The organism is Mycobacterium persicum (genome assembly GCF_002086915.1).
GTDB classification, from domain to species: Bacteria; Actinomycetota; Actinomycetes; order Mycobacteriales; family Mycobacteriaceae; genus Mycobacterium; species Mycobacterium persicum.
The window spans coordinates 1-56,705 of the sequence record NZ_MWQA01000001.1 but is presented as its reverse complement, the minus strand read 5'-3'; the positions used below and the strand labels follow the sequence as shown (position 1 = coordinate 56,705).

At 66.2% G+C, this 56,705-nt stretch carries 53 protein-coding genes and 1 pseudogene (1 of these 54 running past the window's edge); 29 read left to right on the top strand and 25 right to left on the bottom strand.

Going from position 1 to position 56,705, the window contains the following annotated elements:
• Positions 1-500 carry the beginning of a type VII secretion protein EccB gene (gene eccB, locus B4U45_RS00270; protein ID WP_075547536.1) on the bottom strand. The gene continues 1,021 nt to the left of window position 1, outside the view, so the window shows 500 of its 1,521 coding nt (coding positions 1-500); the start codon lies at positions 498-500; its stop codon lies off the left edge, out of view.
• Between the two features lie 320 nt (positions 501-820).
• Here eccB and malQ point away from each other — a divergent pair, with 320 nt between their 5' ends.
• From malQ to B4U45_RS00250, 4 genes are all read left to right on the top strand, one after another.
• The gene (gene malQ / locus B4U45_RS00265; protein WP_075547547.1) at positions 821-2,965 is read left to right on the top strand and encodes a 4-alpha-glucanotransferase; all 2,145 of its coding nucleotides are present in this window, start codon (positions 821-823) and stop codon (positions 2,963-2,965) included.
• 118 nt (positions 2,966-3,083) lie between these two features.
• Positions 3,084-3,971, top strand: a complete 888-nt coding sequence (locus B4U45_RS00260) for an LLM class F420-dependent oxidoreductase (protein WP_075547535.1) — start codon at positions 3,084-3,086, stop codon at positions 3,969-3,971.
• A gap of 16 nt (positions 3,972-3,987) precedes the next feature.
• Positions 3,988-4,479, top strand: a complete 492-nt coding sequence (locus B4U45_RS00255) for a nuclear transport factor 2 family protein (RefSeq protein WP_075547534.1) — start codon at positions 3,988-3,990, stop codon at positions 4,477-4,479.
• Positions 4,480-4,621: 142 nt separating this feature from the next.
• The gene (locus B4U45_RS00250) at positions 4,622-4,918 is read left to right on the top strand and encodes a hypothetical protein (RefSeq protein WP_075547546.1); all 297 of its coding nucleotides are present in this window, start codon (positions 4,622-4,624) and stop codon (positions 4,916-4,918) included.
• Between the two features lie 9 nt (positions 4,919-4,927).
• Here B4U45_RS00250 and B4U45_RS00245 read toward each other — a convergent pair whose 3' ends face one another.
• Both B4U45_RS00245 and B4U45_RS00240 read right to left on the bottom strand, forming a co-directional pair.
• Entirely contained in the window at positions 4,928-5,356 is a 429-nt protein-coding gene (locus B4U45_RS00245; protein ID WP_075547533.1) for a type II toxin-antitoxin system Rv0910 family toxin, read from the bottom strand.
• A 234-nt stretch (positions 5,357-5,590) separates the two neighbouring features.
• Positions 5,591-6,154: a hypothetical protein gene (locus B4U45_RS00240; RefSeq protein WP_075511523.1), complete on the bottom strand. Its 564-nt coding sequence runs from the start codon at positions 6,152-6,154 to the stop codon at positions 5,591-5,593.
• Positions 6,155-6,386: 232 nt separating this feature from the next.
• Between B4U45_RS00240 and B4U45_RS00235 the strand changes: the two genes are divergently transcribed.
• Positions 6,387-8,255: a DUF4407 domain-containing protein gene (locus B4U45_RS00235; protein WP_075547532.1), complete on the top strand. Its 1,869-nt coding sequence runs from the start codon at positions 6,387-6,389 to the stop codon at positions 8,253-8,255.
• Positions 8,256-8,479: 224 nt separating this feature from the next.
• On the top strand, positions 8,480-8,929 hold the full coding sequence (locus B4U45_RS00230) for a DUF6941 family protein (protein ID WP_075547531.1): 450 nt from the start codon (positions 8,480-8,482) through the stop codon (positions 8,927-8,929).
• A gap of 79 nt (positions 8,930-9,008) precedes the next feature.
• On the opposite strand, the gene B4U45_RS00225 is transcribed toward B4U45_RS00230, so the two are convergent.
• Together B4U45_RS00225 and B4U45_RS00220 are read right to left on the bottom strand one after the other, a co-directional pair.
• Positions 9,009-10,241, bottom strand: a complete 1,233-nt coding sequence (locus tag B4U45_RS00225) for a cytochrome P450 (protein WP_075547545.1) — start codon at positions 10,239-10,241, stop codon at positions 9,009-9,011.
• A gap of 361 nt (positions 10,242-10,602) precedes the next feature.
• Entirely contained in the window at positions 10,603-11,349 is a 747-nt protein-coding gene (locus B4U45_RS00220) for an IclR family transcriptional regulator (protein ID WP_083155346.1), read from the bottom strand.
• A 65-nt stretch (positions 11,350-11,414) separates the two neighbouring features.
• Here B4U45_RS00220 and B4U45_RS00215 point away from each other — a divergent pair, with 65 nt between their 5' ends.
• Together B4U45_RS00215 and B4U45_RS00210 are read left to right on the top strand one after the other, a co-directional pair.
• The gene (locus B4U45_RS00215) at positions 11,415-12,755 is read left to right on the top strand and encodes an FAD-binding oxidoreductase (protein WP_075547544.1); all 1,341 of its coding nucleotides are present in this window, start codon (positions 11,415-11,417) and stop codon (positions 12,753-12,755) included.
• Positions 12,755-13,564, top strand: coding sequence for a DAPG hydrolase family protein (locus B4U45_RS00210; RefSeq protein WP_075547529.1), 810 nt, complete (start codon positions 12,755-12,757; stop codon positions 13,562-13,564). Before B4U45_RS00215 ends, B4U45_RS00210 begins: the two co-directional genes overlap by 1 nt.
• A gap of 7 nt (positions 13,565-13,571) precedes the next feature.
• Here B4U45_RS00210 and B4U45_RS00205 read toward each other — a convergent pair whose 3' ends face one another.
• The gene (locus B4U45_RS00205) at positions 13,572-14,132 is read right to left on the bottom strand and encodes a TetR/AcrR family transcriptional regulator (RefSeq protein WP_075547528.1); all 561 of its coding nucleotides are present in this window, start codon (positions 14,130-14,132) and stop codon (positions 13,572-13,574) included.
• Positions 14,133-14,423: 291 nt separating this feature from the next.
• On the opposite strand from B4U45_RS00205, the gene B4U45_RS00200 reads away from it, so the two are divergent.
• On the top strand, positions 14,424-18,317 hold the full coding sequence (locus B4U45_RS00200) for a PPE family protein (RefSeq protein WP_219859279.1): 3,894 nt from the start codon (positions 14,424-14,426) through the stop codon (positions 18,315-18,317).
• Positions 18,318-18,327: 10 nt separating this feature from the next.
• On the opposite strand, the gene B4U45_RS00195 is transcribed toward B4U45_RS00200, so the two are convergent.
• Positions 18,328-18,630 carry an ANTAR domain-containing protein gene (locus B4U45_RS00195; protein WP_075547526.1) on the bottom strand — a complete coding sequence of 101 codons (303 nt, stop codon included), beginning with the start codon at positions 18,628-18,630 and terminating at the stop codon, positions 18,328-18,330.
• A gap of 281 nt (positions 18,631-18,911) precedes the next feature.
• On the opposite strand from B4U45_RS00195, the gene B4U45_RS00190 reads away from it, so the two are divergent.
• The gene (locus B4U45_RS00190; RefSeq protein WP_075547525.1) at positions 18,912-20,027 is read left to right on the top strand and encodes a patatin-like phospholipase family protein; all 1,116 of its coding nucleotides are present in this window, start codon (positions 18,912-18,914) and stop codon (positions 20,025-20,027) included.
• Here B4U45_RS00190 and B4U45_RS00185 read toward each other — a convergent pair.
• From B4U45_RS00185 to B4U45_RS00150, 8 genes are all read right to left on the bottom strand, one after another.
• A complete protein-coding gene (locus B4U45_RS00185) occupies positions 20,024-21,388 on the bottom strand; it encodes a wax ester/triacylglycerol synthase domain-containing protein (protein WP_075547524.1) in 1,365 nt (454 codons plus the stop codon). The genes B4U45_RS00190 and B4U45_RS00185 overlap by 4 nt on opposite strands.
• 101 nt (positions 21,389-21,489) lie before the next feature.
• Positions 21,490-22,776, bottom strand: coding sequence for a D-arabinono-1,4-lactone oxidase (locus B4U45_RS00180; RefSeq protein WP_075547523.1), 1,287 nt, complete (start codon positions 22,774-22,776; stop codon positions 21,490-21,492).
• Entirely contained in the window at positions 22,773-23,978 is a 1,206-nt protein-coding gene (locus B4U45_RS00175; protein WP_075547522.1) for a M28 family metallopeptidase, read from the bottom strand. The genes B4U45_RS00180 and B4U45_RS00175 overlap by 4 nt, the downstream gene beginning before the upstream one ends.
• Positions 23,979-24,021: 43 nt before the next feature.
• Positions 24,022-25,263, bottom strand: a complete 1,242-nt coding sequence (locus tag B4U45_RS00170; RefSeq protein WP_075547521.1) for an amino acid deaminase/aldolase — start codon at positions 25,261-25,263, stop codon at positions 24,022-24,024.
• Positions 25,264-25,388: 125 nt separating this feature from the next.
• Entirely contained in the window at positions 25,389-27,275 is a 1,887-nt protein-coding gene (locus B4U45_RS00165) for a PE family protein (protein WP_075547520.1), read from the bottom strand.
• 198 nt (positions 27,276-27,473) lie between these two features.
• On the bottom strand, positions 27,474-27,830 hold the full coding sequence (locus tag B4U45_RS00160; protein ID WP_075547519.1) for a carboxymuconolactone decarboxylase family protein: 357 nt from the start codon (positions 27,828-27,830) through the stop codon (positions 27,474-27,476).
• Positions 27,831-27,885: 55 nt separating this feature from the next.
• Positions 27,886-28,314 (bottom strand): DUF302 domain-containing protein, encoded by a 429-nt coding sequence (locus B4U45_RS00155; protein ID WP_075547518.1) that lies wholly within the window; start codon positions 28,312-28,314, stop codon positions 27,886-27,888.
• Between the two features lie 60 nt (positions 28,315-28,374).
• Positions 28,375-28,644 carry a metal-sensitive transcriptional regulator gene (locus tag B4U45_RS00150; RefSeq protein WP_075547543.1) on the bottom strand — a complete coding sequence of 90 codons (270 nt, stop codon included), beginning with the start codon at positions 28,642-28,644 and terminating at the stop codon, positions 28,375-28,377.
• A gap of 137 nt (positions 28,645-28,781) precedes the next feature.
• On the opposite strand from B4U45_RS00150, the gene B4U45_RS00145 reads away from it, so the two are divergent.
• Complete coding sequence (locus tag B4U45_RS00145) at positions 28,782-29,156, top strand: thioredoxin family protein (RefSeq protein WP_075547517.1); 375 nt, start codon at positions 28,782-28,784, stop codon at positions 29,154-29,156.
• Positions 29,157-29,165: 9 nt separating this feature from the next.
• Here B4U45_RS00145 and B4U45_RS00140 read toward each other — a convergent pair whose 3' ends face one another.
• Positions 29,166-30,386: a CaiB/BaiF CoA transferase family protein gene (locus B4U45_RS00140; protein WP_075547516.1), complete on the bottom strand. Its 1,221-nt coding sequence runs from the start codon at positions 30,384-30,386 to the stop codon at positions 29,166-29,168.
• A 256-nt stretch (positions 30,387-30,642) separates the two neighbouring features.
• Between B4U45_RS00140 and B4U45_RS00135 the strand changes: the two genes are divergently transcribed.
• From B4U45_RS00135 to B4U45_RS00100, 8 genes and pseudogenes are all read left to right on the top strand, one after another.
• On the top strand, positions 30,643-31,518 hold the full coding sequence (locus B4U45_RS00135; protein WP_075547515.1) for a mycofactocin-coupled SDR family oxidoreductase: 876 nt from the start codon (positions 30,643-30,645) through the stop codon (positions 31,516-31,518).
• 99 nt (positions 31,519-31,617) lie between these two features.
• The gene (locus B4U45_RS00130; protein WP_082275450.1) at positions 31,618-32,571 is read left to right on the top strand and encodes a thiamine pyrophosphate-dependent dehydrogenase E1 component subunit alpha; all 954 of its coding nucleotides are present in this window, start codon (positions 31,618-31,620) and stop codon (positions 32,569-32,571) included.
• Positions 32,568-33,566, top strand: a complete 999-nt coding sequence (locus B4U45_RS00125; RefSeq protein ID WP_075547513.1) for an alpha-ketoacid dehydrogenase subunit beta — start codon at positions 32,568-32,570, stop codon at positions 33,564-33,566. Before B4U45_RS00130 ends, B4U45_RS00125 begins: the two co-directional genes overlap by 4 nt.
• Positions 33,559-33,795, top strand: a complete 237-nt coding sequence (locus tag B4U45_RS00120; RefSeq protein WP_075547512.1) for a lipoyl domain-containing protein — start codon at positions 33,559-33,561, stop codon at positions 33,793-33,795. The genes B4U45_RS00125 and B4U45_RS00120 overlap by 8 nt, the downstream gene beginning before the upstream one ends.
• 13 nt (positions 33,796-33,808) lie before the next feature.
• Positions 33,809-34,681, top strand: a complete 873-nt coding sequence (locus tag B4U45_RS00115; RefSeq protein WP_075547511.1) for an enoyl-CoA hydratase-related protein — start codon at positions 33,809-33,811, stop codon at positions 34,679-34,681.
• 28 nt (positions 34,682-34,709) lie between these two features.
• Positions 34,710-35,979: pseudogene (locus B4U45_RS00110) on the top strand (AMP-binding protein).
• Between the two features lie 28 nt (positions 35,980-36,007).
• Complete coding sequence (locus B4U45_RS00105) at positions 36,008-37,360, top strand: aromatic ring-hydroxylating oxygenase subunit alpha (RefSeq protein ID WP_371687229.1); 1,353 nt, start codon at positions 36,008-36,010, stop codon at positions 37,358-37,360.
• Positions 37,357-39,027: an FAD-binding protein gene (locus B4U45_RS00100; protein ID WP_099287842.1), complete on the top strand. Its 1,671-nt coding sequence runs from the start codon at positions 37,357-37,359 to the stop codon at positions 39,025-39,027. Before B4U45_RS00105 ends, B4U45_RS00100 begins: the two co-directional genes overlap by 4 nt.
• 38 nt (positions 39,028-39,065) lie before the next feature.
• On the opposite strand, the gene B4U45_RS00095 is transcribed toward B4U45_RS00100, so the two are convergent.
• The 5 genes from B4U45_RS00095 to B4U45_RS00075 form a co-directional block, all read right to left on the bottom strand.
• On the bottom strand, positions 39,066-39,908 hold the full coding sequence (locus tag B4U45_RS00095) for an enoyl-CoA hydratase-related protein (protein ID WP_075547508.1): 843 nt from the start codon (positions 39,906-39,908) through the stop codon (positions 39,066-39,068).
• Positions 39,909-39,939: 31 nt separating this feature from the next.
• On the bottom strand, positions 39,940-41,103 hold the full coding sequence (locus B4U45_RS00090; RefSeq protein ID WP_075547542.1) for an acyl-CoA dehydrogenase family protein: 1,164 nt from the start codon (positions 41,101-41,103) through the stop codon (positions 39,940-39,942).
• A gap of 254 nt (positions 41,104-41,357) precedes the next feature.
• Positions 41,358-41,903: a class I SAM-dependent methyltransferase gene (locus tag B4U45_RS00085; RefSeq protein ID WP_075547507.1), complete on the bottom strand. Its 546-nt coding sequence runs from the start codon at positions 41,901-41,903 to the stop codon at positions 41,358-41,360.
• Positions 41,904-42,025: 122 nt separating this feature from the next.
• On the bottom strand, positions 42,026-42,655 hold the full coding sequence (locus B4U45_RS00080; RefSeq protein ID WP_183154999.1) for a TetR/AcrR family transcriptional regulator: 630 nt from the start codon (positions 42,653-42,655) through the stop codon (positions 42,026-42,028).
• Positions 42,656-42,702: 47 nt separating this feature from the next.
• The gene (locus B4U45_RS00075) at positions 42,703-42,873 is read right to left on the bottom strand and encodes a hypothetical protein (protein WP_158006349.1); all 171 of its coding nucleotides are present in this window, start codon (positions 42,871-42,873) and stop codon (positions 42,703-42,705) included.
• Between the two features lie 245 nt (positions 42,874-43,118).
• Between B4U45_RS00075 and B4U45_RS00070 the strand changes: the two genes are divergently transcribed.
• From B4U45_RS00070 to B4U45_RS00040, 7 genes are all read left to right on the top strand, one after another.
• A complete protein-coding gene (locus B4U45_RS00070; protein ID WP_176357717.1) occupies positions 43,119-43,541 on the top strand; it encodes a hypothetical protein in 423 nt (140 codons plus the stop codon).
• 105 nt (positions 43,542-43,646) lie between these two features.
• Positions 43,647-44,837, top strand: a complete 1,191-nt coding sequence (locus B4U45_RS00065) for a cytochrome P450 (RefSeq protein ID WP_075547505.1) — start codon at positions 43,647-43,649, stop codon at positions 44,835-44,837.
• Positions 44,834-45,028 carry a ferredoxin gene (locus B4U45_RS00060; protein ID WP_075547504.1) on the top strand — a complete coding sequence of 65 codons (195 nt, stop codon included), beginning with the start codon at positions 44,834-44,836 and terminating at the stop codon, positions 45,026-45,028. The genes B4U45_RS00065 and B4U45_RS00060 overlap by 4 nt, the downstream gene beginning before the upstream one ends.
• Before the next feature lie 162 nt (positions 45,029-45,190).
• On the top strand, positions 45,191-45,979 hold the full coding sequence (locus tag B4U45_RS00055) for a heavy metal-binding domain-containing protein (RefSeq protein ID WP_075547503.1): 789 nt from the start codon (positions 45,191-45,193) through the stop codon (positions 45,977-45,979).
• Positions 45,979-46,362 (top strand): DUF5073 family protein, encoded by a 384-nt coding sequence (locus B4U45_RS00050; protein WP_075547502.1) that lies wholly within the window; start codon positions 45,979-45,981, stop codon positions 46,360-46,362. The genes B4U45_RS00055 and B4U45_RS00050 overlap by 1 nt, the downstream gene beginning before the upstream one ends.
• A gap of 56 nt (positions 46,363-46,418) precedes the next feature.
• Positions 46,419-47,495: a hypothetical protein gene (locus B4U45_RS00045; RefSeq protein ID WP_075547501.1), complete on the top strand. Its 1,077-nt coding sequence runs from the start codon at positions 46,419-46,421 to the stop codon at positions 47,493-47,495.
• Positions 47,496-47,512: 17 nt separating this feature from the next.
• On the top strand, positions 47,513-47,674 hold the full coding sequence (locus tag B4U45_RS00040) for a hypothetical protein (RefSeq protein WP_158006348.1): 162 nt from the start codon (positions 47,513-47,515) through the stop codon (positions 47,672-47,674).
• 45 nt (positions 47,675-47,719) lie between these two features.
• On the opposite strand, the gene B4U45_RS00035 is transcribed toward B4U45_RS00040, so the two are convergent.
• Positions 47,720-48,826 carry a sulfite oxidase gene (locus B4U45_RS00035; protein ID WP_219859278.1) on the bottom strand — a complete coding sequence of 369 codons (1,107 nt, stop codon included), beginning with the start codon at positions 48,824-48,826 and terminating at the stop codon, positions 47,720-47,722.
• Between the two features lie 261 nt (positions 48,827-49,087).
• Between B4U45_RS00035 and B4U45_RS00030 the strand changes: the two genes are divergently transcribed.
• Together B4U45_RS00030 and B4U45_RS00025 are read left to right on the top strand one after the other, a co-directional pair.
• Positions 49,088-49,954, top strand: coding sequence for a DUF4344 domain-containing metallopeptidase (locus B4U45_RS00030; RefSeq protein WP_075547499.1), 867 nt, complete (start codon positions 49,088-49,090; stop codon positions 49,952-49,954).
• A gap of 112 nt (positions 49,955-50,066) precedes the next feature.
• The gene (locus tag B4U45_RS00025) at positions 50,067-51,251 is read left to right on the top strand and encodes a glycosyltransferase (protein ID WP_075547498.1); all 1,185 of its coding nucleotides are present in this window, start codon (positions 50,067-50,069) and stop codon (positions 51,249-51,251) included.
• Positions 51,252-51,253: 2 nt separating this feature from the next.
• Here B4U45_RS00025 and B4U45_RS00020 read toward each other — a convergent pair whose 3' ends face one another.
• Both B4U45_RS00020 and B4U45_RS00015 read right to left on the bottom strand, forming a co-directional pair.
• On the bottom strand, positions 51,254-51,496 hold the full coding sequence (locus B4U45_RS00020) for a hypothetical protein (protein WP_075547497.1): 243 nt from the start codon (positions 51,494-51,496) through the stop codon (positions 51,254-51,256).
• A gap of 148 nt (positions 51,497-51,644) precedes the next feature.
• A complete protein-coding gene (locus tag B4U45_RS00015; RefSeq protein WP_082275449.1) occupies positions 51,645-52,880 on the bottom strand; it encodes an FAD-dependent oxidoreductase in 1,236 nt (411 codons plus the stop codon).
• 1,227 nt (positions 52,881-54,107) lie between these two features.
• On the opposite strand from B4U45_RS00015, the gene fadD1 reads away from it, so the two are divergent.
• A complete protein-coding gene (fadD1, locus tag B4U45_RS00010; protein ID WP_075547494.1) occupies positions 54,108-55,700 on the top strand; it encodes a fatty-acid--CoA ligase FadD1 in 1,593 nt (530 codons plus the stop codon).
• 38 nt (positions 55,701-55,738) lie between these two features.
• On the opposite strand, the gene B4U45_RS00005 is transcribed toward fadD1, so the two are convergent.
• The gene (locus tag B4U45_RS00005) at positions 55,739-56,164 is read right to left on the bottom strand and encodes a hypothetical protein (RefSeq protein ID WP_240316405.1); all 426 of its coding nucleotides are present in this window, start codon (positions 56,162-56,164) and stop codon (positions 55,739-55,741) included.
• Between the last annotated feature and the right edge of the window lie 541 nt (positions 56,165-56,705).

The window sequence follows — 56,705 nt, the reverse complement described above, 5'->3', positions numbered from 1 at the left end:
GTGGACACGGTGTCACACACCAGCCACGACGACGACGGCGGACTCTTCGGGTAGAACTGGTTCGGCGCACCCGGGATGCCCACCAGCGGCCCGTGCGGTTGGTTGGCGATCTGGCTTCCCTTCACCAAATGCGGGTTGTCCGGCCGCCCGGTGATCAGCCGTGCCGACGCCAAGTTCAGCGCGGGATACAACCGGTCCCCTACCCGGACGAAGAGCGCGCCCGAATCCCGGTCGGCGATGATCGGCGACTCGTTCAGCTGGCCCGACGGACTGATGAACGACCACAGCAACGCGCCCAGGCAGATCACCAGGGCCGCAGACACCGATGCCACCACCGCCAGCGTCTGCCGCCGGCCGGGTTCGATCTCCATGCGCACCCGCCAGCGGGTCAATGCCATCGCGGTTCGGCGCGCCAGGAACTGATAACCCGTCACCTGGGTCCGCGTGGACAATCCGAGGCCGTACCCCGACCCCCGCTGCCCGCGGCTCTCTTCAGCCACGCTAGATCACCTTCCGGTCTGTTCAGAACGCCTGGATATTGGCCGAAATATGTGGAGAAATGCTGACGACATCGATAACCGTAGGGCACCCGAAAGGACGGCGCCATACGGCCCTTACCGCACTAGATCCCCCAAGGATTCGTCATGTCTTCATTGCATCGTAGCGACCGATCGCCGTCTCGGCGCGCGGAAATGTTGCGGCCGGTTTAACGTCTCTGAGCTGGGAAGTAAACGCGCGGTGCGGTGGGCCCACGGCGAACCGGACAAGCCAGACCGCCCCGCCGTCCGCGCGCAGCGATGTTGGACGCAAGATGGGCGCCATGACTGAGCTCGCGCCGTCGCTGGTCGAACTTGCCCGTGCACTCGGCATCGCCACCGAATACCAGGACTGGACCGGCCACGACGTGCGCGTCTCCGCGGAAACGCTGGTGGCCGTGCTGGCCGCGTTCGGCATTGCCGCCCGCACCGAGGAGGAGCGCAACACCGCACTGGCCGAGCAACTCCGGTCGTACTGGGCCCGTCCGCTGCCGGCCACCATCGTCGCTCGCGCCGGCGCGCCGACGCGGTTCTGGGTGCACGTGACTCACGGCGCCCCCGCCGACGTGTGGTTGCGCCTCGAGGACGGCACGGTACGCGGCGGGGTGCAGCAGATCGACAACTTCACCCCGCCGTTCGTCCTGGACGGACGCTGGATCGGCGAAGCGAGCTTCGTGTTGCCCACCGACCTACCGCTCGGGTATCACCGCGTGCAACTGCGCTCCGGGGACGACGAGACGAGCACCGCGCTCATCGTCACGCCGGACTGGGTCGGGCTACCGGAAAGGCTCGGCAACCGTCGAGCCTGGGGCCTGGCCACCCAGCTCTACAGCGTGCGGTCCCGACGGTCGTGGGGTATCGGCGATCTCACCGACCTGGCGGACCTGGCGCTGTGGTCGGCCTACCGGCACGGCGCCGACTATGTCCTGGTCAACCCGCTGCACGCGGCGGCACCGACAACACCCATGGAGCCGTCGCCGTACCTGCCGACCTCGCGGCGCTACTTCAACCCGCTCTACCTGCGTGTGGAGGCTATTGCGGAGTTCGGCGAGCTGGCCAAACGCAGCCGAGTCCGGCAGCTGCGCACCGACGCGCAGCACCGGGCGGACCGGCGCGACACCATCGACCGGGACAGCGCGTGGCGGGCCAAGCGCAAGGCTCTCGAGCTGATCCACCGAGTGCCTCGATCGGCAGGGCGTGAGCTGGCTTACGCCGCGTTCCGGGCCCGGGAGGGCCGCGCCCTGGACGACTTCGCCACCTGGTGCGCACTCGCCGAAAAATACGGCGGTGACTGGCATCGATGGCCGAAGTCGTTGCGGCATCCCGATGCCCCCGGTGTTGCCGGTTTCGTGGACAAACACGCCGACGCGGTCGATTTCCACCGGTGGCTGCAATGGCAGCTCGACGAACAGCTTGCCGCGGCGCAGTCCGAGGCCACCCGGGCCGGAATGTCGTTGGGCATCATGCATGACCTCGCGGTCGGCGTCCACCCCGACGGGGCCGACGCATGGGCCCTGCAGGACGTGCTGGCGTCGGGCGTGACCGCCGGCGCGCCACCGGATGAGTTCAATCAGCTCGGCCAGGACTGGTCTCAGCCGCCGTGGCGACCCGACCGGCTCGATGAGCAGGAGTATCGACCGTTTCGCGCTCTCATCCGGGCTGTGCTGCGGCACGCGGGCGGAGTCCGGATCGACCACATCATCGGGCTGTTCCGGCTGTGGTGGATCCCAGCGGGCGCGGCGCCGACTCATGGCACGTATGTGCGATACGACCACGAGGCGATGATCGGCATCGTGGCGCTGGAAGCGCATCGGGCCGAAGCCGTGGTCGTCGGGGAGGATCTCGGCACCGTCGAACCGTGGGTGCGTGACTATCTATTCTTGCGCGGCCTGCTGGGCACCTCCATTCTCTGGTTCGAGCTGGATCGGGACGGAAATGGCGGTCCGCTTCCGGCCGAGCGCTGGCGCGAGTACTGCTTGTCGTCGGTCACCACTCACGACCTGCCGCCGACGGCGGGGTATCTGGCGGGCGACCACGTGCGGCTGCGCGAGTCTCTCGGTTTGCTGACCCGGCCGGCGGAAGCCGAACTCGAGGCACATCGGGCCGATCAGGACGCCTGGATCGCGGAATTGCGACGGGTCGACCTGCTGGCGGACGGGGCCGAACCCGACCCGCAGCAGACCCTGTTGGCCCTCTATCGATATCTCGGTCGAACACCGTCACGCCTGCTGGGAGTGGCATTGACCGACGCAGTCGGCGACCGGCGGACGCAAAACCAGCCAGGCACCACCGACGAGTACCCCAACTGGCGGGTTCCACTGACCGGTCCCGACGGCAAGCAGCTGCTGCTCGAGGACATCTTCACGGACAACAGGGCAGCGACCTTGGCCGACGTGATGCGAGCCGTGACGTCTCCCGCGGTCACCTGAGCATCGTCCTGTTAGCGTCGGATGTCGTGACATCCCTGAGGTGCGTCAACGGCCGTCGTGCGGCGAAAGCCCAGGTGCTCCCCGCGGCTGATGCCACCGATCCTCGCCGGGCGCGCCGATGACGGCCACGCCCTCGGTGGCGGTGGTCGCCCCGGTTGCCGACGGCGTCACCGCGGATCCGGACTGGATGACCGCCTTCGCGCTGCACCTCGAGGCCTGCAACTTCGAATCGATCATCGTCGCCGAGCACACCGTCCTGGTCACCAGGTACGACAGCGTGTACCCGTATGACCGTTCTGGACGGGTAGGGCTGGCCGCGGGCTGCCCGATTCCCGATCCGCTCGATCTGCTCGCGTTTCTGGCCGGTCGGACAACGCGGCTCGGTTTGGCCACCGGAGTCTTGGTGCTGCCCAACCACCACCCCGTGGTGCTGGCCAAACGCGCTGCGACGATCGATGCCCTCTCCGGCGGCAGGCTGCGGCTGTGCGTGGGAGTGGGATGGCTCAAAGAAGAGCTCGAGGCCTGCGGGACGCGGTTCGACAGCCGGGGCCGCAGGGCCGACGAACAGTTGGCGGTGCTGCGGACACTGTGGGCCGACCAACCGCACGGCGCTTCTCACCACGGCGAATTCTTCAGCTTCGACAACGTCATGTGCTACCCCAAACCGGTTGGGAGGCTTCCGATTCACATCGGCGGCCACAGCAGGGCGGCCGCGCGCCGGGCCGGGCGCTTCGGCGATGGCTTCCAGCCGCTCGGCGTGGCCGGGCCGCAGCTCGCCGCACTGATCGCGGCGATGCGTGCGGAGGCGTCCTCGGCCGGCCGTGATCCGGCGTCTCTGGAGGTCTCGTTGGGCCACCTGGTGACCAAGATCGACAGCGAACGCGCGGCCCGCCTGGTCGATGAGGGCGCCCACCGGATCGTGCTGGGCATGCCGTCGACCACCGATATCGAGCAGGCCAAAGACATCGTGTCGGGGTGCGCTCAGCGTCTGGGATTGGCTTCTTGAGGTCTCTTGAGGCCTGATGCCCCCTCCTGAGTGTCTTGCGCCGGCCGATCTGCTGGCGCTCAGCGATCTGGTGCACCGGTATGCGGCCCGCGTCGATGACCGCGAATTCGACGCTGCGGCCCGCCTTTTCACTGCGGCAGCCGAGCTGACGACACCCGACCCGCCCGCCACACTGACACCGGTCCATTCGCACCGGGGCCAAACGGCCATCGCCACCGCCATAGCGGCCGTCGCCCAAACCATGCGCACCGAACACGCGATCGTCGGGGAGGTCTATGAGCAGGCATCAGGGCCGGGTGTCGCGCGAGGGCGTATCACCTGCATCGCGCACCATTGGAGCCGGCGCGGCAATGACCTGGTCGACGTGGTCTGGCATCTGCGGTACGACGACGAGTACCAGCTCACCGAATCGGGCTGGCGAATCAGCAGTCGCGCCTTGACGATCAACGCCATTGAAAGCCGGCCGGTACGCCGATTGCTGCCGCGCGACCAACCTCCGCCGGCGTGAGCGCCGCTGGCTCCGCGTACATGCGCTTGCACCCCACGGCAAGCGATGTCGTTTGGCCATGCGGCATTTCGGGTAATTCCGAAGTTGCTGACCGATCCCGTCGGTTTGCCGGCCCGGAGACCGCACAGTGCAGGAGGCGTTCATGGGGAGCATCTCGCGCCATGCCATCCACCGACGTCCATATGCCCGCGACTCGGCGGAACGCGTCAACGATGCCCAGCATGCGCCCGGTCTGGTTGTCGTCGTCGGTGCCGTACTGGCTTTCGTGGTGTCCCTTGCCAATTTCGCACTCGGACAGGTAGGACTTGGCCTCGCGGCCGCCATCGGCGGACTGCTCTCGTTCGGCGCCGGTCTGGCTTGGCTTGCCATGGAGCGCAGGCGAATTCGCGAAGCCGAACGGCAGCGCCCGTTCGGCCAGCCGGAGCGGCCGGAGCGGTAGCAGTACCGGCTACTGCAAAGCCGCGAGGTTGTCCACCGAGTTCTGAATCTCGCGGCGCAGAACTCTGGCGACGAGACGCCCAACCGGCCCGCCGAGCAGACCGCCTTTCAGGTCAGCCGTCAGATGGAAATCCGACCCGGGATGGTTGGCGGCCACGGTCACCGTGACAGCGATCCGGATTCCGCCCCGACCGCAGCCATGCAGTTGAATCGAGGTCGGCTCGTCATACTCGGTGACGGTCCAGTGAACGACGTTGCGGAAACCCTTCACCTTGATCAGTGACGAGACGCGGACGCCCTCGTCGATCGTCGACGGCACCTCCCCGCGCCACCCTCCAAAAATTGTCATCCATTCGTCGAATCGGTGCAGGTCGGAGGCAATTTTCCAGGCAGACTCCGGATCGACGTTGGATGACGTTGACACCTCTACGTGCGCCATGTGTTAACCCGCTCCCTGGTTCGGCGGCCCCCGGGCTCCAGACCGGCCGTAGCCGGGCCATGCGTTCGGGGTTACATACCCAGGCGCCGCGGGCCGATAAACGCCGATAGACTCCGATAAACCCCGACAATCCGCCGGGCCGCCGTCCGCGCCGACGAATCCGGCCGATCGCCGGCCCAATCCCATTGCCGCAGAAGCAGTCGCAAGCCAACCGTTACCCTCGCCGGCTTGCGGCTAAATTCCTTTCCAGGCGGTATCCAACTGAGCGGCCACATCGATGACCTGGGCGGCCTGCGATTGCGGTGAATCGATCTCCTCAGCGACGTACTGGGCGATGAACCGTCGGATCTCGCCGTCAACGCCGGCCAGAATGCGCAGCACCTCCCCGCGAATCGATTTGGACGACACGTTGACGGTGATATCGGAGGGACGCGGTTTGGCGACGTCGACGATCAGCAGCAGCGGCTCGGCAGCACGTGCGGTGGCGCGCAGCGCGATATCTCCGGCCACCTTGAACCGTTGCTTGTCGAGCCGGAGGTCCAGTAGCAGGTCGATCGACAGCGGGATGTGGATCACAAACGTGATGAGGTCACCGAGCTTTCGGGTCACACGCGGCTCGTTGATCTTGACATGCGCGCTGACCTTGGCGATCCCTCCGGGGCCTTGGGCGATCGGTTCCATGTCGAATTCGCTGCCGGCAATTTCGGCGAATGATGCCGCCACCCGCTCCGGTGTGACGGCAACCTCGAAGAATCTGCGGCCGAAGTCTTCGTAGGTGAGGTAATCGTGATGTTGCATAGGCTTACACCGTCTCACGGCAACTGCCGTAACGGTCGCTGATCGGTTCGCGTCGCGCGAAAATTTGACGTCATTCGACGTCGGATGGACCAGCGGTCCAGTCCCCCACCGCCGCAGTGTGATCTGCGACATCTGCTGCGCGTTGTGAACAACGCCACAAGCGGCCGCTTCGATTCGATAAGTCGGGCGGCGGCCTGCCACGCTGGAAGTACCTGGAGGTGTTTGGAGTCTCATGTGCGCCCACGAAAATCCTGATCAGCGCTCGGTCGCAACCCGGATCGAGGGACTGCTGACCTGGCTCGGCGGCGGACACTGGGGTGAACTCGGTGAGCGTCACGAGCGGTCAACCCACGCCGTTGCCGGCGCCGTGGTGGCCTTCGGATCCGGGCTGGCCTGGCTGGTGGCGAGCTTGGCGGTGAGCGAATCGACGGGCTCGCCCACCTGGGCCGTCGTTGCCGTCACCCTCGTGTTCGCCCTGCTGGTCGGCGCGGTGGTCCGCGGTACCGCTGGCGGACCAGGCCGGGGCCGTTCCGGCATCGCGGGACGCGTCGGGGTCGCGCTCGCCGTCGGTGTCGTGGTCGGCGAGCTCGCCGCGCTGGTTGCGTTTTCTGGCGCCGTCGACCAGCGCCTCGACGAACGGGCCCTGCGCAACGCGGACTCGGTGCCCGCTGTCGCACAGGCGTCGGCGTCGCTGCAACAGTCCCGTGCCGCGCGGGCCGCGCTCGACAACGGGGTCGAACAGGCTCGGGGGCATCTGGACACGGCTCTGGTGGTGGCGCGCTGCGAATACCACCCCACACCGGGTTGCCCGCAGACCAGGATCACGGGCGTTCCCGGTCAAGGACCCGAAACGCGAACGGCCAACGAGCTTCTCGCCGATGCGCAGCGCGAATTGGACAATGCGTTGGCGGCCCGCGACCGTCAGGCACCCGAACTCGACGCCAGGGTGCGGGAGGACCAGGAGGCCCTCAACACGGCTCGCCACGCGGTGGTCGCCGACGCGGGCCGCGGGCTGGGCACTCGCTGGGAAGCGATGAACGGGGTAACCCTCGCCAGCGCAGGCGCGTTGGTGCTGCGGGCGCTGCTGATCGCGTTCTTCGCGCTGGTGTATCTGCTGCCGCTGATCCTGCGGCTATGGCGTGGTGAGACGACACATGACCGCCACGCGGCCGCGCGCGCCGAGCGGGACCGCGCCGAACTCGAGGCCGAGACCGCCATCGCGATCAAACGCGCCGAAGTTCGCCGCGCTGCCGAAATTATGTGGGCCGAGCATCAACTGACCCAGACCCGCCTGGCGATCGAGGCACAGGCCGAAATCGACCGCGAACAGCAACGCCGTCGTGTCATCGAAGCGCTGGAGCTTCCGGTGCGGGCGTCGTCGCAGCGTCCTTTTGAAGCAGTCGAGCCAGTCGAGGAAGTAGAGGAAGACATGTATCTGCCTATCGCGGCCGAAGCAGAGGCCGCCAGCCGCGCCGTCGCCCAATTGCCGGCTGGAACAGCGGATCGCCTCGCTCAAACACCGGAACAGCTTCCGGCGCAGGTCGACTCGAGCGGCACGGTGGCAGCCGATGAGACCGAGCGCGGCGGCCCGCTGATTCCGTCGATTCCGGACGCCACCAAGGCGGCGGCGCGATGGATTCGGCCGTTGATGCCCCCGTTCGTGGCGCGGGTTATCGACAACACCGCTCAGCCGCTGCGCACCGCACGGCAGGTGTTCGAAGAGGTCGAAGAAATCGCGTTTTCGTTCAAGCGCACCCGCAAGGTCACCGTCAACTCCGAAAGTTCCGACAGCTCCGACAGCTCCAACAGCTCCAACAGCAGACGTGAGCCGGCGCCTCAATCCCCCGTCGCGGAGGCCCCAGCCGGCGTGAACCGGATCGAATCGTCACGTGGCGAGGCCGATACCGGCAGCTACGACGGAAACTACGAGGGGCTGAGCCGCAGCGAGCGATACCAGCCGTTGGAGCAATCTCCGGAAGATCTGGCCGGGTTGCCGATGGGATCGACCGGACGTGCGAACCGGCGTGGGCTGGTCGGGCGGGAGCGACCGGCCGAGCTGAGTTCCCCCGATGGTCCGCGTCAGCTGCCCCCCGGTAAGTAACCCCGGTAAGTAACATGGTGCGACACACGCTGGTCGGCAGCATGCCGGGTCAGGTCGCATAGGATTCTGTCAGCGATGGTATCTCTGCAGGCGCCATCCTGACGGTGCCCACCAGCCCAGGCATAACGACGGACAAGGACAGGATCTCGTGGGTCTCTTGACGGCAGCACAGGACGCGTTCTCACGGTGACATCCCGATTGCCGATCGCAATGCCGGCGGCCCCATGAAGGTCAGCCTTTTACTGGCGGACGCAGCGCAGGCCGACCCCCAGTCGGGTAAGGTCCACGCCCTCGGGCTGGGCTGGCGGCAATGCCAAACACCCACTCCTCCTTTCGCTTTGGTGCTTTTTCTGGACATCGACTGGGATGAGACCAACCAACAGCACAAGTTGACGTGCCAACTGCTGACCACCGATGGAGATCCGGTGGTAGTGACCGGGCCACAAGGCCCGCAGCCCATGCTGTTCGAAGCCGCCGCCGAGGCAGGCCGGATGCCCGGGGCGATTCATGGCACTTCGGTCCGGATGCCGCTTGCCCTCAACATCCCGCCGGGAATTCCGTTGGAACCGGGACTCTACGAGTGGCGGGTGGAGGTGGAAGGCTTCGAGCAGGCCACGGCGGTTGAGGCTTTCATCGTGACCGGCGGAGGCCATTCGCCGATGGGTTTCGACTAAGAAGAGCTTCTGAAATAGCCAGGTTACCAACCGCTTTCCTAGAATGACGGCGCCATCGGCAGGACGGCAGCCTGACGAGTTACCGCACGGTCAATTCGAGACGCTCGAGGCGGCGCACCAGGATGCTCGGCAACCACTGCCCGACATCGGCGGCCTCGATCACCGACGTTCGTTCGAGCAGCTGGCGCACAACGATCTGGGCCTCCAGGCGTGCCAGCGCTGCGCCGACGCAGAAGTGCGCGCCCTTCCCGAAACTGATGTGGCCCTTGCCTCGTCCGCGGTCAAGGCGGAATTCACCTGGCGTTTCGAACTGAGCCGGGTCGCGGTTGGCCGCGCCCCACAACAGCAGCAGGTGCGAATCAGCCGGCAGGTCCATCCCGGCGAGGCTGGTGTCGTGTCGCACGTGCCGGTAGTGACCCCGAAAAGGCGCCTCGTAGCGCAGCGTCTCCTCGATAAAGGCTCCGAGCCGGTCCGGGTTGTCGCGCACCTGCCGCTGGATGTCCGGACGGGTTGCCAGTATCCAGGTCGCACTGCCCAGCAGCGAGGCGGTCGACTCTCCCCCGGCGGCGAACAGGGTGACCATCATGACTTGGGCGGTGAGCGTGTCGATTTCGCCTGATGCGCAGGCGGCGGCAAGCTCCCCCAGCAAATTGGCCTGCGGACCGGCCGCCGCCCGGCTGAATTGCTCGGAGATGTAGCCGCTGAGCTCCATCACGGCGATGCCCGCGGCGGCGAGTTGCTCGTGACTGACCAACCCCTCGAGCAGTTGCGTGGCCGCGTAGCCCCACTTCACCAGCTGGGTCGTGTCCGCGTCGGGCACGCCGATGAGTTGGGCCACGACCATCATCGGCAGCCGGTTGGCCATCGCACCCATCCATTCGATCCGGCCGTCGCGCAGCCCGTCGACCCAGAGCCTGCTTGCGGTCTGGGCGGCAAACTGCTCGATGGCGCGGATTCGCTTGGCCGCCAAGTGGCGCACCAACAGCTTGCGATGCAGTGCGTGGGCAGGATCGTCGGCGGTGGCCAGCACATGGGTCGGCCCGCCGAGCGCGTCCATCTCGAACGGCTTGACGGTGCCGTCGGTCGTGTAGGTCATCGCGGCCGTCAGGTTCGAAGAGAAGTCCTCGGGGCGGCTGACGGCGTCGTGCACGGCATCCCAACCGCATACGGCATAGAACGAGGAGTCAGCGATGCGATGGACCGTTCCGGCGGCATGCATGCGCTCGTACAGAGGGTAGGGATCTTGCAGGCATTCGGCACCGAAGAAGGTGCTGGCATCGATGGAGCATGTCCGGAGTCCGGCGGAACTCATCCGGTGATCCATCGCCCGCTCTGGGCGACGGCCCCGGCGGCACGGCGAACACTGCACACGGGTGTCATTGCGCGTCCTTTCTACGTGGTATGCACTCGGGCCGATCGACCGAGAATTCATCCGCGGCATGGCTCAGCAGGGACCTTCACCAGAGTGGTCGGTGGACACACCGGGCGTCAACGACGCGGCGACAATTGAACGACAATTGAAACGGGCATTGCCCGATGCCCCGTCGGGTTGTCTCACCGCGAGGCTCAGACCTGCGGGGCCGGCGGCATTGACCGCCGTCGCTGTCTCAGCTTCGAGAAAAACAAGCTGCTATTCCGTTGGGCCGTCAACGTCGCATTGCGCTCGGCGTTGCTCAGCGTGTCCAGGCGGGCGAGTCGGCCGCACTGCGCAAAGCTGAAACGATGCGGTCTTCTTTTTCCACGAAGCGCTCAGTCGGCGTGGGCACCGAGATCGCGATCACGTTGTCGCCCAACGCTCGTCCGGCGATGGCGGCCGCCGAAATCCCCGGGGTGTGCTCGTCGCGATCGAAAGCAATTCCGGTGCTTCGGATTTCAGCGATTTCACGACGGAGTGCCGCGGCGACTTCGGGGGTGAAGCTGGCGAGGGCGGCCGCTGCGGCGGTCTCGTCAAGTGCGGCGAGCGCCGCCTTTCCGTTGGCGGTCCCGTTCAGCGGGAATCGGACGCCGATTGCCGAGACGGCGCGGAGCCGGTGTGACGACTCGATTTGGTCGATGAACCACATCTTCTGGCCGCGCAGAATCGACAGGTCGACGGTCTCGCCGCCGGTGGCGGTTGCCACTCGCTCGATGGTCGGGCGGAATACTGCCGCGATATGGGCTCCGGTGGCGTTGCCGAAGCCCAGCAGGCGTTCACCGAGGGAAAAGTGGCCACGGTCGTCGACGCTGGCCAAGCCGACTTCGACGAGACCGACCAGCAGGCGGCGAGTGGTCGACTTGGCCAGCTGTAAGCGCTCGCTGAGGTCGACCAGACGCAACTGGCCCGGATCGGCGGCGATTTCGTCCAATGCGGCTGCCGCTCGGCGCAACACCTGGATACCCTCGTCGCGATTCGTCCGGGCATTTCGTTCCGTTCGCGGCACAATTCCACTATAGTGGTCCGCATCGTGAACTTTAAAGAACCGAAATGTGGATCAGAGGAGATCTGGTGAGCGCACTTCCTGGCGGGCGACACTTTTTCCGCGGCGATGACGGTTACGAGGCCGCACGCCGTGGCTCGGTGTGGCATCAACGAGTGCCCGAACGTTATCCCGAGGTGATTGTGCAGGCTGTCGATGCCGACGACATCATCGCGGGCCTGCGCTACGCCAGGGCCAACGGCCACAAGGTCAGCATCGTCTCGGGCGGGCATAGCTTCGCGGCCAGCCATCTGCGCGACGGCGCCGTTCTCCTTGACGTCAGCCGTCTCGACCACGCGCGGATCGATGGCGAAAACATGACGGCCGTCGCCGGCCCGGGCAAGGGCGGCAGCCTGCTCATGGCCGAATTGCAGGCCCAGAACCTGTTTTTCCCCGGCGGCCACTGTAAAGGCGTCTGTCTCGGCGGCTACCTGCTGCAAGGCGGGTACGGCTGGAACAGCCGGATTTTCGGCCCCGCCTGCGAAAGTGTCATCGGACTCGACGTCATCACCGCCGACGGCGAGCAGATCCATTGCGACGCAGACAATCACCCCGATCTGTACTGGGCCGCCCGCGGCGCCGGCCCGGGCTTTTTCGGGGTCGTCACGTCGTTTTACCTCAAGCTCTATCCCCGCCCGGCCGTCTGCGGCACCAGCGTGTATGTGTACCCGTTCGACGTGGCCGACGAGATCTACACCTGGGCCCGCAACGTCAGCGCCGACGTGGATCGCCGCGTCGAGATGCAGATCCTGGCCACCCGCAGCGTCCCCGAGATGGGTCTCGACATCCCGGCCATCGTGATGGCCTCGCCGGCGTTCGCCGATTCCGAAGAAGAAGCCAAAGCCGCCCTCGCGGTATTCGACAGCTGCCCGGTCATCGATCGGGCGCTGGTGAAAAACCCCTATATGCCAACGGATTTGCCCACCTGGTACGACGTGGTGATGACCCACTACCTGGGCGACCACCGGTACACCGCGGACAACATGTGGACCTCGGCGTCGGCCGACGAACTGTTACCGGGCATCCGCACCATCCTCGACACGCTGCCACCGCACCCGTCGCACTTCCTGTGGCTGAACTGGGGGCCGTCCCCGGCCCGCCAGGACATGGCCTACAGCATTGAAGACGAGATCTACCTGGCGCTCTACGGCTCCTGGAAGGACCCGGCCGACGACGACAAGTACGACGACTGGGCGCGGTCCAACATGGCGGCGATGTCGCACCTGGCCACCGGCATTCAGCTCGCGGACGAAAACCTCGGCCAGCGGCCGGCTCGGTTTGCCACCGATGCGGCCATGGCGCGACTGGACCAGGTACGGTCGACCTACGATCCCGACGGCCTGTTCAACAGTTGGATGGGACGAATCTGATGACCGGCGATCTCTACCTGGGCTATCGCAACGACGACGCCAAAACGCCGTTCGCCAAGTTCTTCAAACCCGAAATGGCGGCCCTGCCAACGCATGTCGTCGAGGCGCTACAGCATGGCCCGCAAGGCGGAATGGCGTTGTTGGCATTCGAGGACGCCGCAACCGTTGCCGACGAGGGCTATCACCAGACCGAGAACGGTTACGGAATTCTCGAGGACGGCAGCTTCCAGGTCTCGGTCCGCACCGATATGCCCGGAGTCACCCCGGCGATGTGGGTCTGGTGGTTCGGCTGGCATGGGTGCGACGCCCGGCGGTACAAGCTGTGGCATCCGCGAGCGCACCTGTCGGCCGCCTGGAAGGATGGTGACGACGCGGGCCGTCAAGGCAGTCAGCGCTACCTCGGCCGCTGGTCGATGATCAGCGAGTACATCGGTTCGGCAATGCTCAATGCCGCAATCCAATTCGTCGCACCCTCGGCCCTGGGCCTGCCGCCAGATTCCGACGATGCGGTGGCGATCTGTGCCCGTCTGGGCTCGGGTGACGCTCCGGTGGACGTCGGATGGTTCGTCCACCAGATTCGGTCGACGCCGGGCGGCTCGGAGATGCGTTCGCGGTTCTGGATGGGCGGCCCGCACATCGAAGTTCGCAAGGCCCCGGGTGTGGCGTCGAAGGCGGTGCGGCCCATCGCGGCACGGGTGCTCGGCAACCCGGCTGCCACCGCTCGCAACCTACTGGTGCACTGTGCACAGGAGATGAATCATCTCGCGGGATTCCTGGCCGAACTCCACCAAGACTTCGGTGACGAATAGGCGATCCTCAGTTGTGTTGGGCAAATGCCGGGGCAACGAAGTTCTGCACTAGCAGGTGCTCGGCCTCCTCGTCTTCGCCCGGCCAATAGACCAACGACAGCACGACGCGTACCACCCATTTGGCGGCTTGCTGATCACCGCCGGCGAGGCCGGCAAGGTCGGTAGCAAACTGGGCGGTAAGCGGCGACTCGGCGAGCCAGGCCACCTGACGAGTGCCGCCGCGAATCGAACCGACCATGAGCTGGCACAGCGGGTCCGAGCGGATTTGCTTGATGGTCAACATGATTGCGGTGACGAGGCGTTCCACCCCGCTCAGCGGCTCGACGGCCGTGCGCACCGAGTCCACAATGCGGAGCGCGGTGCGCCGGACGACGGCGTTACGGATCTCGGTTTTTCCACCGACGTAGCGGTAGATGGTCGCTCGGGAACAATGAACGCGGGTGGACAGCTTGTCGATATCCAGCGCATTGAGTCCGTCGCGGGCGATGAGGTCGGTTGCGGCCTCGTAGATCCGCTCGGCGGCGGCTTCGCGGCGGTCCGCTCCGAGGAGCCAATCGTCGACGGGCACGTGGTATCGCGTCCTTTCGTCGAGAGCATCGAGAGCATCGAGAGCATGGGCAAATTTTCTAAGGTTGAGACAAAGGTAACACCTTTTCTCACCATTGGTGCAGGTCCCGTTCTCGTGCTGAGACGGCCCCCGGCCGGGGCCCCCACCGACCCATTTCAACTTGTCGCCATGCCGTTGACCTGCATGTTTCCGTTGGTCAGGGTAGTTGGACGACTTCTTCGTCACCGGGCTCGCCGGCTGCCGGGCGGTCGTGGGCTGTCGTTGGCGGCTGCTGGATGAGGAGGCTGGGCGATGAACTTTTCGGTACTGCCACCGGAGATCAATTCGGCTCTCATATTCACCGGGGCGGGCGCGGAACCGCTGTTGGCGGCCGCGACGGCCTGGGGCGGGCTGGCGCAGGAATTAGATTCGGCCGCAACGTCGTTCGGCGCGATAACCGCGGGGCTGGTCGGCGGATCATGGCTGGGGCCGTCGTCGGCCGCTATGGCGGCAATGGCAGCCCCGTATGCCGATTGGCTTTCGGCCACGGCGGCCCAGGCGCGGCAAGCGGCAATGCAGGCCGAGACGCTGGGGATCGAGTTCGAGGCAGTCCGATCGGCGATGGTGCGACCAATCATGGTGGCGGCCAATCGTTTCGATTTGGTGTCCCTGGTCATGTCGAACCTGTTCGGGCAAAACGCTCCGGCGATCGCCGCGGTGGAAGCCGCATACGAGGCGATGTGGGCCCAAGATGTGTCGGCAATGGCCGCCTATCACACGGGGGCTTCGGCCGTGGTGTCGGCGCTGGAGCCGTTCACCGCGCCGCTGCAGAATCTGCCGGGGTTGCCCGCTGCGCTGGCCGGCGCGGTGACTGCCGCTGCGGCGGGAGCGCCCCTCAACCTGGGCTTCGGCAACCTCGGCGGCGGCAATGTGGGCAACGGAAACGCCGGCGCCGGCAACGTCGGCCATGGAAACCTCGGCAATTACAACCTCGGCGTCGGGAATCTCGGCAGCAACAACGTCGGCCCCGCAAACCTGGGCAGCTACAACACCGGCTTCGGCAACGCCGGCAGCTTCAACGTGGGTCTGGCGAACACCGGTAGCAACAATTTCGGGTTCGGCAATACCGGCAGCAACAATATCGGTATCGGACTCACCGGCACGGGGGGGGTGGGCTTCGGCTGGTTGAACTCCGGCACCGGAAATATCGGCTTGTTCAACTCCGGCACCGGAAATGTCGGTTTCTTCAACTCCGGCACCGGCAATGTCGGAATAGGAAACTCCGGATCGGGAAACCTGGGGTTCTTCAACGCCGGTCTGGCAAACTTTGGCAGCGGAAATTCCGGCAACTCCAACACCGGACTATTCAACCCTGGGGATTTCAATACCGGCAGCTTCAATGTGGGCGATGCCAACACCGGTGATTCGAACCTCGGAAACTACAACTCCGGCAGCTTCAACTCAGGATCGGCCAACACCGGTAGTTATAATACGGGCAATGCGAATACCGGGTTTTTTAATTCGGGTAATTTGAACACCGGCGTCCTCAACACGGGTGACATGAACAACGGCTTCGCCTTCAGAGGAACCGGGCAGGGCGGTCTCCGATTCAATCTGGGCACGCCGGATCTGACCTTGCCGCCACTAAATGTTCCCGGACTAGCAATACCGGCTCTGGATTTACCGACGATTATTACTTCGAACATGACGATACCTGCTATCGACTTGCCGAGGATGACCATACCCGCAATAGATGTGCCCGGGCTGGACCTGCCAGCTGTGACCCTGCCGGGATTCACGTTGGACAGTGCGCTGTTGGGCGGCTTCACCACACCGAAGTTGGGCATTCCGGCGCTGACCACACCCACCGTCGCCGTGCCGGGGCTGGACCTGCCGGCCGTGACCATTCCCGGCTTCAAGCTCGACAGCGCGCTGTTGGGCGGCTTCACCACACCGAAGTTGGGCATTCCGGCGCTGACCACACCCACCGTCGCCGTGCCGGGGCTGGACCTGCCGGCCGTGACCATTCCCGGCTTCAAGCTCGACAGCGCACTGTTGGGCGGCTTCACCACACCGAAGTTGGGCATTCCGGCGCTGACCACACCCACCATCACCGTGCCCGGCCTCGACCTGCCCAACATCACCACACCCCCAATCGGCGTACCGGGACTAGACCTGCCCGCGGCGACCATTCCCGGCTTCAAACTCGACAGCGCACTATTGGGCGGCTTCACCACACCCAAACTCGCCATTCCCGCGCTGACCATACCCACCATCACCGTGCCCGGCCTCGACCTGCCCAACATCACCACACCCCCAATCGGCGTACCGGGACTAGACCTGCCCGCGGCGACCATTCCCGGCTTCAAACTCGACAGCGCACTATTGGGCGGCTTCACCACACCCAAACTCGCCATTCCCGCGCTGACCATACCCACCATCACCGTGCCCGGCCTCGACCTGCCCAACATCACCACACCCCCAATCGGCGTACCGGGACTAGACCTGCCCGCGGCGACCATTCCCGGCTTCAAACTCGACAGCGCGCTGTTGGGCGGCTTCACCACACCCAAACTGGTCATCCCAGCACTGACCATGCCCACGATCAACGCCCCAGGTTTTGACTTGCCGGAGGTATTAATACCCGGCTTCAAGATCGACAGCGCTGCGCTGGGTGGTTTCTCATTACCGAAAATAGTGGTGCCGCAATTGAATGCGCCGGCGATACGTGTAAATGAGTTCACGATCACTCCGCAGCTGAGGATAGATTGGGATACAAATGTATTTGCGCTGAAGGGAGTCAATTTTGTCGGAAACACCGCGATTGTAGATCCTTTCAACGGCAGGGCGTTCTTCAACCTGAGCTCGATTAGCTCCCCCGGCTTCGATCTTCCCAGCTTGACCATAGGTGGATTCACCATCAACCCGATCGGAATCGACGCGTTCGGCCTTCCTCCGATCACGTTGCCGGACATCAGGATTCCAAAGATCAACTTGGGCGCCTTCACCATTCCGGGGTTCACCACCGGGCAGTTCACCATCAACCCCATCGGCGTCGACTCCTTCGGCCTGCCGCCCATTACGCTTCCCGACATCAACGTCCCACCCATCGAGCTGGGCGCGTTCACCATCCCAGGGCTCGACATCGATCCCATCCATCTGGACGGCTTCAGCATTCCCGGCGCCACCACCGCTGCGTTCACCATCAACCCAATCGGCGTGGACTCCTTCGGCCTGCCGCCGATCACCCTGCCCGACGTCAACGTCCCACCGATCAAGCTGGGCGCGTTCACCATCCCGGGACTCGACATCGACCCCATCCATCTGGACGGCTTCAGCATTCCCGGCGCCACCACCGCTGCGTTCACCATCAACCCAATCGGCGTGGACTCCTTCGGCCTGCCGCCAATCACCCTGCCAGACATCAACGTCCCACCGATCAAGCTGGGCGCGTTCACCATCCCGGGACTCGACATCGACCCCATCCATCTGGACGGCTTCAGCATTCCCGGCGCCACCACCGCTGCGTTCACCATCAACCCGATCGGCGTGGACTCCTTCGGCCTGCCGCCAATCACCCTGCCAGACATCAACGTCCCGCCGATCAAGCTGGGCGCCTTCACCATCCCGGGAGCCACCACCGCGGCGTTCACCATCAACCCGATCGGCGTGGACTCCTTCGGCCTGCCGCCAATCACCCTGCCAGACATCAACGTCCCGCCGATCAAGCTGGGCGCCTTCACCATCCCCGAGCTCGCCGTCAATCCCATCAGGCTCGATCCCTTCACCATTCCGGGCCTGACGATCCCGCCCGTGCACCTCGACGGCTTCGCGGTCCCAGGCTTCACGATTCCCAGCATGACGCTGCCCAGCACCACGATCGCAAGTTTCGACGTCCCGCCGCCGCCGGGCTTCGGCAACACCAGCACCACACCCTCGTCGGGATTCTTCAACACCGGCGCCGGGGGCAGCTCAGGGTTCGGCAATCGTGGGTTGGGCCTGTCGGGTCTGTTCAACGTGAATCCGGCCGGACTTTTCGGCGGCTCGGGTTACCAGAATGTCGGCACCAGCACCTCAGGGTTGTTCAACTTCGGTAGCGCGGTATCGGGCCTCGCGAACACCGGAACGCTTCCACTGACCCTGCCCAACCTGCTCGCCGGAATTCTCGGCTTCGGAAACACCGGCGCGGACCTGTTCAGATTCTGAGTGCACGCCCTCAGCAGGTCGACCCGGCGGGCGAACCAGCCGGGTGGGCAAACAATTGACCCCACTCGCGTCGAACCGCCGATTGGGCATCGGCGAAAACGTGAGATGTCGCGCCGTCACCCGCGAAATGGACCAACGCCCACGCCATCGCGAACACCGACACCTGGTGACGTTGGGCCGCGGTGTGCAGCTCATCGACTGCGTTCTCGGGACGGCACCGGCGCAGCCCGATGAGAATGCCCCGCGCGGTGTCGAGAATGCGACCAGCGTCCGGGCCACCCGAGACCTGGGTCGGCGCCCAGTTCGCCGTCATGCGCTGTCAACCTCCTGTCGAGTCCTACCGATACCCACCACAAGGGTGCCTCGGCCCGGGGCAGGTCGCCCCGGGGAAGCCGCACCGGCCACCGTGCCATGATTTGGGTATCGGCCCCGTTGTGCCAGGCTGCCGCCCACATTGGTATTCGCCCGTGATCACCTCGATACCGGCCCCCGCCGGCACGGGCCGGCACCGAATCGTCTTTGACGACGATGGCCCTCCGCATTGATGACCGAGGACTCTGTGCCCGGCGCCGGCCGCCGTGCATAGTCAGCGGCATGCTAAGCACGATCCTGGATGTCTTTCGGCTCCGCCAATACTTCGACGTGCTGGCGCGCGCACGCGAATTCTCGGCGGGATTGCGCCAGGACGCCGGATTTCTGGCGGATGCCGCCTGGGCCGCGCTGCGCTTGCCCTCCGCAGGTACCCAGCACCCCCAGCCGTTCCCGTCCACAGCGCCCTACGTCGCGAATATCGCTGAAGGGCAACGGATTGCGCTGGCCGCGACGGGGGGAAGCGGCGCGATGGCCTCGCTGGTCGGGGCCGCGCGAGCATTGGAGGAAGCGGATATGCGCCCGTCCGTCTACTCGCTGTGCTCGGGTTCGGCGCTGTTCGGTTTTCCGCTGGCGGCCGGGATCAGCGCGGACGAGGTGGCGGCCTTCACTCTGGGGCTGCTTCCCCGCGACTATGTCGACCTGGACTGGGGCCGGCTGCTGCGGCTGGCGCTCAACGCCGGGCGGGGGTTTGCCGGCATCATTGCGGGCGATGTGATCGAGCAGACCTACCGGCGTCTGCTCGGCGACCTGACCCTGGGCGAACTGCCCATTCCGGCCTACGCGCCGATCTGGAATATCGAACAGAATCGAATCGAATTCATCGGTCCGCGTACGCATCCGGAGCTCACGGTGGCGCGTGCCGTACATATGGCCATCGCGTTACCGTTGTTCATCCAGCCGGTCGAGTTCGACGGGTTCCACTGGTGCGACGGCGGCATCGTCGACATCTTCCCGGTTCGCCCCCTGCTCGACATCGAGCAGCCCTGCGAGGTCACGCTGGCGATCAACGGGTTCTATCCCCCGGGCTTTGCCGGCGAAGACGCCACCGGTTGGGAGTATCGCCGCGCCAGCATCTTGTACGTCGCGAGCCAGGTGCGCACCTGCCAGCAGATCGAGCTCGCCCGCGAGAACCTGGCCCGGTTACGTGCGGCGTCGAGGTTGATCATGATCGAGCCCGTGCCCTACCAGACGGTGCGGGGACTCGGCTTTTACCGCCAATTCCTCAGCACCCGCGACTGGGCCGGCTTCATGCGAGCCGGGCGTGCAGAGACGAGAAAGGCGCTGGCGGCAGGCGGGTCGACCGCCCTACCCGCTGCCAGGTCCGTGAGCGCCAATTAGCCTGCGAGCGCCAATACTTCGTCGAAGCCGGCGACCAGAGCGTCATGGAAGACGTCGTAGTCGGGGATCGCGGCGGTGTCGACGTCGATGCCCAGTGCGCAGGTGTCGACATAGGACAGCAGCGTGACGTTGACGGCCGAGCCGATCGTCGGGCCGAACGCGTATTGCGTGCGCACTGCCGCACCTCCGAGGAACACCGGCACCGGGATTCCGGGTACGTCGCTGGTCAGGAAATCAACGTGGCGCAGCACCGAGCCGATGTACCAACGCGGCATCAGGTTGAGAACGCCGGCAATCATCTGGGTGTAGGGCAGCGACTTTTCCTGCCGCACCGCGCCGACGCGCTCGTGGATGGCCTTGATCCGTTTCGCCGGGTCGGCCTCACCGACGGGAATGTCGAACCGCATCAACGTGATTCGGTTTCCACCCATGTCATCGGTGTTCGTCCGCAAGCTGATCGGCATGGTCAGGTGCAAATCGCCGACCGCGACGCCGTGTTTTTCGTGATAGATGCGTAACCCGCCGGCCACCCCGGCGACAAACGCATCGTTGAGCGCGCCGCCACACCGGTGCGCGGCATCGCGCAATTGCAGCCGTGGCACCTCGTGCACCCCGAGGCGCCGGATCAGGCCGCGCTCCCTGATCAGTGGTGAACCGGTGCGGTTGAGCGGCCGGACCGTCCGGTAGACGGACGCGGCGTTGGCCGCTGCCGACCGGAGCGTCGAGATGGGCCGCCGGATACCGCCGTACACCAGTTGCGGTACCTGCCGTGCCGTGCCGGTCACCACGTTGACAAGCAACGAGGCGCTATAGCGCCACGAATCGCGGTACCCCTCCAGACGAGACGGCTGGGGTACCTCCGGTGCGGCGGGCAGTGATTCCAGCTCGTAGTGCTCTTCGGAAAGATCGAATAGCCGCATCGCGATCTGGATGCCTCCGACACCGTCGGTGAGGGCATGGTGGAACTTGCAGATCACCGCCGCGGCGCCGTCGTGCAGGCCCTCGACCAGCGTCGCCTCCCAGAGGGCCCGGGCCCGGTCGAAATCCTGCATCGCGGCCACTCGGGCCATCTCAAGCACATCGTCGAAGGTGCCGGCTCCCGAAACGGCCACCCGCCGCATGTGATAGTCCAAGTCGAAGTCCGCGTCGTACTCCCACCGCGGCGGGGCGGGCGGCGGAGATTCCACCACCCGCTGGCGAAACATCGGAAGTTCGCGGCTGATCAGATCGAAACGTTGGCGTATCTGGTCCCAGTCCGGGGATCGATCCAGCAGCACGACCGTGACCACTGTGGACCGCAGCCGTGGGTCAGTTTCCATCGCCCAGGTAAAGGCATCGCTGTTGCGCATGAATTCAGTCATAGTGGCTCCACGGACAAAGCTACGATGCCTTCCGGCCTCGGTCACTAGCATGTTGGCAGCCAAGGACTTTGGTCCCTACAAGTGGTGCCATTGGTCGCCCGTCAGGAGCCGAGGACCCGCCGGGTGTAGTCGTTGAGGAAGACCCGGTTGGGGTCGAGGCGATCGCGGACCGCCGCGAAGCGATCCCAAGCGGGATACCGATCACGAAGCGTGCCGGCGCTCTGATAGTGGCGCTTACCCCAATGCGGACGGCCCGCATACTCGTCCATGATCTCTTCGACGGCACGGAAGTAGGTTTCGAACTCCATGCCGGTGTACTGGTGAACGGCGATGTAGCAGGTGTCGCGGTCGTGGGCGGTCGACAGGAACGCGTCGTCGGGGGCGCCGAAGCGGACCTCGAGCGGGAACATGATCGGCAGGTTGCGGCGGCGGACAAGGTCGATGACCCGCTGTACACCCTCGCGCGCGTGTTCGCGTGGGATCGCGTATTCCATCTCGGTGAACTTGACGTTGCGTGCGCTCGCGTAGACCTTCCAGCCGTGATCCTGGACGGTGGCCGGCGACATCAAGTTCGTCATGAGACGGTTCAATGCCGGTGCGGCACTGGGGAATTGACGACCGGTGCGGCAGATCAGGCTCAGCGCCGCGTTTTCGGCGTAGTCGTTGATCCGGCGTTTCCACACCGGCAGCGGCATGGGCTCCTCGTCGCTGCGGCGCGTGGTGCGGGTCAGCGCCGTCTCGCCGTAGGGAAACACGAAGAACTCGAAGTGGTCGTTGCCATCCACCTGCTCGTCGAGTCGCTCCAGCGTATCGGCCAGCGGGCGCAGCTCGTCGTCGCGGTGCAGCGTGAACAGCGGCACCACCCGCAGGGTCACCTGAGAGATCACGCCCAACGCGCCGATCGACACCCGTGCTGCCAGGTAGTCGTCACCCTCCGACAGGGTCAGGATGTCGCCACCGGCGGTGACCAGTCGCAGCGAAACGACCTGCGCCGACACGTTGGTGAAGCGCGCCCCGGTGCCGTGCGTGGCGGTCGCGGTCGCCCCGGTGATCGACTGCTTGTCGATGTCGCCCTGATTCTCCAGGCCCAGCCCGCGCTCGGCCAGCTGCGCGAACAGCGGGTGCAGCCTCGCCCCGCCTTGCACCGTAGCCAGACCCGCCGCGACATCCACGTCGAGGACCCGCTGCATGCCGGTCATGTCGACCATCACGCCGTCGGTGCAGGCGCAGTCGGTGAACGAATGCCCGGTGCCGACGGCGCGTACGCGTTCGCCGCGCTGCGCCGCCTTGACGACGACCTCCGCCAACTCGGTTTCGGAAGTGGGGCGGACAATCTGCGACGGCGCGCACAACTGCTCGCCGGCCCAGTTGCGCCAGACGGTGCTCACCGGGCCAGGTCCCGCACCACGGATTCGGCCACCGTTGCCGCGTGCATCACCGTCTCGTAGACGACATTTTCCGGGGTATCGGACATCTGGTGGTAGTTCGACAGCGCCTTGTGGCGGTCGAAGGAAGAAAAGCAGGCCGTCGGATAGCCCGCCCGACTCATGAGCACGGCGTCGGTGCTGTTGCGTGATCGCAGCCCCCGCCGCAGCGGTGCGTCAGCGCGTTCGGCCGCTCGAGCCACCAGGTCACGGAACGGCCGGTGGTAGTAGTCCTCCATGATCGTGGTGCCCTCGCCCTCGAGCATGATCAGTTCGGGCGAGCCGACGGTGTCGAAGTTGAGGAAGTAGGTGTGGTCACGGTCCAGCTGAGGCTTGTGGCGGGCGATGAAACCGTAGATGCCACCCTGCAATTGCTCCTCGGCGCCCAGCGACACCAGCAGCACCCGCACACCCTGCACCGGGCGGTCACGTAGCCGCTCGGCCAACGCGACGATCAGCGCCACGGCGGAAAGGTTGTCGTTGGCCCCCGGCACGATCGGGCTGCGGGCGATGTCGGTGAACGCCGCCACCCCGATCGCGCTCATCGCGGCCCCGGCGAGCATCATCTTGCGGCTGCCCCGCAGCGCGCCGGCACCGGCCACCATCGGCGCCAGGATCGACGGCCACCAGTTCGGCAGTGAGGTGTCGATGCGCTCGACGATCCCCGGGAATCGCTCGACGAAGAACCGCTGATAGCCGGGTTCGAAGAACTTGCCGCTGTGCGCGGCGTCGTGATGAGCGCACACCACGACCGTCCGCTTGCCGGTGGGGTCGCCGGCTTCGGCCACGACATTCCATGTCGTTCGGGGCTTTTGGAGTTTCTTGCGCACGACGCGTATCCCGTTGGAACAGTCGTCGGCGATCGCCAGCCCCGCACCCAGCCCCGCCAGCCCGGCAAGCACCCGCAACCGACGGCTGATCAGACCGGCGATCGCGGCGCCGACCCCGACCGCCGACAGCTTGGCGTGCAGCTGCGGGTAGCCGTCGTAGAACTGTTCCTCTTCGATCCGCGCATTCTGTGCACCGGCGGCGCGCAGGTACTCGACGATCTTGACCGCAGCCTCCTGCTCGCCGGGGTCCCCGGCACCGCGTTCGATCGGTGCGAGTGTCTCGATGACCTCACGCATCGTGGCCAATTCGGTCGGCAATGCGGTGATCGCAGTCATGGCAGCTCCTTGTCGCGCGGTCCGTCGGCGAACCATTCCATCATTAAAGAAACGTGCGACCCTCACCCCGGTAGGTCGGGACGGCGTCGATGATCTGCGCGCCCCGAACCAAATACAACCGATCGAACCTCTCACACAGCTCGCCGGCCTTGGTGTGACGGAAATACACCTTGTCGCCGATCTGCAGTTGCCGCGCCACCGCACCGGACAATGGCGTCTGGACCTCACCGGTGCCTTCCATCGGGTCCAGTTTGAGCCCGCTCGGTAGGTACGGGGTGGGCATGCGGTCTTTCGCGCCGACGCCGCTGGCCAAATAGCCGCCTCCGAGCGCGGTCACGGTATCGGCGTCGGGGCGGCGGCATACCGGCAGCGCGAACATCGCCGCCGGCCGCAAGGCGAACGTCGAGTAAGAGTCGAAAAGCGTCGGCGCGTAGAACCCCGAGCCGGCGGTGGCCTCGGTGATCGCCGGCTCCTGGGCAACCAGCTGAAGGTCACCGGTGCCGCCGGCGTTGACGATCTTGATGTCGGCGACCTCGCGCACCAGCTCGACGGCGCGCGCGCGACGTTCCCGCAACTCCGCGAAGGACCGCCGCTGCATCCACCGAACGGCCGCGTTCTGGGCGGACTTGCCGGCCACGTTGTCGCCGAACCCGGCGATATGGCCCTCGTAGGACATCAACGCCACCAGCGTCAGCGACGGCCGGCGCGCGATCTCCACCGCGAGCGCTCGTGCCTGTTCCGGCGTATGCAACGGTGAGCGCTTGGGCCCGATCTTCACCCGCCCGCCGGCTCGCCAGTAGCCGGCGTCAAGGTCCAGGCACAGCCGCAGCGGCTTGGTTGTCGCGTTTTCGATCAGGTCGAGATGCTCGACGCTGTCGACCATCAGGATCGGCGCTCGTTCGGGGTCCTCGGCGGTCAGCTCGCCGAGTTTGGGCAGCGCCGCCCTATCGGTCGTCGGATAGGCGAGTAGCAGGTTGTCGAAGCCGTGGTCGGCCAGCCAGAGAGTCTCGGCCAGCGTGAACGTCATCAGCCCGTCGAACCGAGCGTTCGAGTCGAGGATTTCGCGCTGTAAAGGCCTGCACCGCAACGACTTCGACGCCACCCGGATCGGCTTGTCAGCCGCGCGGGAAAGCAGCTGACCGGCATTGGCCCACATCGCGTCGAGGTCGACGAAGGCCAACGGCGCGTCCAGGGCGGCGAATGCCTTTTCGTACCGTTGCAGCCGACCGTGCGCGTCGAGCCTGACCGGCTCGTCGGCACGCTGCTCGCGACCCACCTCAGGCACGCCGTCACCTTACTGAACGTGACGGACTCTGGCAGCGGATCGATGATGTTGCGGCACGTGGTGGGCATGCCGAATGCCATGCCGGCTGCGCCGTTGCGATTGGCGGCCGCGGTGCTCCCGCCGGATTAGGCCGTCCCGTTCGTCCCGTTTTGGCCGAAGAGCAATCCGCCGGCGCCGCCGGCGCCCCCGGCTGCCAAGCCGGTGCCGTTTCCGCCATTGCCGCCGTTGCCGATGATCACCGCGCTGCCGCCGTTACCGCCCGCGCCGGCGCCGCCGGGGGCGCCGTTACCGCCGGCGCCGCCGTTGCCGAAGAACACCGCACCCGACCCGCCGGCGCCGCCAGCACCCTGACCGCCCGCGCCGCCGGTGCCCCCGGCACCGCCGTTGCCGAAGAAGAATGAGCCGTTGCCGCCCTGACCGCCGCTGCCGACACTGGTGCCGCCGCCGGCGCCGCCATTGCCACCGGCACCGCCGTTGCCGAAGATCAGGCCGCCGTCGCCGCCGTTGCCGCCACTGGCATACAGCGTGCCGTTGGTGCTGGTGGCCCCGCCGTTGCCGCCGTTGCCGCCCGTCCCGAACAGATATCCGGACCGACCGCCATTGCCGCCGATGCCGCCCACCGGCTGCGTCGTGACCGGCAACGCGGCCGTGGTCCCGGTGCCGATACCGCCGCCGTTGCCGCCGACACCGCCGACCCCGAGCAGCTGGGCGTCGCCGCCGGCGCCGCCGAAGCCGCCCGAGCCGGCAAAGCCGGTGGTCACGCCGGCGCCGCCGTCGCCACCGAGGGCACCGCTACCACCGGCTCCGCCATTGCCCAACAGCAGTCCACCGGGGCTTCCGGTGCCGCCGAGACCACCGATGCCACCCTGGCCGCCTTCGGCGCCCCCGGTGCCGCCGTCACCTCCCAGCCCGCCGTCACCGCCGACCGCGCCGTTGCCGAACAGCCCGGTGGCGCCCCCGTTTCCACCGGACCCGCCGTGGCCGCCGAAGCTGGCGAAGGCTCCGTCGCCGGCTCCGCCGGCTCCGCCGCCTCCCCCAGCGCCCGGTGCGCCGTACAGCAGTCCGCTCTGCCCGCCGAGACCACCCATGCCGCCGTAGCCACCCACGCTCTGGACCGTATTGTTGCTGAGGCCTCCGGCCCCGCCAGTCCCACCCGCGCCGCCGACGCCGAACAACGCCGCTGCCCCGCCGCCGGCTCCACCGGACCCGCCGACGCCGCCCGCGGGGATGATGGTCGGCGAGGGACCGATGGCCGGCGCGGCTCCCCCGATTCCGCCGTTTCCGCCCGCGCCGCCCAGGCCGTAGATCAGTCCGGCGCCACCACCGTTGCCACCGTTGCCGCCGGTGGTGCCGACGCCACCGGCCAGGGGCGCCGGGCCGCCGTTGCCGCCGGCACCGCCGATGCCGCCGTTGCCCCACAACAGGCCGCCGTTGCCCCCGGCACCGCCGTTGAACCCGTTGAGGCCGGCGGTGGTGGAATTCCCCGCGGCTCCGCCGGCGCCGCCGTTGCCCCACAGGCCGGCGTTGCCGCCGTTGCCACCGCCCTGGTTGGCGCCGCCGGACCCGCCGTTGCCGCCGTTGCCGATCAAGATCCCGCCGTCACCGCCGCTCTGTCCGGTCCCGTTTATCCCATCGGCGCCGTTGCCGATCAGTGGACGCCCGAACAGTGCCTGGGTGGGCGCGTTGATCAGGTCAAGCACGTCCTGCTGCAGGGATTGCGCCGCCGAGGCATTGGCAGCCTCAGCGAGTGAATACGAGCCCGCTCCCGCGGTGAGCAGCTGCACAAACTGTTCATGAAATGCCGCGGCCTGAGCGCTGAGCAGCTGATAGGCCTGGGCATGCGCCCCGAACAGGGCAGCGATCGCGGCCGACACCTCGTCCGCGCCGGCGGCCAGCACTGACATCGTCGGCGCCGCGGCGGCAACATTGGCCGCGCTGATCGACGAACCGACGCTCGCCAGATCCGTTGCGGCCGCCGCCACCAGCTCTGGGGCCGCGATGAGATACGACATCAGGGACCTCCCACCACCTCACGGAAACCTGGCGGTCGCCCGGTCGCCATCAACCCTCGGCAAAGGGTATCGCCATCGGGTCAGCACACCCCGTATTTCCGGTAGACCTACCGATCGTTTCGCCGGACGGGCCCGGAATGTTTCAGCGATCTCGCGGCTGTCGGCGGCCCAGCACCGCCGTCCGACATTAGGACGGCCCTAAGAAGGCTTGTTCTCCGCGAATTCGCAGAATGCCGTGTAGGCCCGAGCGCCGTAGATGGTGGCCGGTCCCCCGTTCATGAGGATGGTGACACCGATCGCCTCGGCGGCTTCCTCGGCGGTGGCACCGGCGCGGGCCGCGGCCTGAGCGTGGGAGGCGATGCAGCCGTCGCACCCCTGTACCACCCCGATCGCCATCGCCAGGAGTTCCTTGACCTTACGGCTGAGGGCGCCGTCGGTGAGCGCGGCGCCGCTCAGGGCCGCAAATCCCTTGTAGACGTCGGGAATCTGGCTGCGAAGCGCCCGGTGTTGCGGCCGCAGCTCCTCGAGGACCTCGTGATGGTGTTGGTCTGACATCAGCCTCGTTACCCTTCGGGTAGTTGTGGGAACCTCAGGGTCGCAAGAGTACCGATTACGCCGGCGACCGTTCGGCCGCCTTGTCCGAGCGTTGCAGCTCGTCGATGACGGCTTGGATCCGGCCGCTGACTTCGTCGGCGATCGGGGCAAGCTGGGGTTCACCGGTGACGTCGGCCAACAGCCGCGGGTTCATCGCTTCGATGACGATGGTGCCGGCCTGCTCGGGGTCCGATCGCACCACCACATTGCAGGGCAGCAGAGTGCCGATCTGGCGGGTCGCCTCGATTGCGCGGTGCGCCAGCGGCGGATTGCAGGCGCCCAGGATCAGGTAGTCCTCCATGTCTTCGTCGAGTTTGGCTTTCAGGGTTGCCTTCACGTCGATCTCGGTCAAGACGCCAAAGCCCTGCTGCGCCAGCGCTTCGCGGGTGCGCTTGACCGCTTCGTCGAAGCCGGTGTGCAAGGTGGCCGACAATGCAATGTCCATCACCAATATCTCCTCTAACTTTTTCCGATGTTCTCTTCGGATTCTTGTGGGAACTTCTGTTCAGGCCAGCGCCAGGAAAAGCTTCTCCAACTCGGCTTCGCTCAACGGCGCGGCACCCTGGGACTGGGCTCCGGTGATGCATTCCCGCAATCCGGTGGCGACAATCTTGAACCCGGCACGGTCGAGCGCCCGGGACACCGCCGCCAGCTGGGTAACCACCTCTTTGCAGTCGCGGCCCTGCTCGATCATCGAAATTACCCCGGCCAGCTGCCCTTGGGCGCGCCGCAGCCGGTTCAGTACCGCAGCCATGCTGTCTTGATCACCAATCACGGTGGATCCTCCCGTCTCATCGGTCTTATCGACCATAGTACCCCTGGGGGTATGAATAGCTACCGCCGACACGACTGGGAACATACCCCCGCGGGTATTTGTTCCTTAGGTCAATATCCCCCGATGGAAGGACCGACATGGCCACCGTCAATCTTACCCACGACACGTTCGAGTCCACGGTTACCGACAATCCGCTTGTGCTGGTTGACTTTTGGGCCGCCTACTGCCGCCCGTGCCAAACGTTTGCCCCGATCTATGAGCGGTCGGCGCGGATCCATCCCGACGTGGTGCACGCCAAGGTCGACACCCAGGCCGAGCCCGAACTGGCCGCCGCGGCGGGTATCCGCTCAATTCCGACCATCATGGCATTTCGCGACGGGGCGCTGGTCTACAGCCAGGCCGGGGCGATGCCACCGGCGGTGCTGGAGAATCTGATCACCCAGGTGCAATCGCTGGACATGGATACCGTGCGCGCCAAGATCGCCGCCCGCCGGGCAGCCGCCGCTCGGTAGCCGCCGCTCTCACAGGATCGCGTTGAGATCCTTGGCCCGCGCGATGTCGTCCCAGTCCACCTCGAGTTCGAGCAGAATCTCCTCCGTGTGCTGCCCGTGCTCCGGGGCGCGCGCGGGCCCCGGCGGCGTTTCGTTGAATTGAACCGGCGCGGCCACGATCCGGTACGGCTCGCCGTTGTCATCGCGGTTGGTCACCACGTACCCGTTGGGTTCGACCTGAGGATCGTTGAGCGTCTCCCGTGGCGTCGCCAGGGCCGCCCACACGCCCGGTTCGTCCGCGAGCACCTGCTGCCAATGTGCGAGGTCGTGGCCGGCAAACGCGGTGGCGAAGATCTCGGTGGCCTCGGCCGCATTGGCAATGAGGTTGCGCGACGGCACGAACCGCTCGTCGGCGGCCAGCTCGGCAAGTCCCATCCGCCGGCAAAAGCCGGCCCAGTATTTGTCGGGTTGTAAGAACACCAGCTGAATCCACCTGCCGTCCCTGGTTTTGTACCGGTTCACCAGCGGATTGATGGCCACCCCGGGAGGTGCCCCGGGAATGCCGTCGATATCGAAGAAGTCGGCCGCCGAAATCGACGGCGCGATGGCCCACATCGCCTGGGCCAGCAGTGACGAGTCGACGATGCACGGCTCGCCGGTGCGTTCCCGGTGAAACAACGCCGCACACACCCCGCCGGCGAGTGTCGCCCCGCCCTGCAGGTCGCCGAACGCCGGCCCCTGCACAGCCGGCGTCTCGCTGCCGAAGGGGGTAAGGGTGTACGCCACCCCGCCACGTGCCAGGTAGGTGGCGGCATCAAAGCCGCCGCGATCGCGATCCGGGCCGCGCACGCCCAGTCCCGTTCCTCTGGCGATGATGATCGTGGGATTGAAGGAGCGGATGTCCTCGACGGTCAACCGGGCCCGCTCGAGGGCTCCGGGCAGCCAGTTGGTCAGGAACACATCGGCACTGGCCAGCAGGCGGCCGAACAGCTCACGCCCGGTCTCGGTTTTGATGTCGATCGCGATGCTGCGCTTGCCACGATTACCCAACTCGAGGATGAAGTCGGCGTCGACCCGGGCTGCTTCGCGGGTGAAACCACCCACCACCAATGCCCGGCCGGGATCGCCCGCCGCGACGCCCTCCACCTTGATCACGTCGGCACCCCAATCCGACAGGGCGGCACCGGCCGACGGTACGTAGGTCCACGACGCCAGCTCGACAACCCGGACACCGCTGAGTACCCCTGCCATCGCAATCCCCTCGGCCGCCGCAGCTATTCCTTGCTATTTTAGATATTCTAGCTAGCGTAGCGGATGGCGATATTCCGGCTGCAGGCACGCGGTTCTTCGGAAGAGATGCGATGGGACCCACCAACGGTTCGATGCCGGTGCGGATGGTCACTGCCCGGCACCGTTCGGCGCCCCCACCATGTGGGCAGCGAAAGGCCTTGACTCTCAATGTGAATCGTCGGTATCGGGACTCGGACAACTCGGACAAGGGGCGGCGATGAGCCGGATAGCGGGCCGGGCGGCCGGTAAGGTGGCGGTGATCAGTGGCGCCGCGCGCGGGCAGGGCCGCTCGCATGCACGATTGCTTGCCGCAGAGGGCGCCGACATCATCGCGGTCGACTTGTGCGCCGATATCGACACGAACGAGTATCCGCTGGCCCGGCCGGAGGACCTGGACGAGACCGCGCGTCTGGTGGAAAAGGAAGGCCGGCGGGTCATCACCGCGATCGCCGACGTGCGCGACCGTGCCGCGATGTCGACAACGATCGACAACGCGGTGTCCGATTTGGGCCGTCTCGACATCGTGGTGGCCAACGCCGGCATCTGCCCGCTCACCGCCGGACTGCCGCCGCAGGCGTTCGCCGACGCCGTGGACGTGGACCTAGTGGGGGTGCTCAACCTGGTGCACGCCAGCCTCAAACACCTACGCGCAGGCGCGTCGATCATCGTGATCGGTTCCAACGCGGCATTCATGTCGTCGATGAACACCACCGGCATCGATGGCGGCCCCGGCGGGGCGGGCTATGCCTTCGCGAAAATCGCTGCCGCGCATTACGTCAACGACTTCGCCCTCGCGCTGGCCCCCTTCTCCATCCGGATGAACGCGATACACCCGACCAACGTCAACACCGACATGTTGCACAGCGCTCCCATGTACCGGGCCTTCCGGCCGGACCTGCCGAACCCCACCCGCGAGGAGGCCGAGCCGGTTTTCCCGGTGATGCAAGCGATGCCGATCCCCTATGTCGAACCCGAAGACATCAGCGAGGCCGTGTTGTTCCTCGCCTCCGACGCGGCCCGCTACGTCACCGGACAGCAGCTCCGGGTGGACGGCGGCGGCTTTCTCAAAGTCAAGCCATGGTCCGGCGGGTGATCTCGCGATGTGGTCAATTCAGTTGCGGCACAGCGGACGTGGAGGCACGCGGTGACTCTCGACCGTTTCGGCGACTTCCGCCGCCGCCTCTATGAGCTGATGACGCTGATGAAAACGGCCGACGACCGGCTGGCCAAGGGCATCAGCACCGGGGAGTTCATCTGTGTGTACTGGCCGTCGCGCGGCCAGGAAGCCATCGGCGCGGCGATGGGTGTGGTGCTACGGACCGACGATCAGCTGGTGACCACCTACCGCGGGCTGCACGATCTGATCGGCAAGGGGGTTCCGCTGCGGGAGATCTTCGGGGAGATGATGGGACGCACCGTCGGCGCCAGCCGCGGCAAGGGCGGCACCATGCACATCGCCAATCCCGCGGTGGGCGTGATGCTTTCGACCGGCATCGTCGGCGCCGGCCCGCCGGTGGCCGTCGGGCTGGCACTGGCCGGCAAACGCAAGGGCCTGGATCGGGTCACGGTGGTCAGCTTCGGCGACGGCGCCACCAACACCGGCTCCTTCCACGAGGCCGCCAACATGGCCGCGCTCTGGGACCTGCCCGTGGTGTTCGTGTGCCAGAACAACCAGTACGCGGAGATGACACCCACGTCCGCCACCATGAAGCTCGAGCATGTCGCGGATCGGGCCGCCGGTTATGGCATGCCCGGTGTCGCGGTCGATGGCAACGACCCGCTGGCGGTCGCGTCGGCTCTCGACCAAGCGGTGGACGCCGCCCGCGGCGGTGGCGGTCCCACGTTCATCGAGTGCGTGACGTTCCGCTTCCGCGGCCACTACTTCGGTGACCGGATGCCCTACATACCACCAGATCAGCTGGCGGCGGCGATGGCGGCCGACCCGGTGCCGCGGTTCCGCAACCACCTCCTCGAAGCCGGAATCTGCGGCGCGGACGAGCTTAGCCGCATCGACGACGACGCCCTGCAAACCGTGGAGACGGCGCTGAACACGGTGATGACCGGCGAGTCACCGTCCGTCGACGAACTCGACCGTGACGTTTACGCAACGCCGCTCGGGTTCCCGGTGTGGGGACGTGGCGGATGACCGAACAAGAGCTGACGATGCGCGAGGCGCTCAACCTCGCACTCGATCAGGCGCTACAGGCCGACGACAGGGTGTTGCTGCTCGGAGAGGACATCGCCGATCCCGGCGCGTCCGGGCCCACCGCGGGCCTGTCGACCAAGTACGGCCACGACCGGGTGGTGGACACCCCGATCTCGGAAGCCGCGATCTTGGGCGCCGCGATCGGCGCGGCGATGGACGGAATGCTGCCGGTGGCCGAGATCATGATCATGGATTTCATCGGCATCGCCGCCGACCAGTTGATCAACCATGCCGCCAAGCTGCGCTTCATGACGGGCGGACGCACCACGGCGCCGATCACCGTGCGCACCCAGGTGTACGCCGGATTGGGCACTGGCGCCACGCATTCGCAGACGTTGGAGGCGTGGTTCATGCACATCCCCGGGATGAAAGTGATCGTGCCGTCCACCCCGGGCGACGGCAGGGGCCTACTGACCACCGCCATCTTCGACGAAGACCCGTGTCTGTTCGTCGAAACCATCCGCCTGCAAAGCAAACGCGGACCCGTCCCCGTCGACCCCGGTTTCTCGATCCCGTTGGGCCAGGCCGATATCAAGCGGCCGGGCACCGACGTCAGCCTGATCGGCTACGGGCGCAGCGTGTACGACGCGCTCGCGGCCGCGGCCACGCTGCAGGAACAGGGCATCAGCGCCGAGGTCGTCGACCTGCGCACCCTGGTGCCTCTCGATGTCGAGACCGTCGTCGAATCCGCCAGTCGCACAACAAGAGCCGTCGTGGTGCACGACGCGGTGCAATTCGGTGGACCCGGGGCGGAGATCGCCGCGATCCTGCAATCGGAATTGTTCGGCGAACTCGTCGCACCCGTTGAGCGGGTCGGCGCCCGGTTCGTCCCCAGCCCGGCCGCCGCCGCGCTGGAGGCGCAAGTGTACCCCTCGCCGGCCCGCATCGTCGCAGCCGCACAGCGAACCCTGGACAGGGCGAGAGTGCATGGCTGACTTCGTCATTCGCATCCCGCGGGTCTCGGTCGCGGTATCCGAAGCCGAGCTCGTCGAATTTCTCGTCGACAGCGGCCAGCATGTCGAGCAGGGCACCCCGATCTACGTCATCGCAACCGAGAAGGCCGAACAGGAGATCGAGGCCGGCGCGTCCGGCGTCGTGCAGTGGACCGCAACAGCCGGTGGGACCTACGACATCGGCGTGCCGATCGGCGTCATCACCGCATAACTCAGGAGAAGGCATGGACCTCAAGGAAACTCGCGAACGCATCATCTACGAGAAGACCGGCGCGATAGCTCGGGTCACGCTGAATTGGCCGGAGAAGGCCAATGCCCAGGACCAGAAACTCGCCGAGGAAGTCGACGCCGCACTGGCCGACGCGGACCGCGACTACGACATCAAGGTGCTGATCCTCAAGGCCAACGGCAAGGGCTTCTGCTCGGGACACGCGATCGGCAACAACGCGGTCGACTATCCGGCTTTCGTCGAGGGCGCCAAGGTCATGGGCACGCCGTGGAAGCCGCAATCCGACCTGTTCGTCAAGCCGGTACTCAACCTGTGGGAGTTCGCCAAACCGACGATTGCCCAGGTCCACGGCTACTGTGTGGGCGGGGGCACGCACTACGGGCTGACCACCGATATCGTCATCGCCGCCGAGGACGCCTACTTTCAGTACCCGCCGCTGCAGGGGTTCGGCATGCCGTCCGGCGAATGCTCCATCGAGCCGTGGGTGTTCATGAATTGGCGGCGGGCGTCGTATTACCTGTATCTGAACGAAGTCATCGACGCGCAGAAGGCCCTGGCGGTGGGTCTAGTCAACGAGGTGGTGCCGCGCGATCAACTCGACGCGCGGGTGGACGCGATCGCCCGGCACATCGCGCAGGCTCCGCTGACCACGCTGTTGGCGACCAAGGCCAACATCAAACGCGCCTGGGAGTTGATGGGCATGCGGGTGCACTGGCAAAGCTCCAACGACCTGGTGGCGTTGGCGTCGATCAGTGCCGACGTGCAGGCCCTGGTGCAACAGGTGCTGAAGGGCAAGATCAAGCCCGCCGAGATGGCGCGCCGCCAGGCGGCGGCGGCCGAGTCTCCCGACGGTGCGTCGGCGACCTGATGCAGTTGGGGCGCAGAATATTACGCTGATGAACCTGACCGACCACGCCGACAGCGCCGCCCCGGCACTCATGGTGGGTGACGGGCCGGCCCTCTCGTATGCGCAGTTGCATGCCCGGAGCCGACGGGTCGCCGCGCTGCTGCACGAGGCGGGGCTCAGGCGCGGCGACGGGGTGGCTCTGCTGCTGGCCAACCGCCCGGAGTTTCTCGAAATCCCTTGGGGCTGCCAGCTTTCCGGGCTCTACTATACGCCGGTGAACACTCACCTCACCGTCCCGCTGCCCTCCGCCAACGGCTCCTGGGCTCAGGCCGTTCTGGAGCTGGCGCTGACTCAGCGCTACGGGATGAGCCCGGCCAGCGTGTACCTGTCCCCCGCGCCGCTCTACCATGCCGCCGGGGTGAACTACGCCATGGCGGTTCACCGCGTCGGGGCCACCGTGGTCATCATGGGCAAATTCGACGCCCAGACCGTACTGCGGCTCATCGAGACGCACCGGGTTACCCACGCCCAGGTCGTGCCGACGATGTTCGTGCGGATGCTCAAGTTGCCCGAAGAGGTGCGGCGCGCCTATGACATCTCCAGCCTGCGGTGTGTGCTGCACGCGGCCGCCCCGTGCCCGGTGGACGTCAAGTACCGGATGATGGACTGGTTCGGTCCCGTCATTCACGAATACTACGGGGGGACTGAGGGATTCGCCGGCACCACGATCGGCCCGCGGGAGTGGCTGGCTCAACCGGGCTCGGTCGGCAAACCGGTGAGCCCGGTGCATGTCGTCGGCGACGACGGAAGTGAGCTGCCCGTCGGGCAGTGCGGCGAGCTCTACTTCGAGGGCCCCGCCGTTCGAGTACTTCAAAGATCCTGTCAAGACCGCGTCGGTGTGCAACGACCGCGGGTGGCGCACCTTGGGCGACATGGGCTACGTGGACGAGGACGGATACCTCTACCCGACCGACCGCTCGACGTTCATGATTGTCTCCGGCGGGGTCAACATCTATCCGCAGGAGGCGGAGAACCTGTTGGTCATGCACCCCAAGCTGGTCGACGCGGCGGTATTCGGTGTACCCAACGACGAATTCGGTGAGGAGGTCGAGGCCGTGGTGCAACCGGTGGACGGCGTTATCGCCGGACCCGACCTGGAGGCGGAACTCATCGACCACTGCCGCGCCCATCTGGCCTCCTACAAGTGCCCGCGCACAGTCGACTTCACCGCGGAGCTGCCGCGGGACCCCAACGGAAAGCTCTACAAGAGGCGTATCCGCGAACGCTATTGGCAAGGCCGCGCGTCGCGAATCGTGTGAGCGAGGGAACCAGATGGTGAGCAATGAGGTGAACTGGACACCGCTGCCAGTGCCGTGGGCAGTCCGCGCCGCCGACCGGATTCCCAAGCAGCGTTACTACGACGCGGAGTTCTACGCGCTGGAGACGGCGATGCTGTGGCCGCGCGTCTGGCAGATGGCCTGCCGGCTCGAGGAGATCCCCAAGCCGGGTGACTACGTGGAGTACCAGATCCTCGACGAGTCGATCATCGTGGTGCGGGTAGCCGGTGACAACGTACGCGCCTACCACAACGCGTGCCGGCATCGCGGGGTGAAGCTGGTGGAGGGCAATGGATCTCGTCGCACTTTCGTCTGCCCCTTCCACGGCTGGTGCTGGGGTATCGACGGGCGCAACACCTATGTCGCGCGGCCGGAGGTGTTCGACGAGCACAACCTGTGCCCGCAGGATCTTGCGCTCGTGTCGGTACGGTGCGAACTGTGGGGCGGGTGCGCGTGGATCAACCTCGACGACGCCGCGCCCGCGTTGCGCGCCTGCCTGGAGCCGTTCGCCTCGATCTACGACGCCTGGAAGGTCGAATCGCTGCGCACCGAGTGGTGGCAGTCGTGCCGATTGCCGGTGAACTGGAAGCTTGCCACGGCGGCGTTCATGGAGGGCTATCACGTGCCGCAGACCCACCCGCAGCTGTTGCCGTCGGCGCCGGGCGCGACCGCGCCGGGCACCCACCCGGTCATCCAGAGCAGCCTGTATTTCATGCGGACGCTCGGCGCCGGCATGGGCGGCATGACCCACGCCAACGACATTCGCATCGCCGAAGGCCTGCAGCACATCGAGTTGCCGGACGATCCGGCCGAGGCGACGACCGCCTGGCGCGCCACGCTCAACGACGCCGTCGTCGCCTGGCATCGCGCGCGAGGATGCGATGTTCCCGACCTCAACGCGTTGGCGCGCCGCGGCATCGTCGACGCGATCGGGTTCGGCTTCCCGCATTACTTCCTGTTGCCGCAATACAGCAGCGCTTCCTCGTACCGGATCCGTCCCCTGGGGCCGGAGGAGACGTTGTTCGAGATCTGGTCGCTCACCCGGATTCCACCGGATCAGGTCACCAAGCCCGCCCCGCCGGAACCCAAGGCGCCCGACGACCCGAGCTGGCCGCCGATTCCCGCGCAGGACTTCTCCAATCTGCCGCGGCAGCAAAAAGGTCTGCGCTCCAAGGGATTTGAATACATGCGATTATCGAAGCAGATCGAGGGACTGATCTCGAATTTCGAGCGGGTCATCGACGGGTTCCTGGCCGGGCTGCCCTACGACACGCTGGTGCCCGCGATCCAGCAGACCAACACCACCATCGACGTGCCGATCGCCGACCTGGGATTCACTTCAGACGTTTCGGCGCCACAGTGAGCGCTCGGTGGGACCGCTCGGTCGACCTACTCGTCGTGGGCAGCGGCGGGGGCGGCATGGTAGCGGGGCTGGCCGCACTCGACCGTGGGCTCGAGCCGCTCATCGTCGAAAAGCAATCCCTGGTCGGCGGTTCGACCGGTCTCTCCGGCGGCATCGTCTGGCTGCCGAACAACCCGTTGATGCGGGCCGACGGCATCGCCGACACGTACGAAGACGGGTTTGGCTACCTGGCCGACGTGGTCGGCGACGTTGGCGCGGCATCTTCGGCTGCCCGCCGGGAAATGTTCCTCACCGCGGGCTACGAGATGATCGATTTCCTTATCCGCAAAGGGGTTCGGCTGATCCGCTGTGCCGGCTGGAGCGACTACTACCCGAATCACCGGGGCGGCAACGCCGCCGGCCGCGCCGTCGAGGGAGTTCCTTTCGACGCCGCCGCGCTGGGGTCCTGGAGCGACCGGCTGCAGCCGCCGCTGGCCAAGAACTACGGGTACGTGGTGCTGACCAACGAATTGCGCTCGGTGCAATACTTCAACCGATCGCCACGCGCCTTCGCGGTAGCGGCCCGAGTATTCCTGCGCACCCGCACCGCCCGGATCCGCGGCCGCCAAATCCTCACCAACGGGGCATCATTGATCGGCCAAATGCTCAAGGTGCTCATCGACGTCAGCGACGGCCGGCCGCCGTTGTGGACTGACACCGCCATGGACGATCTCATTGTCGACGACGGCCGGGTGGTTGGGACACGCGTCATCCGCGACGGCAGTCCGGTGAGCGTCGAAGCGCGCAAGGGAGTTCTGTTGGCCGCCGGCGGCTTTGGCCACAATGCCGAGATGCGACGGGAATACGGCGGCGATCAGCCCAACGACGGGGCATGGTCGATCGCCAATGCCGGCGACACCGGCGAAGTGCTGCGCGCCGCCATGCGGCTGGGCGCGAAAACCGACCTGCTCGACGAAGCATGGTGGCTGCCTTCGGTATTCATCCCCAACGGCGGCGCCGCCGCGGCGTCACTGGGCTCGGGGCGACAACGACCGGGAGCCATCTACGTCGACACGGCCGGCCGCCGGTTCTGCAACGAGTCGAACTCCTACGTCGAAGTCGGCAAGGCGATGTACGCCGCCAAGGCGGTGCCGTGCTGGATGATCTTCGACCACGGCTACGTCCGCCGATACGTCACGGGTACCAACCCGCTCAACCGGCGCCTGCCGCCCGAGTTCATCACAAGCGGCACCGTCAAGCGCGGCGACACCGTCGGCGACCTCGCCCACCAGATCGGTGTGCCCGTCGACGCGCTGACGCGAACGATCCAGCGGTTCAACCACTTTGCCGCCCAGGGCCTTGATCCCGACTTCGGGCGCGGTCAGTCGGCCTACAACACCTGCCTGGGCGACCCGGGCTACCGGCCCAACGCCGCCCTCGGCCCGCTGCGCCGGGGTCCCTATTACGCAACCAGAGTGTTCCCGGCCGATGTCGGCACCTGTGGAGGCGTGGTCACCAACGAGCACGCGCAGGTGATCGACGAGGATGGCCGGGTGATCGAGGGCCTCTACGCCACCGGCAATACCACCGCGACGGTGATGGGACGAACGTATCCGGGAGCCGGCGCGAGCATCGCCAACTCGATGGTGTTCGGCTACGTCGCCGCCCGGCACTTGCCCCCAGTGTGACGCTGCCGTCACGCTCGGCTGCGAATGTGACTGCAGCGTCACGTTGGCGGCAGGCCGGAATCATCGACGAAATCGCGCGGCGTCAGCCCTGACCGCATCAGCTCGGCGCGGCGGGCCTGAACATCGGAGGCGGCGCCGACCATGTTGGTCAGAATATGGCTGACCTGCAGGTGCACCCGCATACCCATCAGTTCCCAGGCTCGCTTGACGTTGTTCTTCACCGCCATCAGCGTGGTGAGCGGGATCCGCGCGATCTTGCGTGCCATCTCCTCGACCGTGGCTTCCAGGTCTTGGCGGGGCACCACCCGGTTGAGCAGACCCCAGTCGAGGGCTTGCTGCGCCGACAACGTCGGCGCCAGCAGCAGCCAGTCCATGGTGCGGTGCCAATTCATCAGCAACCACGGCTCGATCATGGTGTGCCCGCCGGGCTCGCCGAGGCTTTGGGCAAGCGGCATCTGGAAGTACGCGTCCTCGGACGCGACGCAGAAGTCGGTCAACAGGCCAAGATAGATGCCGCCGCCCACGCAGTAGCCGTGGATCTGGGAGATCGTCGGCTTGGGGAATTCCCACAGATACAGCGTGGGCCACAGGAACAGGTCGGCGGTGCCCCTGTACAGCTCCTCGAAGGTGTTGCCGAAATCCGGGTAAGGGTTTTCGTCCGGACCCCAGCGTGCCACGTGCCCGCCACAGAACCCTTTTCCGTTGGCCTTGAGGATGACGACCTTGATCTCTTTATCGCGGTCGGCCTCGTGCAGGCACGCATCGACTTCGGTGACCAGGACCGCATCCTTGGTGTTGGCCTTGTCGACCCGGTTCAGGATGATTCGCGCGATCGGTGGTTCGCGCTCATAAATGGTCGCTTCGAGGACGCGCCGTTGCATGCTGGTGACAGTACCCGACGCAGGCGTGCGCCTACAGCGACCGGCTGATGATCTCCTTCATGATTTCGCTTGTGCCGCCGTAGATCTTGGTCACCCGCGCCGCCGCATACGCGCGCGCGATGGGGTATTCCATCATGTAGCCGTAGCCGCCGAAGAACTGCAGGCACCGATCCACGATGTCGACCGCCTTGTCCGCGGCGATCAGCTTGGCCATCGACGCCGTGGCCGGGTCGTTGTTGCCGTCGATGTACTGCTGCACGCAGTGGTCGACGGTGGTCTTGATCGACAGCGTCTCGGCCTTGAGCTGTGCCAACTCAAACCTGCTGTGCTGGAACTGGATCAACGGCCGCCCGAACGCCTCCCGCTGCCGGGTGTAGCGGATCGCCTCGAGCACCGCGCATTCGGCCAAACCGGCGCACTGCGAGGCGATGACCAGTCGCTCCCGGGCCAGCTGCTCCATCAGCTGGTAAAAACCCAGCCCCTCGTTTTCACCGAGCAAATTCGCCACCGGCACCCGCATGTCCGAGAAGAACAACTCCCGGGTGTCCTGGCCGTGCTGGCCGATCTTTTCCAGGACTCGCCCGCGCTCGAAACCGTGCAGACTCGCGTCGGTTTCGGCGACGATCAGGGAAATCCCTGCCGCACCGGCTGTCGGATCCGTCTTGGTGACAATGATCAGCAGATCACAGTGAGTTCCGTTGGAAATGAAGGTCTTCGAACCGTTGATCACATAGTGTGAGCCGTCGCGGACGGCGGTGGTACGGATCCCCTGCAGGTCGGAGCCGGCACCGGGTTCGGTCATCGCGATCGCCAGCACGGCGTCGCCGCTGATTACCCTGGGCAACCAGCGTTGCTTCTGTTCCTCGTTGCCGTAGGCGTTGAGGTAGTGCGCGGCGATCGGTGAGTGCACCGCCCACCCCGAGGAGGTGTCGTGCGCCAGTGCCTGCTCTTCGGCGAAGACCGCGGAATAACCGAAATCGCCACCGGCGCCGCCGAACTGCTCGGGCAGATCCAGCCCGAGCAACCCCGCGTCGCCCAGCTTGTTCCAATACTCACGATCGACCTGATGGTCGCGGGCCCAGCGTTCTTGGTTGGGAGTGGACTCCTTCAGCAGGAACTCGGCAGCGTACTTACGCAGCTCGCGATGTTGATCGGTTTCCCAGCTGGCCCGGTAGGCCGGGAAAAGCTCGGACATGACTGCCCCCTGATGTTGCTCCGCGCAATATCGGTTCAGGTTCGCATAGTTTCCGATTGTTGGCGGTGGATTCGGCAAAAAGCCCGGCATGCTCCCCGAACGCGCCGCGGCACCGGTGTCGCCGACGACATCCCGACCGGCGCTGCCGATACCGTCGGCACCGCACCACCTGGCGTCCACAGTTACCACGATGGCGCGGACTATCATTGCAGTACACAAGGGTTTTCACAGTCCCGGCGCACCGAGGCTGACAGCTAGGCCCGCGCCAACAGCCAGGCCTGCCCCCGGCCTTCCCCGGCGGCAATCACATCCAGTCCGGCAAACGACGCCCGGAGCTGGCCTCGCCCGGCGCGGAAGGGCCCCGCGGCTGCGCCGACCTCACTGAGCACGGCGATGGCCAGCAACCCGCCCGGTGCCAATCGCGCGACTATCGGCCGGTCCAGGCGAGGATCGAGGAACTTATGGCACACGACCACGTCGACGGGTGGCCCGGGCGGCAAACCTGCGTCCAGGTCGACCACGTCGAATCGACAGCGATCGGCAACCCCGCAACGCTCGGCCAAATCCCGTGCCTGGCCAATCGCCACCGTAGAGATGTCCACTCCCCACACCTGCAAGCCTCGGCGTGCCAACCAGACCGCGCCCAGCCCCGGACCGCAGGCCAGATCGAGAGCCTTTCCCGCGGTTGGGAATACGTCCGCGTGACATCCAAAGGCGCTGGGCGGACCGACAGCGTCGAGTGCCGGCGGTCCCTGACTGCTGTACCGCTCGTCCCAGCTGCGGCGATCCTGCTCGGCCACAACCTGTTACGCCGGACCGGTATGCAGATAGCCTGGTGTACCAGCCGAGCCCACTCGTCCGGCCGTCGGTTCTGACCGTCGGCAGCACGCCGAGCGCACGATTCCGGGCTCTCTCGCGAAAGTCACTGTGCCCCAGAGTTTTGCAGATAGGCGACGATCGCGTTGGTCAACCCGCGGCGGGCCTGATCGAGGTCGGAGTAGGTACCCAACTGTCTTTCGGAGGTGATGCCGCGCATCGCTCCCGGGATGAACGCGGCGACCTCGCGTACCCGGCCGGGATCGACATCCATATCCGCGAATGCTTTCTGGCAGGTCGTGGCCCAGCTCCGCTGCCACGACGCCAGCTCGGCAGCGGTTCGGGGATAGTGCCGCTCGAGTTCGGCACGGTTGTTGGGCAGGGCGCGACGAAGCGTCTCGATCGCACGGGAATCGGTCGAGGTCAGCCCCTCGTACAAAGTGTTGATAATGCCCGAAACCCGTTCGTGAAGCGGACCGCTGGAGACTGCATTCGACCCAAACGTGCCCCGCCGCGCCGCCGTGCGGTGCAGAACTGCGGCCCACAACCCGTCGATGTCGCCGAATTGGTACTTGACCGCGCCCCAGGTGGCGCCGCTGTCCTTGGCGATGCGATTGGCCGACGCGGCCCCGGGTTCGCCGGTGGCCAACGACCGTATCGCAGCCTCGAGCATGCTTTCGCGCGTTGCGAGGCCGCGTTTGTTGGCACGCCGCCCCGCTATGCCCGCCTCAGCCATTCATGCGATGTTAGTGGCAACGCTCGTCGCGCGGCTAGCACCGCATGTCAGCGAAGTCCGCCCACCTCGACCGCCACGGTGGCGATCCGGGCTTCGGCGCCGCGGTAATTCAAACCCATTGCCGACAGCGCGATTTGGACTTTAGACGGCTCCAAGCCACCGGGCCGCGGAAAGTTGGGTCGTGCACCGGGATCCGCGACCTCCGTCGTCGACGCCACCGGCGATGCCGGGGCCCGGGTTATCGGCCACCACCCGAGACCAGTGAACCGACCGCTCAGCGCCTATAGTCCTGCTCGGATCACGTAAAGGGCTCTCGACCGGTCAACAGTGCCACGGTTGCCGCACCTCTTCGGGCTCGGCAATCCGCATTCGGCCGACGGTGGCGGTCTGGGTCCGGAGGAGGAAACAGGTGTCGGGTCTGCGAGAGCTCGCATTGGGCAGTGCGCCCGTCTTCGGTGGTGTCATGCTGGCCGTCGCGGCCGGGCAATTCAAGGGCACCGACTTTCGCGGCCAGCTCAAGCAGGACATGGACCTGCTCGACCGGCTTCCCGCCGACGCCCCGCAACGCGCCGATCTGGAGCGCACGATCAACGAGCGCATTGGCGACCTGGTGGACGCCGCCGACCGAAGTCGCGCACTGCGCAAAGCCGCAATGTCCTACCAGGGCAACTGGCGCGACATCGTGCTGTTGCTGTGCGCGGTGCTGTTCACCGTCATCTGGTGGGAGGTCAACCACAGCCGCAGCAACTGGCTGCCGACGTTCATCGTGCTGATCGTGTTGTCGGTGGTGGCAGCCGGTTACGCGCTTCGCGGCGCGCTGCGCAGCGTCACCTCCCTGGCCCGCAAACGGCGCGGCGGCCAGCGACACGAACCGACTTCCGGGTGAGCGCGGCAGCGACGATACCTCAACATCGGTAAGTTACGTATTTTTGCAATATAAAGGACCCCGCAGGCATTGCCCCCCTCCGCGCGCCGGTGCCACGCTATCTGCATGACAGAAACCGAGGGGTATGTCGATCAGGCGGTCACCGGCATCGCCGAACCACAACCGATGTACAAGGCGCTGCGGGAGTCGACGCCGGTGTTCCGGGCGCCGCAGGCGGTGGTTCTGAGCCGGCTTGCCGACATCGAGATGGCGCTCAAACGCACTGACCTGTTCTCCTCCAACATGGATGCCGTCGATCTCGGTAACCTGCGGCCGCTGATCCCGCTCCAAATCGACCCGCCCGAACACGCCAAGTACCGCCGTATCCTCGATCCGCTGTTCACCCCGCGGGAGATGGCTCGGCGCGAACCCCACGTCACCGCGCTGGTGAACGAGATGATCGACCGGTTCGCCGGCCGCGGTGAATGCGACTTCCATGCCGAGTTCGCGGTGCCGCTGCCGTGCACCGTCTTCCTGCAACTGCTGGGCCTTCCCCTGGACGACCTCGACAGATTCCTGGAGTGGAAGGACGGCGTCATCCGTCCCGCGGGCTCCACCGGCTACGACGACCGCCACGAGGCGTCGGCAGCCGTGGCGCAACAGATCTACGACTACTTCGACCGCGCGATCGACGACCACATCGCCAACCCGCGAGACGACGTGCTGTCAGCGATGATCGCAACCAACGTCAAAGGACTAGAGGGGCCGGCCGGCCAACCGCTATCCCGCGAGGAGCTGCTCGACATCTGCTTCCTGTTCCTGATCGCGGGCCTGGACACGGTCACCGACTCGCTCGACTGCTTCTTCGTCTACCTGGCGCGACACCCCGACCATCGTCGACAACTCATCGAGCAGCCCGACGTCCTGCCGCATGCGGTTGAGGAGCTATTGCGCTGGGAGACGCCGGTGCCCGGCGTTGCCCGGGTGGCCATGCAAGACGTCGAAGTGGGGGGATGCCCGATCCGCAAGGGTGAACGCGTCAGCCCGCTACTCGGCGCGGCCAACACCGACCCGGCGGAGTTCCCCGATCCGGAACGAGTGGACTTCACCCGCAATCCGAACCGGCACCGCGCGTTCGGTGGCGGTCCGCATCGGTGCCTCGGTTCCCACCTGGCGCGCATGGAGCTGCGGGTGGCGTTGCGCGAATTCCACCGCCGCATCCCGGCTTACGACATCAAACCCGGCACCCAGCTGGTTTACACCGCCGCCCTGCGGTCGGTGGAATCGTTGCCGCTGACGTTCCCGGTCGCGCGATGACGCACGTCTGGGTCGACGCCGATCGCTGCGTCGGGCATGGCCGCTGCTACACCCTGGCGCCGGACGTCTTCGACGCCGACGAAGTCGGACACTCCGTCGTGCGGGTCGCGGACGTCTCGGGCGAGCTGGAGCGGCAGGCCGTGACGGGAGCGGAAAACTGCCCGGAGCAGGCGATCACCCTGTCCCGGTGAGCGGCCGGCCAGATCGCTTGCCGCACAACGCCCTCGTGGCGCGACGCCGCGACACCTGAGGACGTCGGTAACCGACGCGGAAGCGCCGGAGGCGGGATATCACCGACGCCGGCGCTGGACTCGTCGTACGCTGACGCAAACCACAGAAGGGAACGCCTGCACATGCAACCAGGTTCGCTCGATCCGGTGGCCAGCGATCGTTTGTCGCACGCCGAAAAGTCATTCACCTCCGACTTGTCGATCAACGAGTTCGCGCTGCTGCACGGGGCCGGGTTCGAACCGATCGAGCTGGTCATGGGTGTCTCGGTCTATCACGTCGGCTTCCAGTTCAGCGGCATGCGGCAGCAACAGGAACTGGGCGTGCTGACCGAGGCGACCTACCGGGCACGCTGGAATGCGATGGCGCGCATGCAGGCCGAAGCCGATGCGCTCAAGGCGGACGGGATCGTCGGGGTCCGGCTCAACTGGCGTCATCACGGTGAAGGCGGCGAGCATCTGGAGTTCATGGCGGTCGGCACGGCGGTGCGCTACACCGCCAAGCCCGGGGCATTTCGGCGTCCCAACGGGCAAGCCTTCTCCAGCCACCTGTCCGGGCAGGACATGGTGACGCTGCTGCGATCGGGGTACGCGCCGGTGGCCTTCGTGATGGGCAATTGCGTGTTCCACATCGCCGTGCAGGGGTTCATGCAGACGCTGAAGCAGATCGGCCGCAATATGGAGATGCCGCAGTGGACTCAGGGCAACTACCAGGCGCGGGAACTGGCGATGTCGCGCATGCAGAGCGAGGCGGAGCGCGACGGTGCCACCGGCGTGGTGGGCGTGCATTTCGCCATCTCCAACTACGCGTGGGGCCTGCACACGGTGGAGTACTACACGGCCGGAACCGCGGTACGCCGCACCGGCAGCGGGGAAACCATCACGCCGTCGTTCGTCTTGCCCATGGATAACTGATGACCCATTTCGACGCCGAGCAGGTGAGCCGGACCATCGGGGCCGCGCTCGCCGGCCCCGGCGGAGTCGCCTTGGTGGTCAACGTTTTCGCCAATCTTCCGGGAGTGATTCACACACCCGCACGACGCGGCCTGTTCCGGTCGAACCCGGAGCGGATCCAGATCGGTGATTGGCGCTATGAAGTTGCCCACGACGGCCGGCTGGTCGCCGCACACCTGGTGAACGGCATCGTCATCGCCGAGGACCTCCTGGCCGCCGACGCCGTCGGTCCGCACGTCGCCCGTGCTCTGGGACAAATCGTCAGCCGGTACGGGCCCACGATCATCCCGAACATCAACGCGGCGGTGGAGATTCTGGGCACCAGTACCGGCTATCGGTACTGAGCCCTCTCAGCCAAATCCCGCTCAGCCGTATCGCGGAGTGGATAGGGTGCCCCGTCATGGGCGTCGTGCGGTTCCTTTGGCAACGCGTGCTGGCCTTCGACCGAATCGGCTCCCGCATTCCGCAGCTGATCCAGGTCTGGCTGCTGGAACTGTTCTTCGCCATGCCGTTGGCCTTCTTCATCGGCAAGGTCATCGACATCCATGGCGCCTTCGGCGTGCCCGGCACCGGCGAGCGCCTCGACGCCACATTCTGGGGAGCCCTCGTCGTCGCGCTCGTCTTCGGGTTCTTGTTCGTACGCTCCCTGGTGAAGCCGCGCATCGCCCAGGGTTCGTGGACGCCCACGGTGCACGCCGACGTCGGAGGATTTACCGTCTACCGCGGAAACCGGGCCTGGACGGTGACCTATCCCTACCTGACCAGCCACCCGTCTTATGCACTGCTGCTGCTGCTGACCGCACCCATTCCCGCCATGATGGTCGCGGCGACCGTCAACCAGGGCGACAGCACCTTCTACTTCCGGGTCTGCGGGATCGTCGGGCTGATCATCCTGGCCTGCATGGCGGTGGCACGCACGTTGGCCTGGTACGTATTCCGCATCGGCCGCCGCCGGCTCGACGAGCAACTGCGGGGCCTGCCGATCTCCCAACGTCGCCTCGGCTGGGAAATCGCCTGGAAACCCGTGCTGGTTCTGGTGGTGCTGATGTATGCGATCGTGTGCATCCCGCTCGGTGCCATGTGGCTGAAGGAGCAGCGCACCATCGCGGCCTTGCCCGTCGTCACCGTTGCCGACACGCAGTATCCCGGCCAATATCGGCGCGTGACAGGCAAAGTGGCGTCGGAGCCCGTCTACTGGGCGCCGCAAGGGACCGGCCGCGGCGGCAACAACTACGCGGGAGCGGGAATCCTGGTGACGCTGCCGACCGGCGGTGAGGCGCTGCTGCTCGCCGACTCGATGGCGGTGCCGGATTTCAAGGGCATGATGGCCCACGTCCACCACGGCGAAGTCAGCGCAACCGGCAAGGTGATCGACGCCGTGACCGCGACCCAGCGGAAGTACTACGGATTCAACGAAAACGCCTTTCCCGCACCGTCGGCCGGCGGGCGGGTCATGTTGCTGTTGTCGGAGCCCTGAGCCGAAGGAGGCTTGGAATGAGAATCGTCAGGGCAGCGGCCGCGCTGGGGCTGGTGGCGCTGGCCGGTTGTGGCGGCCATTCGAAGTCGGCCGACGCCACGTCGAGCACCGTCGGCCGCAGTTCGGCGTCGACGTCGGGCGTAGACAAGACGCGGCCATCAAGAAGGGGCGCCGGCTGAGTCGCCGAGGGCACGCCAGTGCCGAGTTGCCGCGCCGGCGCGGGGTTACCGCACCGCGCATGCGAAGCTGGCCCAGGCGTTGTTGCCGTAGCCGCCCGGATTCCACAGGGACGCCGGCGATTGCGGCTGCAGAGTCCCGGTGTCGTCCCACGCGCGGGCGGTGATGTGCAGCCTGCCGGGCTCGACGTCGACGGTCGATGACCACGGCTGCCAGGACCATGTGCCGGGCGACGGGTGCAACTCGGCTTGCCGCCAGGTGCGCCCGTGGTCGAGCGATATGTCGATGCGGGCGACGCGGTGACCGTCGCCGGCAATGCCGTAGCCGCGGATTGTCAGTGCGCCGGCGGCGACGACGGCACCGTCGACGGGGTGCAGAATGTCGCAGTTGAGCGCCAGCGTCGAAAGCGAAATGCCTTCTCCCGCAGCAGCTGTGGCGGGATCGGCGTCGGGGGGCAGGATCCGGTAGTCATGCGCCTGGAAGTAGTTCTCCGACGGACCGGGTTGCACGGTGATCGCACTGACCCATTTGACACTGCGGGCGCCGATGTACCCCGGCACCACCACCCGGACCGGGCCGCCGTGGGCAGGTGGCAGCGGTTCGGAGTTCATCTGCCACGCCAGCAGCACTTCCTGCGACATCGCCTTGCGCAACGGGAGGGAACCGCCGTAGGTCTGTACGGGCCGGGCCTGCGGGGCCACGTCGGGAGCATCGAAGGCGACATGCAGCCCGTCTTCGACGTGGGTCTGGGCCGCGCCGAGGACGTCGGCCAGACGCGCGCCACACCACTGTGCCGTCGAGATCGCACCGTGCTGCCAGGGCTCCTTACCCGGGATCGCTCGCACACGGAGCAACTCGGCGCGACGGTTACCCGCACAGGCCAACGTCGCCACCACACTGTGGCGCGGGAAATCGTTGACCAGCCGGTCATAGGTCAGCGTCAGCGGTTTGTCCACGCAGCCGCTAACCGTCAGACGCCACTGAGGGGGCGCAATAGCGGGAATGGGGCCGTGATTGCGCGCATAGAACGCAATGATCGGGGTGATGTCGCTGCCGGCCAGCGCCGCGACCGGCGGCTCAGCGTTGTAGGGCAGCTCCGCATGCACGATCATGTCGTCTCGCTTGCCCCATGTCGCTGTGGCGTCGGCGGCCATAGTAGAGATCGTCCGCCATCACCGGACACGGGTCTAGCGGCGGTGCTCGGCTGGCACAAGACGGTTATCGGGGCGGCGCCATGGGCACTTCGGTTGACTGCCAACGCTCGTCCCGGCGTTTCGGATCAGCATCGCAAATCCGCATCGGGACGCCGGCGGTGTCGTACCGTTCACACAGGTCTCACGCGGTTCAGCGAAAAGCCGGATATGAGGTCACGCACCGTGAGCCGAACGCAGCACCGAGGGAAGGGGTTCAACACGATGAATAAACCGACGACCGCGTTGGCGACACTTGCCGTGCTCCTCGTGACTGCCGGGTGTGGCCGGTCCACCAACAGCCAGGCCGCCGAAAATTCGCCGTCGGGAAACCCATCGAGCTCGAACACCGCCACCACCACCGAGCCCGCCTCCTCGGGACGGATGAACCCCCGCTACGAAGACGCCGAAACACCGGAGGCCCAACAAGGCCGCCAGCTCATGACGGACGCGAAACTGCTGGAGGCGCTGGCTCAGCAGGTCAACGACACCCTGAATCTGCCGCACGACGTGGCGGTTCTGGGCAAACAATGTGGCGAGCCCAACGACTACTGGGACCCCAACACCAACGAGATAACACTGTGCTACGAGGACATCCGGCAAAGCGAGCACCGGTTCGCCGACAGCGGCAACCCCGATCCGGTGGTCACCGCGGTTGACGCAACGACCTCGGGGTTCTATCACGAGCTCGGTCACGCCACCCTGTCCATCTACGAGCTCGCTTTCACCGGGCGCGAAGAGGATGTGGCCGACCAGCTCTCGGCGTTCATGCTGCTGGCTCCTGGCGCCGACGGAAAGCCCTATCCCAACGGTGTCCGGATTGCGACCAACACCGCCCAGGACTGGAAGCTGAGCGCCAAGGAGTCCGGCGACGCCAACGATCTGCCGTTCTGGGACGGGCACTCCATGGACATCACCCGCATGTACAACTGGGAGTGCTGGATCTACGGGTCCGACCCGGCGGCCAACGCCAACATGGTCGCCTCCGGCGATCTCCCGGAGGACCGGGCCGGCAATTGCGAGGAGGAGTTCCAGAACATGTCCAAGGCATGGCAGCAGATGCTGGGGCCGCATCTCAAGAAGCCCAGCTGATCCTGATCCGAACAGCCCGCCGCGAGCAGGGGTTCATGGAGTTCATGGACCGTTCAGGCATCGGTCGAGCAGACCTCATGGACCGCACACGAGAGACCGTTTGTCTCACGGTATGCGTGTCGTTCAGGTCGCCAACTTCTACGGACCTCGTTCCGGCGGGCTCCGGACCGCCGTCGACCGGTTGGGATCGGAATACTGCGCACGCGGCCATCAGGTATATCTGATCGTTCCCGGTGCCCGGGCCACACATACTCGGTTGGGCACCGGTGTCGTGCGAATCACCCTGCCGGCCAAGCTGATTCCCTTCACCGGAGGCTACCGCGCGGTGCTGCCCGGGCCCGTGCGGACGTTGCTGGAAACGCTACGGCCCGACGCCCTCGAGGTCTCCGACCGGCTCACCCTGCGATCACTGGGCCGCTGGGGGCGCGACCGCGGCGTGACAACGGTGATGATCTCCCACGAACGCCTCGATCGCTTCGCCGGCCAGCTGCTTCCGCGGCGCGCCGCCCGGGCATTCGCAGACGTGGCGAACCGGCGAACCGCCGCCGACTACGACACCGTGGTGTGCACCACCGCGTTCGCGCGCGCGGAATTCGACCGTATCGGAGCGACCAATATCGCCACGGTCCCACTGGGTGTCGATCTGCAGACCTTCCACCCACGCCGGCGCAGCTCTCTGGTGCGCCGACGTTTCGCCGCATCCACACAGATCCTGCTGGTCCACTGCGGCCGGCTGTCGGTCGAGAAGCGTGCCGATCGCAGCATCGATGCGGTCGCCGCATTGTGTGACGCCGGTGTCGACGCCCGCCTGGTCGTCGTCGGCGAGGGCCCGATGCGCTCCAGACTGCAACGTCAGGCCGCGGGTCTACCGGTTGAGTTCACCGGTTTCATCTCCGATCGGCGCGCCGTCGCCACCATCCTGGCCTGCGCCGACGTGACCCTGGCGCCCGGACCGCACGAGACCTTCGGACTGGCCGCACTGGAATCACTGGCGTGCGGGACACCGGTCGTGGTATCGCGCACGTCGGCGCTGGCCGAGATCATCACCACAGACAGCGGCTCATCGGCCGATAACAGCCCGGTCGCCATCGCAGCGGCGGTCCGCAGCGTCGTCAGCCGTCCCGAGGACGACCGCCGTGCCTGCGCAAGACGGCGCGCCGAAGCCTTCACCTGGCAGCAAGCCGCGACCGGCATGTTGATTGCACTCAGTGCTCGCGACGGTCAACGAGACGATGGTGCCCGTTGTGTGGACGAGGCGAGCCGGCTGACGGACGCAGGCTCCCCCTTCACCGCATGAAATCAGGTGCACGGTAACCCGTGCGGGCCCCCGATCCAATGGCCGGGCGGCGCCTGCCAGGGGCAGACTTGCTGAACCTGCCCCGGCGGGAACGGGTTCGCAATGCCCCGATCGTTGAGATGGGGCCCTGGCGGAATCCGCGGCTGCCCCGGGTCGGCCTGTGCGACAGCGCCGGCGAATCCGAGCGCGGATGCTCCCAACGCCGCAGCGATGACGGCTTTGCCGGCGAACTTCTTCGCGATCATCGTGTCGCCCTCCTTCAGCCGCCGTGGGCACTGCGTCAGCCACTACGGTGACGTCTATCCAACAAGTATCCCAGAGACGGCGTTGTCAAACCTCACCCCCGCATGCGGGCGCTTCGCCAACCTCACGGTCTGCGGCCATGATCCAGGGTCAACCGCTGGTGTTGCCGGGTCCGCGGCGGGCGAATGCGGGGGCATGCTCGGGCCGCACCCCAACGCCGACAAAGTAGGCGGGCAGCATCGACAGCCACGGCAATTTGTCCACCACCGCGAGTAAGGCCGCCGGCGGGGTCGGGTCCTTGCCGCCAAGCAGTGGGCCGACCAGCATCCGGTGCAGTACCCGTTGCACCGTTTGAGTCACCACGGTGGGAAGGAGGCGGCGACGGCGCACGGCGGCCAGGTCGCGATCGGTGATCCGGTGTCGCAGCAGGGGTTCGGCCAAGATGGTCGCCGCCGCGACGGCATCCTGCACGGCCAGGTTGATCCCGACACCGCCCAGCGGCGACATCGCGTGTGCGGCGTCACCGATGCACAGCAGTCCATCGGTGTGCCAGCGCCGCAGCCGGTTCACCTTCACGTCGAGATGCTTGACATCGTCCATGGACGTCAGCGCTGCCGCCGACTCGGCCGCCTCGGGAACCAGCGCGGCGACGTCGCGGCCGAACGCCTCGATGCCGCGCTCCCGCAACGCGGCGTCGGCGCCCTTGGGTCCGAGGTAGGCGATCTGGAAATACCCTTGGCGGGGAATTACCACCAGGGCCTTACCCGGTCCGAATCGCGGCAGCAACGAGAACTCCGTGCTGTTCTCGTACGGCAGTTTGAACCACCACACATCGAACTTGACCGGGTAGTCGTGTGCTCTCAGCCCGGCCTCCTGACGTGCCATCGACCAGCGCCCGTCGCACGCAACGGTCAGCTCCGCCCTCAGCTCACCGGGGCCGTCGGGTCCCTGGTAGCGCACTCCGACCACCCGATCGCCGTCGCGCAGCAGCCCAGTGGCTTCGGTCTTCATGCGCAACGTGAAGGTCGGCTCGGCCTGGGCCGCCTCCGCGAGCAGGTTCAGCAGATCCCATTGCGGCACCATCGCAATGTAGGGGCGGGGTAGTCGCAGCCGCTCGAAGTCGAGGTAGGTCACCGACCGCCCGGCGGTATCGAAGGTCGCCTTGCGGACCTCGCTGAAGGGCAGCGCCGCAAAACGCTCCCAAAGTCCCAGCTCGTCGAGCAGCCGCAGGGTAGTCGGATGCACGGTGTCACCGCGGAAATCCCGTAGGAAGTCACCGTGCTTCTCCAGCAGGGTGACCTCGACACCCGCCCGGGCCAGCAGCAGCCCGAGGACCATGCCGGCAGGGCCGCCGCCGATAATCGCGCATGTGGTTGTCTCAGACATCAGCGCAAGCATAGGGCGCGCACCGTCTGCGCGAAGTATGCCGCAGGGGCCCCGCGTACGGTCAACGCCGGCCGCGCTGACCAACCCCGAACTGACGGTGGCCGATCAACGCGGCAATGAGAATTTATCGATATTGTCTATGATGTCATAATTGCAATTTATCAGAACAATTATTGACGCGCTGACCATACTGTTGTATGGTGGCTTCACGTCATCCCTTTGGTAGATATTCAATGACGATATTCTGCGCCCTGAGCGCCTTACCGGCGAACCAGGAATCTGGCTAACAGAAAGCGCGCAGACGGAGCCAGCTCGTAATGGCCTGCCCATCGGGAGAATTCACCGATATTGCACTTGCGATGGCATCATCGCAAAAAGGACAGCGAGATGAGCACCAAGCACACATTGGCCAGATTCCTGCTCGCCGGTGCGCTCGGCTTGGCCGCGCTGGGTATTGGGTCGGGTTCGGCACAAGCGGACCCAACCTCGCCGCCCCCGAACCCACCAGCAGATTCCGAGACACCGGCGCCTCCGTCCCCATCGGATTCGCCACCGCCACCGCAACCGCACTCGTGGCCTCCGTGCGGAATGGGTGGTCAATGCTCTCCGAGATGTTGGCCGCCATGGGAACCGCCGCCGGCGCCGGGGGAACCGACGCCTACCTTCCCCAACCCATGGCCGCCGTTCGGATTGGGCGGCACCAGGTTCGAGCCGTGCCCCGCGCCGCCGCCGCCACCACCAGGAGAACCTTATCCATCGCCGCCTCCCGCACCGCCTGCATGGCCGCCGTGCGGAACGGGCGGTGAATGCTTCCCGGGCGGTCTACCACCTGGCTGGTACTAAGTTTCCAATTTTCGCGCGGCCCGAAGAAGGGGTTCCGTATTTGCGGATCGGCCGCGCGCCAATGCGTTTTCTGACACGCCGATCGGAGCTGCACTCACTGGACGGAAATTGACTCGGCTTGTGAATAAGCGCGCCTATTCTGTCGGCGTCTGTTGGAAAGTCTGCGGCTGCCGGAAACCTTACGCGTGACCTCGCGCAGTACCCCTGCCACGACATATCGGCATCTGGTGACCGGTGGGTAAGATGTTCAGCGCGCTGGGCGCGCCGATCGACCCGGAGCTTGAGGCGATACGCAGCACCGCCATCGAACAACGTTGCAAGGCTAGACCGCCAACCAACTCGTGATGCGCCAGGGCAATCCGAGGAGCAGATGGACCACAGGCCATGACCGACACCATCCAGACGCTCCTGCAACAGCGCGCATCCGATTCCTCGGTCGCGGTGAAATACCATGATCTGCAATGGACTTGGCAACAGTATCTCGCGGAGTCAGCGGCGCGCGCAGCGGTTTTGATCGCCGCCGCCGACCCGGACCGGCCGATGCACATCGGTGCTCTGCTGGGCAACACACCCGAGATGCTGGCCCAGATGGCGGCGGCCGGACTGGGTGGCTACGTGCTGTGCGGTCTGAACACCACCCGCCGGGGCGAGGCGCTGGCCGCCGACATCAGAAAGGCGGACTGTCAGATCGTGGTGACCGATGCCGAACACCGCGACCTGCTGCACGGTTTGGACCTGGCCGGCACCCGGATTCTCGACACCGCGACACCGCAGTGGGCCGAATTGGTCGCCGCCGCCGATCCGTTGGTCCCGCATCGCAAGGTCGACATGACGGACCCGTTCATGATGATCTTCACCTCCGGCACCAGCGGAAGCCCCAAGGCGGTGCAGGTGTCGCAGCCGATGCCGATATTCGCCGGGCGCAGCCTCACCGAGCGCTTCGCGCTCACCGAGCAGGACACCTGCTACGTGTCTATGCCGCTGTTTCACTCCAATGCGGTGGTCGCCGGATGGGCGCCCGCGGTGGTGTCCGGCGCGGCCATTGCGCCGGCAAAGTTCTCGGCCACTAACTTTCTGGCCGACGTCCGCCGCTACCACGCCACGTACATGAACTATGTCGGCAAGCCGCTGGCGTACATCCTGGCCACGCCGCAGCGTGAGGACGACGCCGACAATCCGCTGCGGGTGGCGTTCGGCAACGAGGCCAACGAGAAGGACATCGAGGAGTTCGCGCGCCGCTTCGCGGTGCAGGTCGAAGACGGCTTCGGCTCGACCGAAAACGCGGTCATCGTAATTCGCGAACCCGGAACTCCGCCCGGCTCGATCGGCAAAGGTGCCCCCGGAGTCGCGGTGTACAACAGCCAGACCGTCACCGAGTGCCCCGTCGCGCACTTCGACGAGCACGGTGCGCTGCTCAACGCCGATGAGGCCGTGGGCGAATTGGTCAACACCACCGGATCGGGTTTCTTCAGCGGCTATTACAACGACCCCGACGCCAACGCCGAACGGATGCGCCACGGCATGTATTGGTCCGGTGACCTCGGCTACCGCGACGCTCAAGGCTGGATCTATCTGGCCGGCCGCACCGGCGACTGGATGAGGGTGGACGGCGAAAATCTGGCGGCCGCGCCGATCGAACGAATCCTGTTGCGCCACAACGCTATCAACCGCGTAGCGGTCTATGCGGTGCCGGACGAGCAGGTCGGTGACCAGGTGATGGCCGCGGTCGTGCTGCAGCGGGGCCGCGCCTTCGAGACCGACTCGTTCGAAGCATTCCTCGACGCACAGCCCGACCTGTCCCCCAAGGCCCGCCCACGGTACGTCCGCATCGCCGCCGACCTGCCCAGCACCGCCACGCACAAGGTGCTCAAGCGCCAGCTGATCCGCGACGGAACAACCGTCGGCGCGGGCGAGACATTGTGGGTGCGCGAGCCACGCGGCACCGCATACCGGATCGCGTCTCACGGCGACGCCTAGACAGTCACACGCCGCACCATCCCATCCGCGGATCGAGGCTACGGGCACGCAATCGGCAGGGGAATGAAGCTGCCGTTAGGCCAGCACAACCCGGGCGGAAGCGGCGGTGGAGGCTGGTACCCCGAGCCGGGGGGCTTCGGTGGCGGGTCGTCACCATCCCAAATCATGTTGGACACATTGCCCATCCCTGGCCACAGGTAGTAGTAGGTGTGACATACCGTCATGTCCCAACCGCGAAAAGGGTCGGTCACGTGATTGCCGGTCGCCGGCAGGGGATCCCCTGGGCACCACTGCTTGGGTGGACCCCAACCGTTGTCGTCGGTGGGGAGCGGGCCGGGACGGAGCGGAACAAGACCGGGCTGGCCCTGAGCGGTCCCGGCGGCCAGACCCAGGCCGGCTATCGCGACGCCCCCCGACAGCAACGCCCCGCCGATGAGCCTCTTCACATTGTGGGGAGCGTTCATGGATGGCCCCATTCTCGTGTCCGGCCGTTACTGGCTTCGGCGCTTCGCGGAATTGTTGCGACATCTGTGCGACGGCCGGCCCATCTCCGCGGTTTACCCGATCGACCCTCGAACCGCGAGCGTACTGGTTCGGCAACGCCGGAATAGAGGAATCCTGGAAAATCAGTCGGCGCGATATGGCCGACGTATTGATCAGTCGCTCGGACCCGGGAACATCGGGTGTCGACCGGCCGTGATCCACACCGGTCTAAGCCCAATACCGTTCAGTTAAGACGGTGGATGGTGATGTTTGGTGAATGCTCGGGTTGGAGCCAGTGGGCGTAGTCGGCGCGTTTGACGTGCCACTTGGACATTTTGCGTTTGACCACCCGGGGTGCTGCGCGGTGGCGTCGGGCCGGGTTGAGGCGGTCGAGCAGTCGGCGCAGGAAGGCGCGCCAGTGCCGGTCAGGCGTTTCGGGGTGGTCCGGGGGGAAAAGCGCCCTGCTGGGCGACGGATTGACGCGTGATGCTCAGTGCGGCAGTGAAACTGACGCGGTCGGGG

What these genes read in the sequence shown, in the direction of transcription:
- malQ (WP_075547547.1), top strand. Translation starts at nt 821, where the DNA reads ATGACTGAGCTCGCGCCGTCGCTGGTCGAACTTGCCCGTGCACTCGGC.
- B4U45_RS00260 (WP_075547535.1), top strand. Translation starts at nt 3,084, where the DNA reads ATGACGGCCACGCCCTCGGTGGCGGTGGTCGCCCCGGTTGCCGACGGC.
- B4U45_RS00255 (WP_075547534.1), top strand. Translation starts at nt 3,988, where the DNA reads ATGCCCCCTCCTGAGTGTCTTGCGCCGGCCGATCTGCTGGCGCTCAGC.
- B4U45_RS00250 (WP_075547546.1), top strand. Translation starts at nt 4,622, where the DNA reads ATGGGGAGCATCTCGCGCCATGCCATCCACCGACGTCCATATGCCCGC.
- B4U45_RS00245 (WP_075547533.1), bottom strand. Translation starts at nt 5,356, where the DNA reads ATGGCGCACGTAGAGGTGTCAACGTCATCCAACGTCGATCCGGAGTCT.
- B4U45_RS00240 (WP_075511523.1), bottom strand. Translation starts at nt 6,154, where the DNA reads ATGCAACATCACGATTACCTCACCTACGAAGACTTCGGCCGCAGATTC.
- B4U45_RS00235 (WP_075547532.1), top strand. Translation starts at nt 6,387, where the DNA reads ATGTGCGCCCACGAAAATCCTGATCAGCGCTCGGTCGCAACCCGGATC.
- B4U45_RS00230 (WP_075547531.1), top strand. Translation starts at nt 8,480, where the DNA reads ATGAAGGTCAGCCTTTTACTGGCGGACGCAGCGCAGGCCGACCCCCAG.
- B4U45_RS00225 (WP_075547545.1), bottom strand. Translation starts at nt 10,241, where the DNA reads ATGAGTTCCGCCGGACTCCGGACATGCTCCATCGATGCCAGCACCTTC.
- B4U45_RS00210 (WP_075547529.1), top strand. Translation starts at nt 12,755, where the DNA reads ATGACCGGCGATCTCTACCTGGGCTATCGCAACGACGACGCCAAAACG.
- B4U45_RS00200 (WP_219859279.1), top strand. Translation starts at nt 14,424, where the DNA reads ATGAACTTTTCGGTACTGCCACCGGAGATCAATTCGGCTCTCATATTC.
- B4U45_RS00195 (WP_075547526.1), bottom strand. Translation starts at nt 18,630, where the DNA reads ATGACGGCGAACTGGGCGCCGACCCAGGTCTCGGGTGGCCCGGACGCT.
- B4U45_RS00190 (WP_075547525.1), top strand. Translation starts at nt 18,912, where the DNA reads ATGCTAAGCACGATCCTGGATGTCTTTCGGCTCCGCCAATACTTCGAC.
- B4U45_RS00185 (WP_075547524.1), bottom strand. Translation starts at nt 21,388, where the DNA reads ATGACTGAATTCATGCGCAACAGCGATGCCTTTACCTGGGCGATGGAA.
- B4U45_RS00175 (WP_075547522.1), bottom strand. Translation starts at nt 23,978, where the DNA reads ATGACTGCGATCACCGCATTGCCGACCGAATTGGCCACGATGCGTGAG.
- B4U45_RS00165 (WP_075547520.1), bottom strand. Translation starts at nt 27,275, where the DNA reads ATGTCGTATCTCATCGCGGCCCCAGAGCTGGTGGCGGCGGCCGCAACG.
- B4U45_RS00160 (WP_075547519.1), bottom strand. Translation starts at nt 27,830, where the DNA reads ATGTCAGACCAACACCATCACGAGGTCCTCGAGGAGCTGCGGCCGCAA.
- B4U45_RS00155 (WP_075547518.1), bottom strand. Translation starts at nt 28,314, where the DNA reads ATGGACATTGCATTGTCGGCCACCTTGCACACCGGCTTCGACGAAGCG.
- B4U45_RS00145 (WP_075547517.1), top strand. Translation starts at nt 28,782, where the DNA reads ATGGCCACCGTCAATCTTACCCACGACACGTTCGAGTCCACGGTTACC.
- B4U45_RS00140 (WP_075547516.1), bottom strand. Translation starts at nt 30,386, where the DNA reads ATGGCAGGGGTACTCAGCGGTGTCCGGGTTGTCGAGCTGGCGTCGTGG.
- B4U45_RS00135 (WP_075547515.1), top strand. Translation starts at nt 30,643, where the DNA reads ATGAGCCGGATAGCGGGCCGGGCGGCCGGTAAGGTGGCGGTGATCAGT.
- B4U45_RS00130 (WP_082275450.1), top strand. Translation starts at nt 31,618, where the DNA reads ATGACGCTGATGAAAACGGCCGACGACCGGCTGGCCAAGGGCATCAGC.
- B4U45_RS00125 (WP_075547513.1), top strand. Translation starts at nt 32,568, where the DNA reads ATGACCGAACAAGAGCTGACGATGCGCGAGGCGCTCAACCTCGCACTC.
- B4U45_RS00120 (WP_075547512.1), top strand. Translation starts at nt 33,559, where the DNA reads ATGGCTGACTTCGTCATTCGCATCCCGCGGGTCTCGGTCGCGGTATCC.
- B4U45_RS00115 (WP_075547511.1), top strand. Translation starts at nt 33,809, where the DNA reads ATGGACCTCAAGGAAACTCGCGAACGCATCATCTACGAGAAGACCGGC.
- B4U45_RS00095 (WP_075547508.1), bottom strand. Translation starts at nt 39,908, where the DNA reads ATGCAACGGCGCGTCCTCGAAGCGACCATTTATGAGCGCGAACCACCG.
- B4U45_RS00090 (WP_075547542.1), bottom strand. Translation starts at nt 41,103, where the DNA reads ATGTCCGAGCTTTTCCCGGCCTACCGGGCCAGCTGGGAAACCGATCAA.
- B4U45_RS00080 (WP_183154999.1), bottom strand. Translation starts at nt 42,655, where the DNA reads ATGGCTGAGGCGGGCATAGCGGGGCGGCGTGCCAACAAACGCGGCCTC.
- B4U45_RS00070 (WP_176357717.1), top strand. Translation starts at nt 43,119, where the DNA reads ATGCTGGCCGTCGCGGCCGGGCAATTCAAGGGCACCGACTTTCGCGGC.
- B4U45_RS00065 (WP_075547505.1), top strand. Translation starts at nt 43,647, where the DNA reads ATGACAGAAACCGAGGGGTATGTCGATCAGGCGGTCACCGGCATCGCC.
- B4U45_RS00060 (WP_075547504.1), top strand. Translation starts at nt 44,834, where the DNA reads ATGACGCACGTCTGGGTCGACGCCGATCGCTGCGTCGGGCATGGCCGC.
- B4U45_RS00055 (WP_075547503.1), top strand. Translation starts at nt 45,191, where the DNA reads ATGCAACCAGGTTCGCTCGATCCGGTGGCCAGCGATCGTTTGTCGCAC.
- B4U45_RS00050 (WP_075547502.1), top strand. Translation starts at nt 45,979, where the DNA reads ATGACCCATTTCGACGCCGAGCAGGTGAGCCGGACCATCGGGGCCGCG.
- B4U45_RS00045 (WP_075547501.1), top strand. Translation starts at nt 46,419, where the DNA reads ATGGGCGTCGTGCGGTTCCTTTGGCAACGCGTGCTGGCCTTCGACCGA.
- B4U45_RS00040 (WP_158006348.1), top strand. Translation starts at nt 47,513, where the DNA reads ATGAGAATCGTCAGGGCAGCGGCCGCGCTGGGGCTGGTGGCGCTGGCC.
- B4U45_RS00035 (WP_219859278.1), bottom strand. Translation starts at nt 48,826, where the DNA reads ATGGCCGCCGACGCCACAGCGACATGGGGCAAGCGAGACGACATGATC.
- B4U45_RS00030 (WP_075547499.1), top strand. Translation starts at nt 49,088, where the DNA reads ATGAATAAACCGACGACCGCGTTGGCGACACTTGCCGTGCTCCTCGTG.
- B4U45_RS00025 (WP_075547498.1), top strand. Translation starts at nt 50,067, where the DNA reads ATGCGTGTCGTTCAGGTCGCCAACTTCTACGGACCTCGTTCCGGCGGG.
- B4U45_RS00020 (WP_075547497.1), bottom strand. Translation starts at nt 51,496, where the DNA reads ATGATCGCGAAGAAGTTCGCCGGCAAAGCCGTCATCGCTGCGGCGTTG.
- B4U45_RS00015 (WP_082275449.1), bottom strand. Translation starts at nt 52,880, where the DNA reads ATGTCTGAGACAACCACATGCGCGATTATCGGCGGCGGCCCTGCCGGC.
- fadD1 (WP_075547494.1), top strand. Translation starts at nt 54,108, where the DNA reads ATGACCGACACCATCCAGACGCTCCTGCAACAGCGCGCATCCGATTCC.
- B4U45_RS00005 (WP_240316405.1), bottom strand. Translation starts at nt 56,164, where the DNA reads ATGAACGCTCCCCACAATGTGAAGAGGCTCATCGGCGGGGCGTTGCTG.